This window comes from Variovorax sp. 10N412 (assembly GCF_056394985.1).
In genome coordinates this window covers 55287-109525 of record NZ_JBFTIO010000005.1, presented here as the reverse complement: position 1 = coordinate 109525, position 54239 = coordinate 55287, and the positions used below count along the sequence as shown (strand labels likewise).

Below are 54239 nucleotides of genomic sequence, written 5' to 3'. Positions count from 1 at the left end.
CTGATGGGGCGGCTGCCCCGGGAAAAGAAGTAAGGCCCGCCGCCTTCAGCCCTTGGCGCGGCAGGACGCGAGCGCGTCGAGGGCCGGCTTGTAGGTGGGCGTGGTCACATCCATCACGCCCAGCACCGTGTGATAGAGGTTGTCGTGTGTCAGCGGCGCATCGAGCCCCGCTTCCATGCACGAGCGCGAGAGCTTGCGCCGCTCGCTCAGGCCGTCGCTGAACCACGTGACCATGGGCACGTGCTTCTGCGCCTCGGGGGCGAAGCTGTACGGCACGCCGTGCAGGAACAGGCCGTACTCGCCCAGCGATTCGCCGTGGTCGCTCACGTAGAGCATTCCCGGGTCGTAGGTCTTCGACTGGGCCTTGAGCCAGTCGATCGTTTCGCCGAGGAAGCGGTCGGTCTGCGCGATCGAGTTGTCGTACACGTTCATCAGCTCGTTGTGCCCGCACTCGGCCAGCGCATTGGTCTTGCACTCGGGCTGGAAGCGTTTCACGTCGGGCGCGGAACGCTTGTAGTAGGCCGGGCCGTGGCTGCCCATCTGGTGCATGACCAGCACGATGCCCTTGGCGCGCCGTTCGGCTGGCAACGCGGCGATGCGCTCGTCCAGGTTCTTGAGCATCACGTCGTCGAGGCACTCTTCGCCGTCGCACAGCGCCTTCTTGGTGGCCGCGTCGAGGCCGTCGAAGGCCGAGGCGTTCGGAACGCGCACGCACACGCCCTTGCAGCCGGCCTGGTTGTCGAGCCAGAACACGGCCAGCCCGGAGGCCTGCAGCACGTCCATGAGCGACTCGTAGTCGTCCTTGCGCGACTCGTAGCCCTGCTTGCCCAGCGGCGAGAACATGCACGGCACCGAGGCCAGCGTGTTGGTGCCGCAGGAATGCACGTCGCGGTAGCTCAGCACGCCGCGCTTGGCGAGCTCGGGCGTGGTGTCGCGCGCATAGCCGTTCAGTGCGAAGTGGTCGGCCCGCGCCGTCTCGCCCACCACCACCACGAACAGCGGCGGCTTGGCCTGCGCCGCGTAGCTCGCGCCCAGTGCCGTGCCGGCGGTGATGGAAATGAGCTTGCCGCTGCGCTTGAACAACGGCTTGATGAGCAGCGAACCTGTGGAATACAGGGTCGCGATGGGGTTCATCATGTAGCGCAGATGGATGTTGTTGCGCATCAGGGGCGCGAGCTCGCGGTTCATCGCCACGGCCGCCGCCAGCGCCACGACCACCGCCAGCAGCAGCAGGGCCGCATTGCGCCACAGCTTGGACAGGAAGCGCATCGGCATGATGCGCACGCGCCAGAGCGCCCAGCCCGCCGGCAGCGCGACGACCAGCACGTTGAAGGCCATGCGCCAGCTCAGCAGGTCGCGCGCCTCGTTGGGGTCGGTCTGCAACGCGTTGGCGATCATGGTCGGGTCCATGACCACGCGGTATTCGAGCATGTAGTGCTGGACCACGGCGGCCAGCACGACCACGGCGAACCACACCGGTTTCATCCAGCGCGACCAGGCCGTGAACGACAGCATGGCCACAAGGCCGCACAGCGTGAGCAGGCTCATCACCGCGATGGTGGGCAGGTAGGTGCTCGGGGCGCCGCCGATGCGGGCCAGGTCGGTCCAAAGGGGCCAGTTGGTGGTCAGGATCAGGTAGAGGCTGAGCCACAGCACGACGATGCCGGCCGAGCGCGGCTGCACCAGCCACCGGTCCAGGCGCGCCCACAGGGCGCCGTCCGCGGATGACTGCGAGGTTCGTGCCTCGTCGGGCTCAGGGATATCCAGGCGCCGCAAGGAGTGCGGCGCGATTCGCGAAACAGACATGTGACGAATGTAAAGAGCTCGCCTGAAGGGAGCCTGAACTGGTCATTCAGTCGGCGTTCATGCGCTGCGCACCCGGGTTCGCCACCGCGCCAGGCGCAGGCGTGGCGCCGCCAGGCGGCCCAGCGGCCGGCTGACGCGGCGCTCCACCACGATCGACACCAGCGCCCCCAGCATCACGGCCGCCACGATGTCGGAGGGGAAATGCAGTCCCAGGAACATGCGGCTCCAGGCCACCACCGCCGCCACCAGCAGCGCCGCGCGCATCGGGGCGCGCGAGGGCAGGCACCAGAGCGAAAAGGCCACGGCGAACGCCCCCGCGGCATGCAGGCTGGGAAAACCGGGGCGCGCGCCCTGCGGCACCCATTGAATGCCGAGGCCGTAGAACGCGGGCCGCGGAATGGGGGCCATGGTGCGAATCAGGTTGACCATGAGCCACACCACCAGCAGGCTCGCCAGCGCCGTGAAAAGCGCATGACGCCAGCGCCCGCCGACCAGGGCGCACACGCCGACGGCGAGCATCAGCAGGGCCGGCAGCACGTCGGAGGCGAACTCCGCGAAACGCAGGCTCCACCCGGGCACCGAGGCGCCCGCGTTGACGAGCCGGAACAGGGCGAAGTCAAGGTCCTGCATGGGCGGGGATGGCCGGCTTCAGCACGCGTGCACGGCCGCGCGTGAGCGCGACCTCGATGGCGAAACCGACCGCCCAGCAAACCCAGCCCGTCCACAGGGTGTGGCTCATGTAGTGAGCGCCGCGCAACTGTTGCGCCACCCCCAGCACGAGCCCCGCCACCACGGCCACGCCCAGCCAGACCGCCGCGGCACGCCCGGACACCCGGCGCAGCACGAAATACCCGCCCACGTAGGCGAAGGCCGCCGACGCATGGCCGGCCGGGAAGCAGCCGCCGGGGCCGCCGTCGTTGACGCCCCAGGACCAGTGCGACACATAGCGCGCCACGCCGCCGAACTCCTGCAAGTCCCAGGGGCAGCTGGTCCGGCTCAGGTTCTTGAGCAGGCTGACGGCGATCACCGAGGCCAGCACGGTCAGCGCCAATTGGGCGCGGGCGCCCATGGGCAGGCGTTTGAGGAAGCCGAGCGGCCAGCGGATGGCGGCGAACAGCCCGATCACGAGCACCCAGCTCAGGTCGCGCGCGCCTTCATGCATGACGTGGACCATGAAGGGGTTCGAACGCAAGGGAAAGCCCATGGCAGAGCCCGCCATGCGCGCCAGCCACAGGTCTCCACCGGTTGCGTCCCATGCCATCACTGCAGCGAGCGCGACGAGGGTCAGCACCCCCAGGCGAAAATTCGGGAAACGTGTCATGAACGAAGGCAAGACTGAAAAACAGTCGCGAGCCTACGTTTGCGGCATGAACCCAGCCTGAAGCGACCTGAACCGAATCTGACCGGGCAATCAGCCGCAACTCGGTGGCGCTAGACTCATTTCTTTCCTGGAAGGACATGGTGTGCGCATATTGCTTGTCGAAGATGACACCGCGTTGGCGGACGCCGTGTGCAGCTACCTGCTGGCCAAGGCCTTCGTGGTCGACGTGGCGCCCAGCCTGGCCGACGCGCGCGGCGCCCTGCTCTCGGTGCAGTACGCGGCGGTGCTGCTCGACCTGCACCTGGGCGACGGCGACGGCCTGTCGCTGCTGCCGCAGGTGCGCGCCCTGCCCGAACGCCCCATCGTCATCGTGCTGACCGCGCGCGACCAGGTGACCGACCGGATCCGTGGGCTTGACGCCGGTGCGGACGATTACCTCACCAAGCCCTACGACCCGGCCGAGTTGCTCGCGCGGCTGCGTGCGGTCGAGCGGCGGCGCAGCGCCAGCAGCTCGCCGGTGCTGAAGCTCGGCACGCTGGAGATCGACCTGGCGCACGACATGGTGCGCAAGGACGGCGCGCCGATCACGCTGACCCAGAAGGAATGGGCGCTGCTGCGCGTGATGGCCACGCGGCCCGAGCGCATCCACACGCGCGAGAACCTCGCGGACGCGCTCTACGGCTTCGGCGACGAGGCCGACAGCAACACGCTCGAGGTGTTCGTCAGCCGCTTGCGGCGCAAGCTCGGGCGCAGCCACATCCAGACGCTGCGCGGCCTGGGCTACCGGCTGTCCACCTCCGGGGACGACGACGAATGAGCATCCGATTGGCCGCGGGCGCGCGCGACTCGCTCGCCGGGCGCCTCACGCGCACGCTGATCCTGTGGGTCGGCGGCGTGTGGCTGCTGTGCGTGTTCGCGGTGGTCTGGTATGTGGACCGCGAGATCAACCACAACTTCGACAACGAGCTGGTCGAGGTGTCGCACCGCATGTTCGACATGGCGGTGCAGGAGCTCGACAAGCTGCAGCACGTGAGCGGCAACGGCGACAGCAAGGCCCCGCGCACCCCGCTGGTCGCGCCCAAGCAGCTGTTCTCGGAAGACGCGGTCATGTACCAGGTGGTCGATGTCCACGAGCACGTGCTGCTGCGCTCCGCCGAGGCGCCGGTGGACGCCTTCGACGTGCCGCTGGCCGCCGGCTTCGCCAACAACCAGGCCTGGCGCATCTACACCGTGCGCCACCCGGCGCTGGACCTGTACTTCCAGGTGGCCGATCCGCTGGACGAGCGGCGCCGCGCGCTCAACCGCACGCTGTTCGGCCTGATCATTCCGCTGGGGGCCGTGCTGCCGCTGCTCGCGCTGGTGCTGCGCAACGTGGCGCGCGCCGAACTGCGCGTGCTGCAGCAACTGGCCGGCGAGATCGAGAAGCGCAGCGGCGCCGACCTGCGCCCCATCACCCTGCCCGGCCTGCCACAGGAGCTGCGCTCGGTCGGCGACCACGTCAACCGGCTGCTGGAGCGGCTGTCGCAGTCGCTGGACGTCGAGCGTGCGCTCGCCGCCAACGCGGCGCACGAGCTGCGCACGCCGCTGGCAGCGGCGCGCCTGCGCCTGCAGACCGCGCTGGAGCACGACCTGCGGCGCAACGACGTGCAGGCCGCGCTCGACGCGCTGCAGCTGCTGAGCCACCGCGCCGAGAAACTGCTGCAGCTCTCGCGCGCCGAATCGGGTGCGTCGCTGACGCGCGCGCGGGTCGACCTGGTGCAGCTTGCGGGCACGGTGGCGCAGGAGTTCTGGCAGGACCCCAACGTCAGCGAACGCCTGGCACTGAAGGTGCCCGACAGCGCCGCCCCGATGGCGCTCGGCGACGTCGATGCGTTGGCCATCGCCCTGCGCAACCTGGTGGAGAACGCCCTGCGCTACGGCGGGGGCGGGCGCGTGGCGATCGAGGTGATGACGCCCTGCGCGCTGGCGGTGCGCGACTTTGGCGCGGGCGTGAACGTCGAGCAACTGCAAACGCTGCAAAAGCGCCACGTGCGCCACAGCTCGGACCGCGCAGGCTACGGGCTGGGCCTGTCGATCGTGGGCACCATCGTCGAGAAGCACCAGGCGAAGCTGCTGCTGTCGTCGCCGCCCGCGGGCGCCACGCAGGGCTTCGAGGCGCGCATCGTGTTGCAGCCGGCCTGAACTTCTTCAGCGCCCGGCGGCTTCCTTCCTGGGCACGTAGACGTACGAGTTGTCGAAGCCGAACTGGCCGGCGCCGGCCATGACCGACATCTTCTTCACCAGGTGCTGCTGCACCGCCTTGGGCAACGCGAAGTAGTTGCCGTTGGCGGTGGTCTTTCGCTCGCCGTCGTAGTGCCCGTGATCGCATGGATCGTCGCCTTGCTGCCCTTGTGGAAGGTCACGATCTTGATGCGGCCCACGTAGTCGTCGTTGTCGATGTGATCTGCGCCGTCGGGGTTGTAGAAGCGGTACACCAGCACCGGGTCGACCAGCCCGTCGCCGTCGATGTCGGCGAGCTCGAAGAGCTTGGCGCGGAAATTGACGCCCGCCTCGTCCTTGCCCGCGAAGTCGCGTATCGACCATTCCTGCGTCAGCGTGTGATCGCCCTCGATGCGGTACAGCGAGGCCCGGATGGCCGAGGACAACTGCTCCTCGGGAAACGGCAGGTCCTGCTTCTCGCCGAGCAGCAAGGCGTGGCTGCCGGCCTTGTCGGTGTAGCAGTAGCGCTTGAACACGGGCAGTTCGAAGCCGGCTTTCTTCAACGCCTCGGCGCTCAGGAACGGCGCGTTGGCCGGGCATTCGCGGGCGGCGGCGCTTATGCCGGCCTGCGTCTGCGCATGGCTGCCGGGGGCCAGCAAGGCCAGGGACGCGAGCGCGAGGACCGTGAATTTCATCGGCGTTCGATGGCTTTTCTTCTACTCGCTCACCAGCGTGCGCAGCCAGTCGGGCAGCGCCAGCGCCTTCTGCTTCGGAAAATCGACCCAGATGGTGGTCGCGCCGCCGGCCGCGCAGATCACGTCGGGCGCCTCTTCGCGCGCCATGGTGCCCCAGCTCTCGAAGGTGGTGCGGCCCGGGTCGCTCACGTACATCTTCAGTAGCACCTTGCCGGGGTACTCGATCTGCCGGTAGAAGTTGCAGAAGGCGTTGACGATCACCATGCCCTCGCCGCCGGGCTCGGGTTCGAAGCCGATGGAATGCATCCAGTCGATGCGCGCGGTTTCGAGGTAGCGGAAGTAGGTGCCGTTGTTCAGGTGGCCCATGGCGTCCATGTCGCCCCAGCGGATGGGAATGGACATTTCGTACACGAGCTTCTTCTTTTCGGGAATTTCGATTCTCATCGGTGCGCCTTGATGGATGCGAGGATGCCCAGCACGAACAGCAGCGCCGCCACCCACTCGGTGGCCTGCGGCCAGCGGCCGTCCCAGACGAAGGAATAGAGCAATGCGAACAGCGTCTCGCTGACGATCAGCTGGCCGCACAGGCTCGCTGACAGCCGCTGGCTCGCGATGTTCCAGAGGATGGTCGCGAGCCACGACGAGCCGAACCCGCCCGCCAGCGCGATCCACACGAAAAGCGTGCCGTCGGGGCGCGACTGCAGCGTGGCCAGGTCGCTGCCCGCCACCAGCCACAGCAGCAAGGCGCCCAGGCCGGTGGCAATGCCCAGCCAGTTGGCCCAGTCGGTCGCGTTGAGTTCGGTGTGGCGCTGCAGCCAGGCGGCGTTGAGCAGGCCGTAGAGGGTCCAGCTCACCATCGCGCCCAGCGCGAGCGCAATGCCCCAGCCGAAACGCGCTCCCCCGCCGCCCGTGCCGTGCTGCGCGGCCCACGCGCCCCAGATCATCAGAGCGATGCCCGCGCCCGTGAGCAGCAGCCCCGGCAGCAGTGCGCGCATGCGCAGCCCTGCGGGCCGGCCGAGCAGCATCATCCAGACGGGAATCGTGCCGATGATCAGGCTGGGCACCTCGGTGCCCGCGGCCTCGATGCCGAAGGCCAGCAGCAGGTAGTAGCCGCTGAAGCCCAGCACGCTCAGGCCCAACGCCGCCAGCGCCTGCCGGCCGCTCGGCCACCGCACGGCGGCAGGCCGTGCGAACACCGCGAGCCCCGAGATGGCACCGAACACCAGGAAGCGCGACGCGGTGATGTCGACCATGCCGAAGTGGCCCACCATGCGCGGCGCCACGAACACCAGCCCCCACAGCGCTCCCGCCGCCAGGCCGGCGGCAACGCCGATCCAGGCCCGCGGGCTCAGAGTGCGAACCCGTCGTCGGCCGCGATGACGGCGCCGTTCACGAAATGGCTCTGGCCGCTGGCCAGCAGCACGATCAGGCCGTCCAGGTCCTCCGGCTTGCCCACGCGCTTGCGCGGCAGCATGCCGACCAGCTTGGCGCCGGCTTCGGTAGACCAGTGTTCTTCATTGAGCTCGGTCGCGATGTAGCCCGGGCACAGCGCGTTCACGTTGATGCCAAAGCGGCCCCACTCGAGCGCCATGGCCTTGGTCATCTGCACCACCGCGGCCTTGCTCATGCAGTAGGTGCCGATCTGCGGCATGACCTTGAGCGCCGCCGAAGAGGCGATGTTGATGATGCGCCCGCCGACGTAGGTGCCCGGCGCCTTGCCCCTGGCGCGCGCCAGCATGCGCTTGCCGACTTCCTGCGCGACGAAGAAGGAGCCCTTCACGTTGGTGTCGAAGATGTAGTCGTAGTCGTCGGGGGTCACGTCCTCCAGGCGTTGCGTGGTGCTCACGCCCGAGTTGTTGACCAGCACGTCGATGGGGCCGACCTCGGTCTCGGCGCGCGCCACGGCGGCCTTGATGCTGCCGAATTCGGTGACGTCGAGGTCGACCACGTGGGCGTCCCCGCCCTCGCCTTCGATGCGCGCGCGCAGCTCCTTGAGCTTGTCGACGCGCCGGCTGGCCAGCACCACCGCGGCGCCGGCGCGTGCCAGCGTTTTCGCGAACTGGGCGCCAAGCCCGCTGGAAGCGCCGGTGACGAAGGCCACGCGGCCGGAAAGATCGATGCTGTAGGCCATGAACTTGAATCCTGTGGAGTCGCGCAGGTGACGTAAAAGGCGCGCCCATGGATGACAGGGGCCGCGCATGGACGCCGCATAAAATGCCCCCGCAAACCCGGCAAGCATGCCCCGCGCCTCGAAAAATCATTATCGACCCAACCCACATGACGCACGACGAAATCCTCGCCCAGTTCGGCCCTCGGGAAGCCATGGAATACGACGTGGTCGTGGTCGGCGGCGGCCCGGCCGGCCTCTCGACCGCGATCCGGCTCAAGCAGCTCGCCGCACAGCAGGAGAAAGAAATTTCGGTCGTGGTGCTCGAGAAGGGTTCCGAGCCCGGCGCGCACATCCTGTCGGGCGCCATCATGGACCCGCGCGCCCTGAACGAACTGCTGCCCGACTGGAAGGAACTCGGCGCGCCGCTGAACCAGCCGGTGACCGACGACGCCATGGTGTTCCTGGGTGAAAAGGGCAGCCTGCGCACGCCCAACGCCTTCCTGCCGGCGTGCTTCCAGAACCACGGCAACTACATCATCAGCCTGGGTGCCTTCACCAAGTGGCTGGCGCAGCAGGCCGAGAACCTCGGCGTTGAAATCTTCCCGGGCTTCCCGGCGGCCGAGGTGCTCTACAACGAGAACGGTTCGGTGCGCGGCGTGGCCACCGGCAACATGGGCGTGGGCAAGGACGGCGAGCCGACCGAGAACTTCCAGCTCGGCATGGAATTGCTCGGCAAGTACACGGTGTTCGCCGAAGGCGCGCGCGGTCACCTGGGCCGCCAGCTCATTGCCAGGTTCAAGCTCGACGAGGGCAAGGACCCGCAGACCTATGGCCTGGGCGTGAAGGAGGTGTGGGAAATCGACCCGAAGCGCCACCAGCCCGGCTTCGTGCTGCACACGGCCGGCTGGCCGATGAAGAGCGACACCTACGGCGGCGCGTTCCTGTACCACATGGAGGACAACAAGGTCACCATGGGCTTCATCACGGGCCTGGACTACAGCAACCCCTACCTGAGCCCGTTCGAGGAAATGCAGCGCTGGAAGCTGCACCCCAACATCCGCTGGTACCTGGAAGGCGACGAGGCCAAGGGCATCAAGCCGGCCAAGCGCATCGGCTACGGCGCGCGCGCCATCACGGCCGGCGGCCTGCAGTCGCTGCCCAAGACCGTGTTCCCCGGCGGCGCACTGGTCGGCTGCGAGGCCGGCTACCTGAACGTGAGCCGCATCAAGGGCAGCCACGCCGCCATCAAGACCGGCATGCTCGCCGCCGAAGCCGCTTTCGACGCGGTGCAGGCCGGGCGCCAGCACGACGAGCTCACGGCCTACCCCGAGGCGTTCGAGAAGAGCTGGCTGCACGCCGAGCTGAAGAAGGCGCGCAACTTCAAGGCATGGTTCAAGAAGGGTCTGGGCGTGGCCACCCTCATGAACGGCATCGAGCAATGGCTGCTGAAGGGCAACATTCCCTGGACGCTGCGCCGCACCAAGCCCGACCACCTGTACCTGAAGCCCGCGGCCGAGTGCAAGCCCATCGTCTACCCGAAGCCGGACGGCAAGCTCACCTTCGACCGGCTCTCCAGCGTGTTCATCAGCAACACGAACCATGAAGAGCAACAACCGGCCCACCTGACGCTCAAGGATGCGACGGTGCCGGTCAACATCAACCTGGCCAAGTTCGCGGGCCCCGAAAGCCGCTACTGCCCGGCGGGCGTGTACGAGTTCGTGGGCACTGAAGACGGCAAGCAGCGCCTGCAGATCAACGCGCAGAACTGCGTGCACTGCAAGACCTGCGACATCAAGGACCCGACGCAGAACATCGTGTGGGTCACGCCTGAAGGGGGCGGCGGCCCGAACTACGTGGGGATGTAAGCGCACCCCGCATGTTGTCCGAAGCCCTCCACGGAGGGCTTCTTGCATGGCGGGCGGGGTGCGTGCAACACCTCAGGCGAGGTACGCAGCCACCTCGTCAGGCGTCAGGAAGCGCACGAGCGACACGTGGGCCTTCTGCTCCGAATGGAGCACGCCGTTGAACCCGTTCCAGCTGCGCGCGGGTTTGTCCTCGGTTTCGACGGCAACGAGCACCAGCTTGCCCTGCCTGCGGGCGTTTTCGCGCAACGTGCCCTCGCCCCAGGACCAGGCCATGCCGTCCACCAGGTCGCCGTTGGAGAACGCCGTGGCCTGCAGCCACAGGTACTCGGCGGCGTCGCTGTCGCGCGGATCGTCTTCGTCGTCGGCCGCCGGCCGCTCGGCGAAGGACTGGCGGATGCCCAGCGTCGTTGCATGTTCGCGCATCAGGTCCTGCAACAGCGAGAACGCGTGGAAGTTGTTGTTGATGCCGTGGGCCTTCACGACCATGCCGGCGCGCGAAGTGGGCAACAGCACCACCAGCTCATCTTCGTAGGCCAGTTGGGCAGCGCCGCGCAGGAAATGCAATTGCTCGAAAGGCAGCGCGTCGTTGGCGTACATGTCTTCGATGTGGGACATCGGCGCACCGTCCGCGAGCAGCGCGCGGTGGTTGTGCACATTGCGCACGACCATCGCCATCAGCGGCAGCACCAGCAGGTCGACCGCAGCCTGGCGCGCGCCAACTTGGAAGCGCTCCTGGGGTGCCAGCGCATCCAACGCGGCATTGGCCGCCTGCCAGGCGGCGAGCGCTTCCAGCTCTTCCGGCTCTTCCTCGTCCTGCGCTTCATCGGCTTCGACTTCGTGCGGCGCCATCGCGCAATACGGCGCCAGGGACGCAAGCAGCCGGCCCATCAACCCCTGCGCCGCATCGAAGAGCAGGCGCGGGTCCGCTCCGTTCTCCACGAGCGCGCCGCACAACAGCGCGAGCAACGCAGCGCGGTGCGGATGAAGGACGGGCAGCAAGCCCGCGCTGGCCCGCAGCACGTCGTCCTTGTCCGGGTCCTCCAGGGTGTCGAAGTAGAACGACCGCACGTCCTCGCGCTCGAAGAAGGTCGCCTGCGTGTCCAGGTCGGCGTCGTGCAGAACGGGCTGTTGCAGGGTGGCGAGCAAATCGGGTGGCAGTGCTTTCATGCGCGAATTGTGCTGCGCCTCTTTTGCACTTCGAGGCGCTATCCTTGTTCGACACAAGGAGACAAGACAACCATGCACATCGTCATCACCGGCGGCGCCGGCTTCCTGGGCGCCCGCCTCGCCCGCACCCTGCTCAAGCAAGGCCAGCTCTCGCTCGCGGGCGCGCCCCCTCGGACCATCGAGCGCATCACCCTGGTGGACCGCGCCCCGCCACCCGCCGACCTCGCGGCCGACCCGCGCATCGCCGCCGTCGCCGGCGACCTCAACGCGCAACTGGCCGCCGATGCAGACACCGCAATCTGGCGCGAGGCCGACGCCATCTTCCACCTGGCCGCGGCGGTCAGCGGCGAATGCGAGGCCGACTTCGACCTGGGCATGCGCAGCAACTTCGCGGCCACGCACGCCCTGCTCGAAAAAGCACGCGCGCTCGGCACGAAGCCGGTGCTGGTGTTCGCCAGCTCGCTCGCCGTGTTCGGCGACTCGCCCGAGCAGCCGCTGCCCCCGGTCATCGAAGACCACACGCTGCCCACGCCGCAGACCAGCTACGGCATCCAGAAGTTCATCGGCGAGCAGTTGGTGGCCGACTTCACCCGCAAGGGCTTCGTGCGCGGGCGCAGCGTGCGGCTCATGACGGTGAGCGTGCGCCCGGGCAAGCCCAACGGCGCGGCCTCGGGGTTCTTCAGCGGCATGATCCGCGAGCCGCTGGCCGGCCTGCCGGCCGCCTGCCCGGTGCCCGACGCCACGCCGGTCGCCATTGCGTCGCCCGCGCGCACCATCGAGGGCATCGTCCGCGCCGCCGAGGCGACCGACGCGCAATGGGGCCCGCGCACCGCTCTCAACCTGCCCTCGCTCGCCACCACCGTGGGCGAAATGGCCGCGGCGCTGGAGCGCGTGGCCGGCAAGGCAGCCACCGCGCTGCTCGACCGGACGCCCGACCCCGCCATCCAGCGCATCGTGAAGACCTGGCCCGGCCACATCGAAACCGCACGCGCCCGGGCGCTGGGGCTCAGGCCGGACCCGAGCTTCGAGGCGGTCATTCGCGATTACGTCCGTGAAAATCCCGACGCGGTAAAGCTCCCGGGTGTTGCATAGTCCGGTGCGCCTGACACGTTCCTGACCAAACTCCCGGAGACAACATGAAATTCGGCCCCATTGCCGCCGCCTGCCTTTCGCTCGCCCTGAGCTCGGTCGCCTTTGCACAGACGACCATGAAGATCAGCATCTCGGTCGCGCAGAACTCGCATCAGGGCGTGGCCATCGACACCTTCGCCAAGGAAGTCGAGAAGCGCACGGGAGGCCGCTACAAGGTGCAAACCTTCTACAACGGCGCGCTCGGCGGCGAGCGCGAGTCGATCGAGGCGGTGCAGTTGGGCACGCAGGAGCTCGCGTTCTCCTCGACCGGCCCGGTGCCCAACTTCGTGCCCGAGACGAAGATCCTCGACGTGCCTTTTCTCTTCCGCGACAAGACCCATGCGCGCGCCGTGCTCGACGGCCCGATCGGGCAGGACCTGCTGACCAAGTTCGATGCCAAGGGCTTCAAGGCACTGGCGTGGGCCGAAAACGGCTTTCGCCACATGACCAACAGCAAGCGTGACGTGAAGGCGCCCGAAGACCTCAAGGGACTGAAGATGCGCACCATGGAAAACCCGGTGCACATCGCGGCCTACAAGGGCTTCGGGATCATCACCACGCCCATGGCCTTCCCGGAAGTGTTCACCGCGCTGCAGCAGGGCACGGTCGACGGCCAGGAAAACCCGCTTCCCGTCATCATCTCGGCCAAGTTCGACCAGGTGCAAAAGCACCTGTCGCTCACGGGCCACGTCTACTCGCCCTGCATCTTCCTGATGAACAAGGCGAGCTTCGACAAGCTCTCCGCGGCCGACAAGCAGGCCTTCCTGGACGCCGCCAAGGAAGGCACCAAGGCCAACCGCGCGCGTGTCGACGAAGACGACGCCAAGGGCGTGGCCGACCTGCGCGCCAAGGGCATGACCGTGATCGACAACGTCGACAAGGCCAAGTTCGTCGCCGCGCTCGCGCCGGTGAACGCCCAGTTCGAGAAGGACTTCGGCAAGGCCAATCTCGACAAGATCCGCGACTACAAGTGAAAGAAAAATTCTTGGGCATCGAGCGCTGGACCACCGGCTTCTCGATGCTGATGGCCTGCGCGATGCTGGTGGTTGCGTCGGCCCTGGGCGTGTTCCAGATCGTCACCCGCTTCGTGCTGGAGCAGCCGGCCGAGTGGAGCGAGATCCTGATCCGCGTGAGCCTCATCTGGATGGTGTTCATGGGCATCCCGATGGCGTTCCGCCAGGGCGCGATGGTGAGCGTGGACGTTCTGTACCGCTGGAGCCCGCCGCGCATGCGCCGCGTGCTCGACGCGGTGGTGAGCATTGCCGCGCTGGTGCTGATGCTCATCGTGCTGTGGTGGGGCTGGGACTACGCGATGCGCGGGCGTGTGCAGTCGATGGCCGGCCTCGAAAGCCTGTCGATGATGTGGTCGTACCTGGCGTTGCCGGTCGGCTCGGTGTTCTGCCTGTTCGGCATCGTGGGTAATTTTCTCGACCCCAAGCGGCTCGAACTGGAGACTGCGCAATGAGCGCCGCGCCGGGCCGCTCCCAGCGAGCGAACGGCTCCCTCGGGGGGCAGCGAGCACACGAAGTGCCGGGCGTAGGGGCTGCATCATGAGCGTCGTGATGGTTGCGACGATGGTGCTGTGCTTTGCACTGTCGATCTCGGTGGCGGTGTCCATCGGGCTGGCGTCGATCCTGGGCATCCAGGTGGCGAACGCCAACATGCTGATCTCCGTGAAGGAGATGTTCAACGCGATCAACAAGTTTCCGCTGGCGGCCATTCCGTTCTTCATCCTGGCGGGCAACCTGATGGAAACCGGCGGCATCTCGCGCCGGCTGGTGGAGTTCGCCAAGAGCATCGTGGGCGGCGTGCAGGGCGGCCTGCCGATGACCTGCGTGCTCACCTGCATGATCTTCGCGGCGGTGTCGGGCTCCTCGGTGGCGACCACCTTCGCGATCGGCGCCATCCTGATTCCAGCGCTCATCAAGCACGGCTATCCCACGTCGTACGCGGCGGCGCTGCAGGCCACCAGCGCGGAGCTCGGCGTGATCATTCCGCCGTCGATCCCGATGATCCTCTACGGCGTGAGCGCCGAGGTGTCCATCGGCGAGCTGTTCATCGCGGGCTTCGGCCCCGGCATCCTGATCAGCCTGGCGTTGATGCTGTTCGTGTGGATCTACTGCAAGTGGAAGGGCTGGGGCAAGAACGACGGCGAAGGCCGCATGCCGTTCGGCCGCGCACTGTGGCAGGCCGGCTGGGCGCTGCTGATGCCGGTGATCATCCTCGGCGGCATCTACGGCGGCATCTTCACGCCGACCGAGGCCTCCGCGGTGGCGGTGTTCTACGCCCTGGTGGTGGGCATGGTGATCTACCGCGAGATCAAGCTGAAGGACCTGTACGCCATCTTGCGCAAGTCGGTGATGTCGTCGGCCGTGATCATGTTCATCATCGCCAACGCGGGGCTGTTCGCATTCCTCATTACCCGTGCGGGCGTTCCTGACGCCATCGGCCACTGGCTGCAGGAGGTGCTGAAGTCGCCGGCGATGTTCCTGCTGGGCGTGAACGCAGCGCTGTTCGTGATCGGCATGTTCATCGAAACAAGCGCGGCGATCATCGTGCTCGCCCCGATCCTGGCGCCGGTGGCGGTGCACTTCGGCATCGACCCGGTGCACTTCGGGCTGATCATGGTCGTGAACCTGGCCCTGGGCATGATCACGCCGCCCTTCGGCGTGAACCTGTTCGCGGCCTGCACCGTGGCGCGCATCTCGCTGGACCGCATCGTGAAACACCTGGTGCCTTTCGTGCTGGTGATCCTGGCCTGCCTGATGGTGATCACCTACGTGCCGTGGGTCTCGCTGGCGCTGCGCGACCTGGCCTATTCCAAGTAGGTTCGGCGCAGGTACGCGCTGGGCGGCACGCCCAGCGCGCGCCGGAACATCGCGGTGAAGGCGCTCGGGCTCTCGTAGCCATGCGCCAGCGCCACTTCAAGAATCGAAGCGCCCGCGGCCAGCTTCGGCAGGCTCAGCAGCAGCCTCGCCTGCCGGCACCAGGCGCCGAAGTTCATGCCCGTCTCGCGCTGGAACAGGCGCGCCAGCGTGCGGCTGTTCATGTGCAGGCGCAGCGCCCAGTCGTCCAGCGACGCGGGCAGCGACGGGTCGCGCACGAGCGCCTCGCACAGCGCAGCCAGGCGAACGTGGCGGGGCATGGGCACATGCAGCGACAGGGCTGGCGCGGCCTCGATCTCGTCGAGGATCAGCTCCATCACCCGTTCGTCGCGCCCGCCCGGCGCATAGTCCAGCGGAAGCGACGCGGCGGCGACGATCAGCGCCCGCAGCAACTCGCCGACACGGATCACGCGGCATTCGCCGCCCAGGTCGGCGCGCGTGCCGGGCTCGACGAAGACGGTGCGCATCTTCACCTCGCCCGCCATGCGGATTTGGTGCGCCATGCCGGCCGGCACCCACACGCCGCGCCCCGGCGGTACCACCCAGCTGCCCGCCACGGCGCTGACGAGCATCACGCCTGAAATCGCATGGATCAGCTGCCCGCGCCGGTGCGTGTGCAGCGGAATGAAAGCGTCGCCGTCGGTGTCGGTCGCCAGCACGGCCATCGGGCGCGGGGTCGACTCGCCTTGTTCGGGCCTCAGGTCCAGTTTGTCCATTTCTCGACGATAGATGCTGATTCGTAGCGAGAACATCTTCGCGCGGCTTTTTACGATGGCTTTTATCAATGGACATCCAGAAAGCGATCGAATGAACAAGCGCCGCCTCGGCCTGCTCACCGGCACCCATGCCGTCAATGACCTCTACCAGGGCCTGGTGCCGGCCCTGCTGCCTTTCATGGTGCTGGAGCGCGGCTACAGCTACACGGCCGTGAGCGGGCTGATGCTCGCGGCGACCGGCCTGTCGAGCGTGGTGCAGCCGCTGTTCGGCCTGTACGCCGACCGCCACCCGCGCAGTTGGCTGGTGCCCACGGGCTTCCTGGTGGCCGCGCTCGGCGTGGTGCTGGCGGGCATCAGCCAGAGCTACCTGCTGACCTGGATCGCCATCGCGCTGTGCGGGCTGGGCATTGCGGCCTACCACCCGCCGGCCACGGTGGCGGCACGTGCGGCCGGCGGGGCCTCGCAGAAAGCGATGAGCGTGTTCTCCGTCGGCGGCACCATCGGCGCCTCCTTTGCGCCGGTGCTCGCGGCCACGGTGGTCGGTGGTGGAGGCCTGTCGCGCAGCTACCTGCTGGGGGTGCCGGCGCTGGCGATGGGCGTGGTGTGGCTGCTGGCGAATGCGGGGCGCGGCGCTGCGTCCGCCGCCACGGCGGCCGCCGCCCGCAAGGCCGCCGGCGAGGTGCTCAAGCCCCACAACGACTGGCGCGCCTTCGGGCTGCTGGTGGCGACCATCGTGGGCTGGTCGATCCCGTACGTCACGGTGCTGTCGATGCTGTCGCTGCGCATCACGCGCGACCTGCACGGCACGGCCTTCCAGGGCGCGGCGGCGCTCACCGGCTTCACCGCCGCCGGCGCGGTGGGCGTGCTGCTCGGCGGCTGGCTCGGCGACCGCATCGGGCGCATGGGCACCATCCGCAGCGGCTACCTGCTCGCCCTGCCGTCGCTCGCCGGCCTGGTGCTCGCAACGACCCCCGGCTGGGCGCTGGCCTGCACCGCGCTGCTCGGCATGAGCATGTTCCTGCCCTTCGCCGCGCAGGTGACGCTGGCGCAGGACTACCTGCCGCGCAACCCGGCCACGGCCAGCGGCATCACGCTGGGGCTGGCGCTGTCGGTGGGCGGCCTGGTGTCGCCGCTTTTCGGGATGCTGTCGGACGCGCGCGGCCTGGGCGTGACGTTCACCGCGGTGCTGTGCGTGCTGGGCGCGGCGACGGTGCTGGCGCTGCGGTTGCGCAACAGGGCGATGCCGGCGGTGCCGGCGGGGGCGCAGCGCGCTGCGACCTGAGCGCCACCGTCGCCCATGGCCGTCGAATGTCGCATTGCGCGCCTTATGCTCGATTCAGCGAGCATCGAGCGGCAGCCCGACCTGGCGGGGTGATCCAGCAGCGGGAGGTGTCGTTCGAGCGCTACCGTTTCGGCCGATGATCGGGACCGACAAACGACAAGGAGGAGACTTCGCCATGCACCGATCACTGAGTTGCCTCCTCGGCGGCACGCTGCTGGCCATGGCCGCCTTCGGCGCCACGCCGGCGGCGACAGGGCCGCAGCCCGCACCGACCCCGGCGAACCCGGCCGCTGCCATCGCCGAGATCGAGACCGCCGTGCGCAACTGGGCCGCAGCCTGGTCCGCGCGCGACGTGGCGCGCTACCTGGCCACCTATGCGCCCGACTTCACGCCGCCCCGCGGCCAGGACCGCAAGGCCTGGGAAGCCGACCGCCGCACGCGCATCGCCGACAAGGCCACCATCCGCGTGGACATCGACAACCTCGTCATCAGCGTCACCGGGCAAGCCGCCAGCGCAAGCTTTCAGCAGACCTACACCGCCGACAAGCTGCGCGAAAAAAGCCGCAAGACGCTGGAACTGCAACGCGTGGGCAACCAGTGGCTCATCCGCAAGGAAATCGCGGGCGGATGACGCCGCCAAAGACCGTTGCCCGTGCAAACCAAACGGTTCATGAAGATGTCACCGCTTGCAACGATGCTGCAGCCCTCGACTCCCGAAAGCTGTGGCTGCCATGTTCCCCACCAAGACCGACAAGGCCCGCGATGAACTCCAGGGCGGCCAGCGCACGCTCAGCCAGCGGGAGCGCGCGCTGTTGCTCATGGCCGACGGCCGCCGCTCGCTGACCGACTTCAGCCCGCTGTTCAGCACCCGCGACGAGGCCGAGCAGGCGCTCCAGGCGCTGGTGCAGCGGGGCTACCTGCAAGACCCGCAGGCCGCCGCGGCTGCGGCTGCGCAGGCGGCACAGGCCTTGACCGTGCCCGCCGCCGACACGATCCAGGTCAGCACCTCGGCCGACAGCTTCGACGGCAAGCGCTCGCTGGCCACCACGCGCATGTTCCTGTTCGACATCTGCGAGCGCATGTTCGTGCGCCGCGACCCCAAGTTCGCGCTGCAGATGCGCGACGCCCTGCGCGAGGCGCGCGACCGCGAGGCCATGATGACCATCGCCGCGCTGATGCTCAGCGAAATCGAGAAAGCCGCGGGCCCGGAGCGCGCCGAATCGCTGCGCGAACGCATCGACCGGCTGCTGCCGCCGGCTGAAATCGTTCACTGAAGCGAAAGCCCTGCGCACCGCGATCCACTACACTCGCCCGGGTCAGGAGAGAGCCCCGCGCGACGGGGCCGCCGAAGGCGCAGGGGTTTCCCGAACGCTCAGGCAAAAGGACTGACAAGGCGCCGGTACACACCGGCGTTTCCTTGCTGGAGAGAGGCCGCCGTACCGGAAACGATGCAGCGGCCCACCGAAGGAGCAAACTCCGATCGTGGGGCGAATCTCTCAGGTAAAGCGGACAGCAGGGGTGGCCCATGGCTTGCGTCATGGATTTCGTCTGCCCCTTTGGAGTGCCCCATGGCCTCTTCCGCTGCCTCCGCTGCTTCCGCCCCCGACACTGCGCTTCTCAAGACGCCGCTGTACGACCTCCACGTGGAGCTCGGCGCCCGCATGGTGCCCTTTGCCGGCTACTCGATGCCGGTGCAGTACCCCGCCGGCCTGATGGCCGAACACAGGCACACACGCGACGCGGCCGGCCTGTTCGACATTTCCCACATGGGCCAGCTGCGCCTGGTCGGCCCCGACGCCGCAGCGGCTTTCGAGACCCTGATGCCCGTCGACGTGATCGACCTGCCCGCCGGCAAGCAGCGCTACGGCCTGCTGCTGAACGACGAGGGCGGCATCCTGGACGACCTGATGTTCTTCAACGAAGGCAACGGCTCGCTCTTCGTGATCGTCAACGGCGCCTGCAAGGTGGCCGACATCGCGCACATCCAGCGGAAGATCGGCGCGCGCTGCGAGGTGCAGCCCCTGCCCGACCACGCCCTGCTCGCGCTGCAGGGCCCGCAGGCAGCGGCCACGCTGGCGCGGCTGTCGCCCGGCATCGAGCGCTTCGTGTTCATGACCGGCGGCGCGGTGCAGATCGGCGGCATTCCGGCCTTCGTCACCCGCAGCGGCTACACCGGCGAAGACGGTTTCGAGATCTCGGCGGCGGCCAAGGACGCCGAGGCGCTGGCCCGGCTGCTGCTGGCCCAGCCCGAGGTCAAGCCCGTCGGCCTCGGCGCGCGCAATTCGCTGCGGCTCGAAGCCGGCCTGTGCCTGTACGGCAACGACATCGACACCACGACCACGCCGGTCGAAGCCTCGCTCAACTGGGCTATGCAGAAGGTGCGCCGCGCCGGGGGCGCGCGCGAAGGCGGCTTTCCGGGCGCCACGAAGATCCTGGCCCAGCTCGCCGCGGCCACCCCGGGAGCCGCTGGCCACACCGACCACGACACGCTCAAGCGCAAGCGCGTCGGCCTCGTGGCGCTCGAACGCATTCCGGTGCGCGACGGCACGGTGCTGCAGTCCTTCGAGGGCCACGACATCGGCGTCGTCACCAGCGGCCTGCTCGGCCCCACGGCCGACCGCTGCGTGGCCATGGGCTACGTGGCCACCGCTTTCGCGGAGCCGGGCACGCGCCTGCAGGCCATCGTGCGCGGCAAGCCGGTGCCCATGGAAGTCTCGACCCTGCCTTTCGTGCCGACGCGTTATTTCCGCGGCTAGGCTCTGCACCCCCGAATCATTTTTTCCACGAGGAGTTTTTCCATGAGCATCAAGTACACCAAGGACCACGAATGGGTGTCGGCCGAAGGCGGCGCAGCCACCGTCGGCATCACCGTACACGCGCAGGACGCGCTGGGCGACGTGGTGTTCGTCGACCTGCCTGAAGTCGGCAAGACCTTTGCTCAGGGCGAAGTCGCCGGCGTCGTCGAATCGGTCAAGGCCGCGGCCGACGTGTTCATGCCCGTGTCGGGCGAGATCGTCGAAGTGAACGAAGCGCTGCGCGCCGACCCCTCGCTGGCCAACAGCGACCCGCTGGCCAGCGGCTGGTTCTTCAAGGTCAAGCTGAGCGAACCCTCACAACTCGACGCCCTGCTGGACGCCGCCAGCTACGACAAATTCGCGGCCGAATCCTAGAAATGTTCGCCCCTCGGCTTGCCACTTCGTGTGCTTCGCCAGCCCCCATGGGGAAGGCGCGGCCCGCCTTGGGGCGGCCCGGCGGCGACCGCTGAGTCTTTCTTCTTTTTTTAGCCGATCCATCACGCCATGCCGATTCCCGCCCTTCCCTCTTTGCAAGAACTAGAGAACGCCGAAGAATTTCTCGCCCGCCACATCGGCATCGATGCGGCGGACGAGGCGCGCATGTTGCCGGTGATCGGCTCGGCCACACGCGCGGAGCTCATCGACGGCATCGTGCCGGCGGCCATCCGTCGCGCCAAGCCGATGCGGCTGCCCGCGCCGGTGACCGAGGCCGACGCGCTGGCCGAGCTGAAGGCGCTGGCGTCGAAGAACAAGGTGTTCAGGAGCTTCATCGGCCAGGGCTACTACGGAACGCACACGCCGGGCGTGATCCTGCGCAACGTGCTCGAGAACCCTGCCTGGTACACGGCCTACACGCCCTACCAGGCCGAGATTTCGCAGGGCCGCATGGAAGCCCTGCTCAACTTCCAGACGATGGTGTGCGACCTCACGGGCATGGCCATCGCCAACGCGTCGATGCTCGACGAAGCCACGGCCGCGGCCGAGGCCATGACGCTGGCCAAGCGCAGCGTCAAGAGCAAGAGCAACGTGTTCCTGGTGTCGGGCGACTGCCACCCGCAGACCATCGAGGTCATCAGGACGCGCGCCGCGCCGCTGGGCATCGAGGTCAAGGTGAGCAGCGTGTCGGAAACGCTGCCGCTGCTGATGGTGAGCGGCGAGTTCTTCGGCGTGCTCGCGCAGTACCCCGCCACCACCGGCCACGTGCACGACCTGCGCCCGCTCGCGGGCCATGCGCACCAGTGCGACGCCGCCCTCATCGTCGCGGCCGACCTGCTGGCGCTCACGCTGCTGGTCGCCCCCGGCGAGTTCGACGCCGACATCGTCTGCGGCACCACGCAGCGCTTCGGCATGCCGCTGTGCAACGGCGGCCCGCACGCCGCTTACCTGGCCTGCCGCGATTCGTTCAAGCGCTCGCTGCCGGGCCGCCTGGTGGGCGTGAGCGTCGACACGCACGGCCAGCCCGCCTACCGCCTGGCGCTGCAAACGCGCGAGCAGCACATCCGCCGCGAGAAGGCCACCTCCAACATCTGTACCGCGCAGGTGCTGCCGGCCGTGGTGGCGAGCATGTACGCCGTGTACCACGGGCCCGACGGCCTCACGCGCATCGCGCAGCGCGTGGCGGCGCTCACGGCCATCCTGTCCAAGGGCCTGTCGCAGATGGGCCGCGAGCCGGTCAACGGCACCGCCTTCGATTCGCTCACCGTGAGCACCGGTGACGACACGCAGGCCATCCTGGAGCGCGCGCAGGCCGGCGGCGTCAACCTGCGCCAGCGCCTGCAACACCACCTGGGCATCTCGCTGGACGAGACCACCACGCGCGCCGACGTCGAGACGCTGTGGGCGCTGTTCGTGCCCGCAGGCACCGCCATGCCGCGCTTCGACGACCTGGCCGCCAGCGCCACACCGCTGATCCCCGAGGACCTGCGCCGCACCAGCGCTTTCCTCACGCATCCGGTGTTCAACACCCACAAGAGCGAAACCTCGATGCTGCGCTACATCCGCAGCCTGTCCGACAAGGACCTGGCGCTCGACCGCAGCATGATCCCGCTGGGCAGCTGCACCATGAAGCTCAACGCGACCAGCGAGATGATTCCGATCACCTGGCCCGAGTTCGCGAACATCCATCCTTTCGCGCCGGCCGACCAGCTGCAGGGCTACGCCCAGCTCGACGCACAACTGCGCGCCTGGCTGTGCGAGGCCACCGGCTACGCAGGCATCAGCCTGCAGCCCAACGCGGGCTCGCAGGGCGAGTACGCGGGACTGCTGGCCATCAAGGGCTTTCATGAAGCCAAGGGCCAGGGCCATCGCAACATCTGCCTGATTCCGTCTTCCGCCCACGGCACCAATCCGGCCAGTGCGCAGATGGTCGGCATGCAGGTGGTGGTGACGGCCTGCGACGCGCAGGGCAACGTCGACATGGACGACCTGAAGCGCGCCTGCGAGAAGCACAGCGACCACCTGGCCGCGGTGATGATCACCTACCCCAGCACGCATGGCGTGTTCGAGACGCGCGTGAAGGAACTCTGCGAGCTGGTGCACGCGCACGGCGGCCGCGTGTACGTGGACGGCGCCAACATGAACGCGCTGGTCGGGGTGGCCGCGCCGGGCGAGTTCGGCGGCGACGTGAGCCACCTGAACCTGCACAAGACCTTCTGCATTCCGCACGGCGGTGGCGGCCCGGGCGTGGGCCCGGTGTGCGTGGTCGAAGACCTGGTGCCATACCTGCCGGGCCATGCGACCGCAGGTGTGGCTTCGCAAGGCGTGGGGGCCGTGTCCGCCGCGCCGCTGGGCAATGCGGCCGTGCTGCCGATCAGCTGGATGTACTGCCGCATGATGGGCGCCAAGGGCCTGCAGGCCGCGACCGAAACGGCCATCCTCAGCGCCAACTACATCAGCGCGCGGCTGAAGGACCACTACCCGACGCTGTACGCGAGCCCCAACGGGCACGTCGCGCACGAGTGCATCCTCGACCTGCGCCCGCTGAAGGACACCAGCGGTGTCACCGCGGAAGACGTGGCCAAGCGCCTGATCGACTACGGCTTCCACGCGCCCACGCTGAGCTTCCCGGTGCCGGGCACGCTGATGGTCGAGCCGACGGAAAGCGAGCCGCTGGTCGAGCTCGACCGCTTCATCGACGCGATGATCGCCATCCGCGGCGAGATCCGCCGCATCGAGGAAGGTGTCTGGCCGAAGGAAGACAACCCGCTCAAGCACGCACCGCACACCGCGGCCAGCCTGCTGGGCACGGAATGGGCCCATCCGTACTCGCGCGAACTCGGCGCGTTCCCGCTGGCCGAACTCAAGAACGCGAAGTACTGGCCACCCATCGGTCGTGTGGACAACGTGTACGGCGACCGCAACCTGTTCTGCAGCTGCGTGCCGGTGGGCGACTACAAGGAAGCCGAAGAGGCCTGACACAGACGCGGTGGCGGCGCCTGAAAACGCCGCCGCACCGCGGTCCCTCAGCCCTTCTTTCTTGCCACCTCGCCCGTGGCAACCTGCTGGCGCAGCCCGCGCAGGCTGGCCTTCACCTTGCGCTCGTTCTCCGGGCCCATGCGCACCATGATCTTCTGGCCGGCAGACATCGACTGCAGTTGCGGGTCGACGTACTCGTAGCGCACCCACGGCCGTTGCGAGGGCACGTCGCCCTTCACCTCGACCAGCCGCACCTGCACCGGGCCCGTGGGCTCGGGTGCCTGCAGCAGGTGGTCGATCACCGCGATGAGCCGGTCGTTGAAGTAGCGCCCCGGGTAGCCCAGCTCTTCGTACGCCTGCTGGAACAGCGGATACAGCCTGGCGTACACGGCCGCGGCCTTGGCCGGGTCGATCGATTGCGCCAGCAGCACGACGGCGTTGTAGCGCGCGGCATTGTTGGCCGAGATGGCCTGCGTCTCGCCTTCCCCTTCGGTGATGAAGCGCTGGCCCGTGGGCTGCACCGGCCATGCATTGGCCGGCGCCTGTTCGCGCGCGAGGTTGTCGACGGTGGCCACGAAGCGGTGCACGATGCCGTCGGAGCGCAGGAAGGCCTCGGCGTTCTTCGCGCCGAGCAACTCGGCCAATGCCTTCATCACGCGCGAATCGGAGTCGGCCAGCTTGGGCAGCGCGGCGTCGGGCGGCGCCAGGGCATCGACCGGGTTCTGCGGCCCCTTGGGCTCGGCAGCGGCGGGCGGCGGCGCGGCCGGCGCGTCATTGGGTGCAGCGGCCACGGGCGCGGGCTCGACGGGTGGCTGCTGTTGCTGCTGGTACCAGCGCCAGCCAAAGAATGCGGCCGCAAGCAGCACCAGCACGGCCACGACGATGGCGCCCGTGGGCGTCTCGCGGCGGGGTCGGAAGTCGGGGGCGTCGCGGTTGTCGCTGTCGGACATGGGTCGGGTTCCTTTTCGAGGAATGTCAGGGGTGGCGAAGGGCCATGGTGCACCAATTCGGGTGGCGGACGAGCCCTTGCGACGTAACGCCCTGTGACGCGCGTGCCGCGCGGCCTGGCGATTCAACCGCCCTGTGAAGCGGCGGCGCGGGCCGCGGGCGCAGGCCGGTCCTTCGCCTCGTCGAGTTCGCACGCCAGCCTTGGAATCGAGTGGGCGCCGACGATGTTCCAGGAAGTCTTGAGGCTGAAGAAGAGCGCGTAGCGAATGCTGCGGATCTTCGGCTGGTCCTCGGTCGGCGGCACGAAGAAGTTGGTGAGCGAGCGCACGAACGCCAGCGCTTCGCCGCGCTCGTAGATGCGGTCTATCTCGAGCTGTTCCGCGTTCGGCTCCCGCACGGCGGGCTCGACGCTGTAGTAGCCCGTGACCGGCGACGGGTCGAACGCATACACGCGCTCGACGCGCGGCACGTCGGCATCGGCCGGCAGCGCATAGGCGAATTGCTGGGCAAGACCGCCACCCAGCGAATGGCCGGTCGAATAGAGCTTCAGTCCGCTCCCGCTTCGCAGGTACGCATGGCGCGGGTCTGCCGCACGGGCCTTGAACCGCGCGACGAAGGCCTTGACGAACTCCTTCTGGATCAGCGTGTACTCGTCCTCGCGCTCCGGCAGGAACCAGCGGATGTTCGACAACCAGTCGGAGGCGTTGGAAAACACCGTGCCGCCGAAGGCCACCGCCACCCTGCGCGTGGCGGCATGCTCCCAGACCTCGACGCGCAAGTGCGCGTGGCGCAAACGATCGACCAGGTCGCCGTCCTGCGATCCCGGAAAGTCCTTCCAGCGGCGCCAGCCGGCGCTGTCCAGCACCTCGTCGGGCTTGGGGCAATCGCTGGGCGCCTTCAGTCCCTGCACATCCGCAGGCCCGGCGTCGCGCATGGCCGCAGCAGGCTCGGTCCCCGTGGCTTCTAGGTAATGCGCGTTGTAGGCCCGGGTGCTCAACCACGCGAACTCCCAGTGCTTGCGCGCCTCCACGCCCACATCCACCGAATAGCCGAGCACACGCTCGCCAGGCTCTCGCGACAGCGCCGTATCCCGTGGTTGGGTGAGGCTGACGCAGCCATGCAGCAGGCACAGCAGCAGCAAGCCGGTGACCGAACCGGGCAGACGGCGCATGAATGCAGGCGCCGAGCGGCGTGCGCGTGTGTTCGATGGCATCCAGACCTCCTGTACCACGACCGCAATCCGGCCCAGGGCAGGCTATCGCGGCATAGGCATGAGCCCATCCTTCTTTCATGGGAGGCGACCGACAACGAAGCTGACCCGAAGCGGCTTCGTACAAGGGTTTTCCCTGTTTGCATACGAATGCAAGCTTTCGACATTGCATTCGTATGCAACACCCAACCTGAAGGCAAAGCGAATGATCAGATACCTCAAGCGCGGCAAGGACGTGCAAGTCCGGGCCGACGACGACGCCAAGGTGCGCGCCACCGTCGAAGGCATCATCAAGGACGTGGAAGCGCGCGGCGATGCGGCCGTGCGCGACTACAGCCGCCAGTTCGACAACTGGAACCCCGCCGACTTCAGGCTCTCGGCCGACGCCATCGAAAAAGCGCGCAAGAGCCTGTCGGCGCGCGAGATCGAGGACATCGCCTTCGCGCAGAAGCAGGTGCGCAACTTCGCGCAGATCCAGCGCGACTCGATGAAGGACGTCGAGGTCGAGACCTATCCCGGCGTCGTGCTCGGCCACCGGCACATTCCCATGGATGCCGTGGGCTGCTACATCCCCGGCGGCAAGTACCCGCTGCTGGCCTCGGCCCACATGAGCGTGCTGACGGCCAAGGTGGCAGGCGTGAAGCGCATCGTGGCCACCGCACCGCCCTACCAGGGCGCGCCGCACCCGGCCATCGTCACCGCCATGGCCATGGCCGGCGCCGACGAAATCCTGGTGCTGGGTGGCGTGCAGGCCGTGGTGGCCATGGCCGTGGGCACCCAGACCATCGCCCCGGTCGACATGCTGGTGGGGCCCGGCAACATGTACGTGGCCGAAGCCAAGCGCCAGCTCTACGGCCGCGTGGGCATCGACCTGTTCGCCGGCCCCACCGAGACGCTGGTGATCGCAGATGAAACAGCCGACGGCGAGATGTGCGCGGTCGACCTGCTGGGCCAGGCCGAGCACGGCCCCACCTCGCCGGCCATCCTGCTGACCACGAGCGAGCAGCTGGCGCACGACACCCTGGCCGAGATCGAGCGGCAACTGAATATCCTGCCCACCGCCGCCATCGCCGCCGTGAGTTGGGCCGAGTACGGCGAAGTGATCGTCTGCGACACGCAGGAAGAGATGCTGCGCAAGGCCAACGAACTGGCCTTCGAGCACGTGCAGGTGCTCACGCGCGACCCCGACTACTTTCTGGCGCACATGACCAACTACGGCGCCCTGTTCCTCGGCCCGCGCACCAACGTGAGCTTCGGCGACAAGGTCATCGGCACCAACCACACGCTGCCCACCAACCGCAACGCGCGCTACACCGGCGGCCTGTGGGTCGGCAAGTTTTTGAAGACCTGCACCTACCAGAAGGTACTGACCGACGAGGCCAGCGCGCTCATGGGCGAGTACTGCTCGCGCCTGTGCCACATGGAAAACTTCGCCGGCCACGGCGAGCAGGCCAACCTGCGCGTGCGCCGCTACGGCACGCGCGCCGAGGTGCCGTGGTACCAGCCGGTGCCGGCGCTGTCGTGATGGGTGCGCTGCCCCGTTCGCCGGGCTTTCGTGTCGACGGCCAGCGCGCGCTGGTCACCGGCGCGGGGCGCGGCATCGGCCTGGCCGCGGCGGCGGCGCTGGCGCGCGCCGGCGCCCACGTCACCCTGGCCGCGCGCTCGCAGAACGAGCTGCGCGAAGCCTGCGAGCTGATCCGCGCCGAAGGCGGCGCGTGCGACTGGCTGGTGCTCGACGTGACCGACGCGGCCGCGGTGACCGCCGCGCTGGGCGCCGTGGCGCCGTTCCAGGTGCTGGTCAACAACGCGGGCCTCAACCGGCCCAGGCTGCTGGTCGACGTGCAGGACGAAGACATCGACGCGGTGTTCGACCTGAATGTGAAGGCCACGCTGTACGTCACGCGCACCGTGGCGCGCGGGCTGCTCGCGGCGAAGCTGCCGGGCTCCATCGTCACCATCTCCTCGCAGATGGGCGTGGTCGGCAGCCCGCGCCGCACGCTGTACTGCGCGAGCAAGCATGCCGTCGAGGGCATGACCAAGGCGCTGGCCTGGGAGCTGGGCCCGGCGAACATCCGCGTCAACACCATCTGCCCCACCTTCATCGAGACCGCGATGACGGCGAACATGTTCGCCGACCCCGCGTTCCGCGGCTGGGTGACCGAGCGCATCGCGCTGGGCCGCCTGGGCCGGACCGAGGAGATCATGGGCGCGGTGGTGTTCCTGGCGAGCGAGGCATCGAGCCTCATGACCGGCAGCGCGCTGATGCTCGACGGCGGCTGGAGCGCGGCATGAGGTCCAACGCCACCGCGCAGGACGTGGCCAAGCTCGCCAACGTGTCGCAGTCGGCCGTGAGTCGCACCTTCACGCCCGGAGCCAGCGTGTCGGAAGACACGCGCGCCCGCGTGATGATCGCGGCCAAGTCGCTGGGCTACCGGCCCAACGCCATGGCACGCAGCCTGATCACGCGGCGCAGCCGCATCATCGCGCTGGTCATGGGCTACCTGGAGAACCAGTTCTACCCGCTGGTGATCGAGAAGCTCTCGCAGAAGCTGCAGAAGCAGGGCTACCACGTGCTGATGTTCATCAGCGACGGCGACGAGACCGACGGCGTGCTCGACGAGATCCTGCAGTACCAGATCGACGGCATCGTCATGGCCTCGGCGATGCTGTCGCCCGACCTCGCGCGCCAGTGCGCCGACTCGGGCGTGCCGGTGGTGCTGTTCAACCGCGTGCCCGACACCAGCGCCTTTGCGCGGCACACCACCAGCTCGGTCACCTCCGACAACCGCGAGGGCGGTCGCATGGTGGCCGAACTGCTGCTGGCGCGCGGCCACCAGCGCATCGCGTTCCTCGCGGGGCTGGAGAAGTCGTCGACCAACCTGGAGCGCGAGCGCGGCTTCAACGACGCGCTCGCGCAAGCCGGCGTGTCGGTGTTCCGCCGCGAGGTGGGCCACTACAGCTTCGAGCGCGCACGCGACGCGGCACGCGCCATGTTCAGCGGCGTGCCCGCCACCAAGCGCCCCGACGCCGTGTTCGTGGCCAACGACCACATGGCCATCGCCGTGATGGACGTGCTGCGCCACGAACTCGGCCTGCGCGTGCCCGAGGACGTGAGCGTGGTCGGCTTCGACGACGTGCCGCAGGCCGCCTGGGGCGCCTACCGCCTCACGACCGTGGTGCAGGGCGTGGAGCCGATGGTCGAGGCCACGGTCGAGCTGCTGCACGAACAGATGCTGGACGACGCGCAGCCGCGCAACGTGGTCATTGCGTGCCGCGTGGTCGAGCGCGACTCGGTGCGCGCGGCGCGCCCGCCAAAGGCGCCAGGCCCGCGTGCGCCGCGAGGCAAGACAACCGTTTCGAAGCCCGCCTGAGCGGGCCACATCCCATCCATCCAGGAGACAACCCCATGAGCCCCCGAATCCGCCCCACAGTGCTGACCGCACTTGCACTTTCCGCACTCACGGCCTTGGCCACCATGGCCGGCGTTGCCCACGCGCAGCCGGCCGCCTGGCCCACCAAGCCGATCAAGTACGTCGTGCCCTTCTCGCCCGGCGGCGTGTCCGACGGCGTGGCGCGGCTCGTCGCCCAGCACCTGGGCGAGCGCCTGGGCCAGCCGGTGATCATCGACAACCGCCCGGGCGTGTCGGGCATCGTCGGCACGCAGGCCGTGGCGCGCGCGCCGGCCGACGGCTACACCGTGATGGGCGGCACCATCACCACGCACGCGGTCAACCCCTTCTTCAACAAGAACCTCGGCTACGACCCGGTGAAGGACTTCGTGCCGGTCAACCTCGTGGGCATGGTGAGCAACGTGCTGGTGGTGCCGGAGGGCAGCCGGTTCAATTCGGTGGCGCAGGTGGTGGCCGAGCTCAAGGCCAAACCCGACAGCCTCACCTACGGCACCGCCGGCCCCGGCACCTCGCAGCACCTGTCGGGCCAGCTGTTCGAGAACATCACGCACACGCGCATGCGACAGATCGTCTACAAGGGCGGCTCGCAGGCGATCGTCGACCTGGTCGGCGGGCAGATCGACATGGTGTTCGAGACCGTGGCGGCGGCGCGTCCGATGATCGACGGCAAGCGCGTGAAGGTGCTCGGCGTGACCGCGGCGAAGCGGCTGGCCAGCCTGCCCGGCGTGCCCACGCTGGCCGAGGCGGGCGCGCCGAACTTCGAGATGCAGTCGTGGCAGGGCGTGTTCGCGCCCGCCGGCACGCCCAAGCCGGTGGTCGAGCGGCTGGCGCGAGAGATAGCCGCCATCGTCGCGATGCCCGACGTGCAGGACAAGCTGCGCGGCCTGGGCGTGGAGCCCGACGGCCGCACGTCGGAGGCCTTCACGGCCTTCCAGCAGGCGGAGATCGTGAAGTGGGGCAAGGTCATCAAGGACGCAGGCATCCAGGCCGAATGAGGAACACAGCATGAAACACACATCCATCACAAGCATCGCATCCCTGCGCCGCACCGCATTGCGGGCGGCCGCCGCGCTGGCCTTCGTCGGCGGCATCGGCAGCATCGCTTCCGCACAGGCGGCCACCGGCCCGGGCGGCTACCCCGCCACCGGCCGCGTCACCATCGTCGTGCCCTTCGCGCCGGGCGGCGCCACCGACATCGTCGCGCGCCTGGTCGCCGAGGAACTCGGCAAGCGCTGGGGCACGGCCGTGGTGGTCGACAACCGGGCCGGCGCGGGCGGCGGCATCGGCACCGAGTTCGTCGCGCGCGCCAAACCCGACGGCTACACGCTGCTGCTGGGCACGCAGACCGCGCTGTCGGTCAACCCCACGCTGCTGAAGAAGCTGAGCTACAACGTCGACAAGGACTTCGCGCCCGTCACCGAACTCGCGAGCACGCCGCTCGTGCTGCTGGCGGGCAACAAGTCAGGCGCGACCGATGTGAAGTCGCTCATTGCGGTCGTCAAGGCCAAGCCCGATGCCGTGTCGTACGGCTCCAGCGGCAACGGCACCTCGCAGCACCTCACGGCGCTGATGTTCCTGAACCGCATCGGCGGCAAGGCGGTGCACGTGCCGTACAAGGGCAGCAGCCAGTCGCTGGTCGACCTGGCGGGCAACCAGATCGACATGCAGTTCGACAACATGAGCACCGCGCTCGCATTCGCCAAGAACAACCAGGCCAAGGCGCTGGCGGTGACCAGCGCCGCGCGCTCGCCACTGGCGCCCGAGCTGCCGACGGTGGCCGAATCGGGCGTGCCCGGGTTCGAGGCCGCGACCTGGCTGGGCCTGCTCGCGCCGGCCGCGACGCCCGCGCCGGTGGTGACCTGGCTCAACGCCGAGGTCGTGGCGGTGCTGCGCACGCCCTCGGTGGTCGAGCGGCTGGCCGCGCAAGGCTTCACGCCCAAGCCGATGACGCCGCAGGCCTTTCGCAAGTTCATCCAGGACGAGACGCTGAAGTTCGCCGAGCTCATCAAAACCAACCACGTGAGCATCGAATGACCACCGCCGACCACCCCCTCCATCCAACGCACCCGCTGGACACGCGCCTGCCCGCCCTGCTCAGGAGCGGCCAGCGCCTGCGCGGCCTGTTCAATTCGCTGCCCAGCCCGGCCATCGTGGAGATGTGCGGCTACGCGGGCTTCGACTTCGTCATCCTCGACAACGAGCACGGCAGCGCCAACCTGGAGACCACCGAGCACATGCTGCGCGCCGCGCGCGCGAGCGGCATCGTGCCCGTGGTGCGCTGCCTGCGGCACGACATCTCGCGCGTGCTCGACATGGGCGCCAGCGGCGTGCAGATTCCCATGGTGGGCAGCGCCGAAGAAGCGCGCGACCTGGTGCAGCAGGTGCGCTATCCGCGCACGGGCCGGCGCGGCAGCGCGTTCAGCCCGCGTGCCGCCGGCTACGGCGCCTTTCCCGGCGTGGCGCACACCGAGCGCAGCAATGCGGGCGTGGCGCTGATCGTGATGATCGAGACGCCGCAAGCCGTCGAGCAGGCCGCCGAGATTGCGGCCGTGCCTGGGGTGGATGCCGTCTTCGTCGGACCGAACGACCTCTCGCATGCGATGGGCTTCGACAACAACTGGAAGGCGCCCGAGGTCGAAGCGGCCATCCAGCGCGCGCTGTGCGCCATTCGCGACGCGGGCAACTGCGGCGGCGTGATCGCGCTCACGCCGGACGACGAGGCGAAATACGCCCAGTGGGGCGCACGCTACTTCGCGAGCACCACCACGGGGCTCATCACGCAGGCCTTCCAGCAGGCCTCGGGCGCCGGCGGGCGAAGGCCTGCGGCGGCAACGCTCGGCTACTGATCCGGTGCAGGCGACAGCCGCGTCGCGCGTGTCCGACCGATCGTCTAGGCGCCGGTCGGCGCGCTGAGCGACTGCAGCCAGGCCACCGTGGCCTGCAGTTCGGCCGGACGCAGCTCGTGCGCACCCGGAAAGTCCGCGCCCGACAGCGCCAGCGGCAGCGTGCGCGCCAGGTCGCGCGTGACCTGCGCGGCGCTCGGCGGAATCACGTTGTCGGCGCTGCCATGGCTCACCCACAGCGCCTTGCCTTCGAAGGCCTCGGGCGCCGCCACCTGCGGCACCACCTGCGACAGCAGCCGGCTGTGCCACACCATCGCGGCACGCACGGTCTCGGGCTTGGTGAGCAGGAGCGACAGCGCCATGATGCCGCCCTGGCTGAAGCCGCCGACCACCACGCGCTCGGGCGGAACGCCGAGCTGCTGCGCGGCGGAGGCGATCATTTCACCGATCAGGAAGCGGCTTTCGCGCTCCTGCACCTCATCGATCTGCCGCTCGCCATTGGGCAGCACCTGGAACTCGAACCACGCATAGGCGTCGGGCGACAGCACGTAGGGCGCGCGCAGGCTCAGCACGTGAAACTGCGGGGGCAGCATGCGCGCCAGGCCGAACAGGTCCTGCTCGTTGCTGCCGACGCCGTGCATCAGCACCAGCAGCCAGGGGTCGCGCACGGAGGGCTGCGCAGGGTGTTCCAGGAACTTGAGGGGCAGGTGAAGTTGGGTCATGGGTCAAACGCTTGGGTCGTGCAGGGTCGATGTTGAAAGATTCGATGCGGAGATGTCGCAGCCGTCAGCGAAAGCCCTGCGCCAACGCACGCGTGACCTCGGCCGACGACACCTCGCGGCAGCTGGTGGCGTTCTGGCCCGACCACAGCGGAGAGAAGTCGCCGCTGCCCTTGGCCTCGGCCTTGGCGCGCAAGGGCGCGATGCCCGAAGTGGCCAGCGGAAATTCCGGCGCCACGGCACCCAGCGGCCCTAGTTCGCGCATCACGCGGTTCACGATGCCGCGCGCCGGCCGGCCGGTGAAGAGGTTGGTGAGCGCGGTGTGCCGCGCGGCATCGCTCTTGAGCGCCGCGCGATGCGGCGCGCTGGTCGTCGCCTCGGGCGTGAGCAGGTAGGCCGTGCCCACCTGCACGCCCGCCGCGCCCAGCGCCATGGCCGCCGCCACGCCGTGCGCATCGGCAATGCCGCCCGCCGCGATCACCGGCACCTTCACCGCCCGCACCAGCTGCGGCAGCAGCGCGAAGGTGCCGAGCTGCTTCGTCAGGTCGTGCGACAGGAAGTGGCCGCGGTGCCCGCCCGCCTCGAGTCCCTGCGCGATGACCGCGTCGGCGCCATGCGCTTCGAGCCAGAGCGCCTCGTCCAGCGTGGTGGCCGAGGCCAGCACCTTCGCGCCCCAGCCGCGAACCTGCGCGAGCAAGGCTTCGGACGGCAGCCCGAAATGAAAGCTCACCACCGGCGGGCGGAACTCGGCCAGCAGGTCGGCCACCTCGGCGCTGAAGGGGTTGCGGCCCGGCCCGGCGGCAATGCTGGCCGCGTCGATGCCGAACTCCGCGTAGTACGGCGCCAGTGCCGAGCGCCACGTGGCCTCGCGTTCGGCGCTCGGCACCGGCGGCGTGTGGCAGAAGAAGTTGATGTTGTAGGGCTTGCCGGTGCCGGCGCGGATGGCGGCCAGCTCGCTGCGCATGGCCTCGGGGCTCAGCATGGCGCCGGGCAGCGAGCCGAGGGCGCCTTCGTTGCTGACCGCGACGGCCATCGCGCTGCCCTGCACGCCGGCCATGGGCGCCTGGATGAGAGGAAGGTCCGTTCCCAGAAGTTGCTGCAGCGTGGTCATGCGAAGGCTCCTTGTCTTGCGTTGCGCGTCGTCGAATGCCGCGCATTGTCCTGCCAAGCCGGAGGTCGCCGCGGCGGCAGGGTCATCGCCGCGCGGCTTCGGCAAAATGGAGGCATGCCCCGACTCCACCCGACACCGCCCCCGTTCGCCTTATCGAAGCTGTTGCAGCGCCCCGCCGCTGTCGCCCTTGCCGCCGCCGGCCTGCTGGCACTCGGCGGTTGCCCGCAGAAGGACAACGCCGTTGCGGTGCAGGACACGCCCGCACCTGCGGCCGTACCCGCCGCACCTGCGGCATCGACCACGAACGCGCCCGCCGGCGCCGCGCGCTCGCACACATCGGCCACGCTGCGGCGCGCCGACCTCATGGCGCTGGTGTTCCCCGATTCGCAAAGCCCCAACGCCACGCCCCAGCAACCCGACATCGTCTCGCTCCCCGAAATCGGCAACGACGGCAAGACCGTGCCCGGCAGCGCCGCCGAGCAGAAGGCCCGCGTGTCGCCGCGCGAAGTGGTGAAGCTCGACGACACGCACGCCGTCATGCTGACCGAGACCGTGCCGGTCGACGATCAGGGCCAGGCCATGGACGGCCATGCGAGCGGCGCGTGGCTCGGCGCCTACTTCTTCGAGCAGGGCGCCGATGGCTGGAAGCTCACGAGCCGCAGCGACGCGGTCGATTACCTCGGCTTCATGGGCAACCTGGGCAGCACCAAGGTGGAGCGCGTGGCGCCGCAGCGTTTTGCGCTGACCATCACCAGCGGCAGTTGCTGGCAGGGCTACTGCGGACAGTGGCTGTCGGTGTATGCGCTGGACGCAGGCAAGGTGCGCGTGGTCACGCCGAGCATTGCGCTGTCGGCGTCCAACGAAGGGGCGGACGAGGCCTGCGAGAAGGTGCTCAAGTCGCAAAAGCCCGAGGAGCCCGCGAACGGCGAGTGCTACGACATCAGCGGCACGCCCAGCTTCGTGGCCGGCGCCGACGACACCACCCCGGGCGAGATGCGCATCGCCTTCAAGGGCGAGCGCACGGCTAGCGCGAAGAGCAGCCGAGTAGACACCGTCGACAGCACGCTGGTCTATGCCTGGCGCAACGGCGCCTACGTGCTGACCGAGGGCAAGAACCCCGTGCCCTCGTTCTGAGGCCCGGGGCTTCTTCGCGTCACTGCTCGCATCACTCTTCGCTGGTCCACTCCACCTGCACGCCCAGGCTGCGCAGGTTCTCCACGAAGCGCGGATGCGCGCGGCGGATGGGCGCGGCGTTGCGGATCTCCGACTTGCCCTCGATGCTCGCCGCCACCATGAACAGCGCAATGGCCACGCGGATGATGTAGGGGCTCTCGACCACCGCCGGCGTCAGCGGGTTGCCACCGAAGGTGATGAGGCGGTGCGGGTCCGACGAGAACACGTGCGCGCCGAACTTCGAGAGCTCGCCGGTCCAGCCCAGCGCGCCGTCGTACACCTTGTTCCAGAACATCGCATTGCCCTGCGCGCGCACGCCCAGCGCAATGAAGATCGGCAGCAGGTCGACCGGAAAGTAAGGCCACGGCGCCGCCTCGACCTTGGTCAGCACGTTGCTCGTGAAGGGCGTCTGCACCTTCAGCGGCCCCGAGCGGATGGCGCGCGACCAGCCGTCTTCGTGCACGATCTGCACGCCGAACTTCGCGAAGGTGCGGTCGAGCAACGGAAAGTTCTCGGGCGCGCTGTTGCGCACGACCACGTCGCCGCCGGTGATGGCGCCCAGCGCCAGGAAGGTGGTGATCTCGTGGAAGTCTTCGTCGAAGCGGAACTCGCCGCCCGCGAGCGCGCCGCCGCCGTGCACCGTGAGCCGCGAAGTGCCCATGCCCTCGATGCGCACGCCGATCATGGCCATGAAGCGGCAGAACTCCTGCACGTGCGGCTCCGACGCGGCATTGGTCAGCGTCGAGGTGCCGCCCGCGGCAGCCGCGCACAGCACGAAGTTCTCGGTGGTGGTGACCGAGGCGTAGTCGAGCCAGTGATCAGTGGGCGTGAGGCGGCCCCTGCTGTGCACCAGCAGCGAGCCCTCGGTACGCTCCACCTCGCCGCCGAAGCGCTGGAACACCTCCACGTGCGGATCGATCTCGCGCACGCCCAGCGTGCAGCCCTTGACGTTGTCTTCCAGCCGCGCCACGCCGAAGCGCGCCAGCAGCGGCGGCACCAGCATGATCGACGAGCGCATTTCCTCGGGCAGCCGGTGGCGCGCCGCGTCGAAGGTGGTCTCGCGGTGGTGCAGTTCGAGCGTGCCGGTGTCGTGGTCCATGCGCACCTCGCTGCCCAGCGTGCGGAAGATGTCGAGGATCTTGCGCACGTCGGTGATGTCGGGCACGCCGTGCAGTCGCAGCGGCTCCCAGGTCAGCAGGGTGGCGCAGAGCACCGGGAGCACGGCGTTCTTGTTGGCGGAAGGGGTGATGCGGCCGCGGAGCGGCGTACCGCCATGCACGATGAGGTTGGACATGAAGAGGCGAACGGGGGGAAAGGGGGCAGAGGGAAGAGGGAAGCGCGAGGACAGCAGAAAAGAGTCGCGGACAATCCGAAACCGGAGACGGGCACTTTACCGTCAGAAAGCAGCACGAACGGCGCTGAAGTTGTAAGAACTTCGAAGCGAACGCCCACGAATTAACAATTCTTTTGCTTTACATGCGGCCGCCATCCCTCCGGATTCTCAAAACCAACTTCTTATGCGCACGCTCGAAGAACTGATCGACACCGAAGACGCCGCCCTGCCCCTCGTCAAGGAATGGGCCGCAAGCGCCAGCCACCCGTTCGAGATTCTCGAGCCCTCCGAAGCCGCCAGCCAGCGTGTGCTGCTCGCGCTCCAGGTCACGACACGCTCGACCATGGGTGCGGTGGCCCACGACACCGGCGGCCTGCTCATCGACCACGGCTGGCTGCGCGTGCTGGGCTCGGGTCACCCGAAGCTGGCCCGCAACATCGTCGACTGGAACGAAGGGCGCTCGTCGGGCTTCCTGCTCGTGGCGGACGACGTGGTGGGCGGCTTCTTCGCGCTGAACGGCGGCGGGCTCGGGGAAGACGCCGGCGCCATGTACTACTGGGCGCCCGAGACGCTCGGGTGGGAGTCGCTGGAAATCGGCTACAGCGACTTCCTGGAATGGGCGTCGACCGACCGGCTGCAGGTGTTCTACGCCGACGCGCGCTGGAGCGGCTGGCAAGCCGATGTGCAGCACGTCGGCGCGGACCAGTGCTTCAGCTTCTTTCCGTTTCTCTGGACGAAGGAAGGCTCGGTGCAGTCCAGTTCGCGCAAGGCGGTGAGCATTGCCGAGCAGTACGCGCTCAACATCGAACTGGCCGCGACGACGACCGCGGGGTAGATCCGCGCCATGCAAGGCCCACCAGCGGCTTGGCACCTTGCATGCGCTGCGCGCCGCAATCCACGCCAACGCGGCCGGCAGCAAGTTCGGTCAGGACAGGCCGCCTGACGGTGATTCATGATCGCCGCATGGACAACCCGTTGCCCCGCGAACCCGAACTTTTCGTCAGCCTGATCGCGTGGATCGAGGAGCGGCTCGACGAGCCCCTCACGCTCGAGCTGATCGCGCGGCGGGCGGGCTTGTCGACGCATCACTTCTCCCGGATGTTCACCGCCCGCATGGGCCGCAGCGCCATGGCGCACGTGCGCGGACGGCGACTCGTGCGCGGCGCCCGCAGGCTGGCCGCGGAGCCCGACCTGAAGCTCGTCGACCTCGCCTTCGATTGCGGCTTCGAGTCTCAGGAGGCCTTTACACGCGCGTTCAAGCGCCTCTTCGGCGTCTCGCCCGGCCGCTTTCGGGTCGGCTTTTCACCCACTCCCATCGAAGGACAATTTCCCATGAATGCACCCAGCAGCACCTCCACGGCAGTGACCCGGTTGCCGGACCTGATCAGGCTCGAGGCCTTCAGCGTCGCAGGCCCCGCCCGACGCTTCGACGACGCGACGAAGTCCGAGATTCCCCAGCTGTGGGCCGCACTCGTGGGCGCCCTGCCGCTGAAGGGCCAGAGCCCGAGCTGGGCGACGTATGGCGTGGTCTGGAGCGCAGACCGGGAGACAGGCGGTTTCCAGTACATGGCGGGCGTGGGGATGGGTGTGGGTGCAGGGACCGCGCACGAACTGCCAAAGGGCTTCACGGTGAAAGAGATTCCCGCGGCGACCTATGTCGTGTTTCGCATCGCCCTGAACGGGTCTGCGCTCCATCCGCAGGTGAAAAGCGCCATGGCGACCATCTGGGGCGAGTTGATTCCTGCCTCGGGACTGCGAGTGGCCGACAGTCCCGACTTCGAGCTGTACGACGGCCAGTTCGCGCCCGACCAGCCAGGGGCCGTCATCGACTTCCATGTGCCGGTCGAGGTGCAGGGGCGCGCGCCCATTCACGACGAACTTGTTACTCCCCTTTCGCAGCGGTAGCCGATTAGATTGGCCGCCATGCCGGCTTCTCGGCAACGTCGAAAGGACCCGAACCATGACCCACGCCTACACCGGAGGTTGCGCATGCGGCGCCATCCGCTATGAGATTGCCGCCGAGCCGATCTTTCAGAACGAGTGCCAGTGCCGCGACTGCCAACGCAAGAGCGGCACCGGCCACGGCTCGTACCTCACGTTTGCGCGCGGCGGCGTGACGCACAGCGGCCAGGCCGCGCTGTGGGACCTGGTCGGCGACAGCGGCAACGTGAAGACCCGCGCCTTCTGCCCGGCCTGCGGGTCGCCGGTGTACATGACCTTTGCGGCGATGCCAGACATCTTCACGGTGCACGCCGCAAGCCTCGACGAGCCCGGCCGGTACCAGCCGCAGGCGGTCACGTACGCGGTGCGCGGACATGCATGGGATTTTCTGGATACGGCGCTGCCGAAGTTCGACAGGATGCCGCCGATGTGAACGGCCCGCCGCAATGCACGGCGTGCCTGCGAGCGCCCTCAGGCGATCATCGCTTCGAGGTCCGCGGCGAGCACACGCGGCGCGGGCATCTTCTGCACCATTTCCTCGGTGATGCCGATGGCCATCGCGGACTGGCTCGGCCAGAGGCCGCCGACATGGCCCAGGTCCACGCCCTGGCGTTCCAGGGCCACGCGCCACACCGCCAGGTGAAGCACGCCGCCCAGCGCATCGACGCGCTCCGACTGCCCCGGACTCACGAAACTCGAGAGCGCACCGACCAGCTCGGAAGCAAAGTCCCAGCGCTGCGCCAATGACGCACTCACATCGCCGTAGTGATAGCCGAACTCGACGCGCTCGAGCTGCGCGCGCCCGGGTGCATCGAAGGGGTGAACGGCATTGAGAGCAGCCATGCGGCGGGGCATCGCCTGCGCCATGATCAGGTGACCGATGGCATGCATGCTGCCCGCGGTGAATGCCAGGTTGGGGTCGACGCGCGGGGTCTTGGAGGCCAGGTACCGCGAGACCGATGCCACGCGCAGGCTGTGGGCCCAGAAGTCCGGAAGGTCGACGCCCTCCACCTTCCTGAAGACGCCCGACACACCCGAACTCACGACGAACGACCTCACGGTGGAAATGCCGAGCATCAGGATCGCGCCCTGGATCGAGGAGATCTTGCGCCGAAGCCCGAAGAACGGCGCGTTGACCATCTGCAGCACCTTGGCCGCGAGCACCTGATCGAGTTCGATGCGACGCGCCACATCCGCAAAAGACACGTTGTCGTCGCGCAGCATCTCCATCAGGTCGGACACCACCTTCGGCACGGTGGGAAGCGACGCGTCACTGGCAAAAAGTTCGTCGAGTGTCATGGCGTGGAGGTGTGTATTGCCTTGGTATGCAAAAGATTTTCCTCCCGCGTACCGATTAGTAAATACTCCATTTGCGCCAATCTGTAATTTCTACGGATACCGGTAGGACCGGGGTGGATGGGCGACATCACACCCCCGCACCGCATGCTCCCGGCCCACGGCATGGAGGAATATCGAGATGTCTGCTGCCATGTTCGCCGCCCTGTTCTTCACGGTGGCGCTGCTCGTCACCACCGCCTACTTCCTCATGGGTTCCCTGCCGCTTCTGGTGTTGAAGCACGACACGCTGCTCGACGCGCGCTTCGTGCGCGGTTTCTTCAACCTCTACTACGTCACCGCATTCGCGACCGCGACCGCAACGGCGATCAGCTTCGTGTTCGCGGGCCGCCCTGGAATCGCGGCGAGTGCCGCCGCGTTGGCGCTGATTGCAGTCGTGCTGCGCAAAAAGATCATTCCCAAGATGGACGCCCTCGGAACGCAGATCCAGTCGAACTACATGGAGGCCATTCCGGGCTTCCGCAGGACACACATCACCGCCATCCTGATCAACCTCGCACAGCTCGTGGCAATCGTGTGGACGCTCATTTCGCTGAGCAAATAGCTGCAGGACCCAGCCCCCTGCGGCAAGGTCAGCCCTGCGCTCTTGCGGCATTGCGCAGGTCGCGGATCTGGTCGTGGTTTTTCTGAGCGCCCGCGGCCTGCCTCTCCACCACGGCGCGAACATCCGCCGGAAGGGCCTGTTTCAGCGCCTTGCGGTAACGGGCAATGCCCGTGTCTTCGCCGCGCTCGCAAGACTCGAGGATCGACAGCTCGCTGTCCGCGCCCACGCTGCCCTTGAGCTGAACCCAGCCGCGGTGCATCGCGCCCGCCGCCGTGCCGCCCGAGGCAGGCTCGCCGCCGTACTTTTTGATGAGTTGAAGCAGCTCTTCGCCGGCCTGGCGACAACCTTCGGAGCGCGTGAAGAACAGTTGCCTGGCGTTCGCCGTCTCGACCTGCTCCGCGCAGGTGCGAAAGCCGTACTCGCCGTCGCGCGCGTTCTCGAGCAGATCGTTCAGGACGTCGACGACGCTTTCGTTCGACAGGTCTTCGTGGCTCACGATGTCGCTGCCGTTGGCTTGCTTGGCGTAGTAGGTTTCGACCGGGGGCACGCCGGGGGTGCCCGTGAGGGGATCGCGGTTCGCCGAACCTTCGTCGGTCGAGCCGTTGTTGTTGTTGGCCATTCGGGTCTCCTGAAATGCCAGTCTGCAGGTGTACAGCGCTCTTCGAAACCAAAGAGTCGATGGCACTGTGGACGGCGCAACCGCCCCCAGACGTCAGCGCTCCGGTGCCGTCGATGTAGGCGCGCCACGACTTTCGACCCGCTTCGCGCGGTGCAAGCCACATTCGTCGCCCTGGACCAGTGCCACTGAAGTACCATGGCCCGTACTCCCCCCACCCCATGACTCTGCTGTCCCGATTTCAAAAAGAGCAAGCGCTCAAGGCCGCTGGGGTGGCTGTGCCTCCGTATCCGAGCGCGCCGGGCGGCGGAGATTCAGGCACCGATGCGGACATCGCCTTCGTCGACGCGGGCACGGCGTGGGAGCACGAGGTCGACCGTCTCTACATCCAGCTGCTGTCGAAGGCGTCGGAAGCGCCGTCGCGGGAGAGCATCGACAGCTTCGTCGCCGTGTGCGAGAGCCGGGGCCTAGCGGAAGCCCTTGGCCAGCTCAACAGGCGCGTGCCGCACCGCTTCACGGCGGTCTACTGGCTCGACGGCGATCTTTTCAGAAACATCGCGCTGGTCGACAAGGCCGGCGAAGCGCGCCCCGAGTACCTGGCAGAAGTGCCGATGGGCATCAGCTTCTGCCAGTTCGTGCTGCGCGACGGCGCGTTCCTGACCACCAACTCCGCGCACGACGACAGGCTCGACGGGCACCCCTACAAGGGCGTGATGGTGGCCTACCACGGCGTACCGATACCGGGCCCCGACGGCACGCTGCTCGGCACGCTGTGCCATTTCGACCTGCTGGAACGGCCGCTGAGCGACGCCGAGTTCGAGCACCTGCGCAGCGTCGGCCGGGCGCTGCCGCCTTATCTGCCGCAGTATCTGCAGCCGTAGCGCAGGCAGGGTCAGCCCCCGCTGCCCTCGGGCAGCCTGGCGATCACCTTGATTTCGAACTTGAAGCCGTAGAGCCACGTCACGCCGATGCCGGTGAGCGTCGGGTGCGGCGCGTTGCCCCAGTACTCGGGCACCAGCTTCCAGATGGTTTCGAAGTTCGCTTCCGGGTCGACGATGAAGACCGTGACATCGACCACGTCGTCGAACGTGCAGCCTGCGGCCCCCAGCACCGCGTTCAGGTTGTCGAAAGCGAGCCGCCCCTGCGCCTGCAGGTCGGGCTCGGGCGAGCCGTCTTCGCGGCTGCCGACCTGCCCCGAGACGAACAGGAAGCCATTGGAGCGAACCGCCGGCGAATAGCGGTTCTTTTCATAGAGCGCCTGGCGCCCGGGCGGAAAAACGACGTCGCGTTGAGTCATTGGAAGGCCTTGTCGAAAGTGGTTGAAGAAGAACGATGAAGGGACTTTAGGGAACTGCGCCTTGCGGATAAACGGGCAACACCAACAATCACTGTTTGCAGAACCCAAACAATCCGCGACACCAGGAGCAGACATGGACCGTTTCGATGCGATGCAGGCCTTCGCCCGCGTGGTGGAAGCAGGCAGCTTCACCAAGGCGGCCGACACGCTCCACCTGAGCAAGACCAGCGTGACGCAACTCGTGCAGCAGCTGGAGGCCAGGCTGCGCGTGAAGCTGCTCAACCGCACCACGCGCAAGGTGAACGTCACGGCCGACGGTGCGGCCTACTACGAGCGCGTGGTGCGCCTGCTGGCCGACATGGACGATGCGGAGACCAGCCTGTCGAGCGCCGCGGCTTTGCCCCGTGGCCGCCTGCGCGTGGACGTGCCCAGCCCGCTGGCCCGCATGATCCTGGTGCCCGCGCTGTCGGCGTTCCACGCGCGCTACCCCGACATCCAGCTCGACATGGGCGTGAGCGACCGCATGGTGGACGTGATCGGCGACAACGTGGACTGCGTGGTACGCGGCGGCGAACTCACCGACCCGTCATTGATGGCGCGCCGCGTGGGCGACCTGCAGCTGGGCGTGTACGCGGCGCCGAGCTACCTGGAACACGCCGGCACGCCCGAGCACCCGAGCGAGCTGGAAGACACGCATCACCGGGTCGTGGGCTTCCTGTGGTCGCGCACCGGCAAGGCTTTTCCGTATGCCATGCACCGCGGCGGCGAGCGCATCGAGGTGCACGGCCGCCACGTGTTCTCGGTCGACGACGGCAATGCCTACCTTGCCGCCGGGCTCGCCGGGCTGGGGGTGCTCTGGCTGCCGGACTACATGTCGCAGGCGCACCGGTTGCGCGGCGAACTGGTGCCGCTTTTCGAAGAGTGGCGCCTCGACCCGATGCCGCTCTACGTGGCCTTTGCGCCCAACCGGCATGTCAGCGCCAAGCTGCGCGTGTTCATCGATTGGGTGGCCGAGCTGATGGCGCGGCATGCGCCGCCCGCTGTCGGCCGCACGGTGGTGAATGGCTAGCCAGCCAGCTAGCCCGTCAAGGCTTCGCACTGGCCTTCGATGCGGGCGTGAAGAAGGCTCAGGGATGCCGCGAGCAGCCGCTGCAGCGATTCACGCTGGGGGGCGTCGAAGAGCGGTGCCGGATCCGCATCGGACGCGGCGCAGGCGCGGCGTTCTTCGTCCCAGTCGAGCAGTCGCACCAGCGTTTGCGCGCCCTGCACCACGTCGCGCGCATCGTTGAGGAATGCGGCCTGGCTTTGTCGGGACGCATCGAGTTTGTCGGCTTGCACCCAGTCGAAGGGTTTGAACTGGGCGGTGGGACGGAAGGACGAGGCAGGGTTGCCGGCGTGGGTGCCGGCGTCTGAAGCATGGGCCATGGGGCCTCCAAGGATGTCGATTTGCAACAACCGACGCACCCAACGCCAATTGGGGGCGGCAGCTCGAACAGGTTGGCGTACCGGGACATCCTTGCGGAAACCGGCAGGGCGCGAGCCCTCCCGTTCGAGCCGCCTAAAAAGAGGCACAAACGCAAAAGCCGCAGACCTGTGCGGTGACTGCGGCTTTCGTCGCAGGATGTCATCGGGACGCCAATCCCAGCCCCGCTCATCACGAGGCGAAGGCAATGTAAGCGCTCTCGATGGAGCGCGTCAAGTTTCGGGAGCTATGGAATTGCGATGGCGCGGCTTGTTGAATCGGTGAACTTTTCATCTGGCACGCTCGCAATTTTTGCGAGGGCGGTGCGTCAAGCGGCGGTTGGGTGACGGCTGGCCTTGCGTCAATGCACTGGACGTTTGCTTTGGGGACATCCGAACAGGCGGGCTGGGCCCCGTGCCGTCATCCGCCCGGGCGTCGAAGATGTCTGCTTCGCCAGCAAGCGAGCTGGCGTTGGTCGAGGCTAGACTTCTGAGTAGGCCAACATCGGACATTTGCCACCGCCCTCCAGCCACCGCGTTGCCGCACTCATGTTGACCTCGATCAAGAATCAAATGTTTCATCGAACTACGGTTCTCATCCTGACAGCGTGCCTCGGCTTATCGGCCCGCGCCGACCCGATGCCCAGCCTTGCCTACGATGACGGATTCGTTTGGTACTTGTCCGGTCGCCTCGCGGCCGACCTCATCCGATTCCAGGCAACCGCGCGTGCCCAGCCACAACCGGAGGGAGAGGTGGCGGCTCAACGCGCCGATCTTGAGGTCCTTTATCACCGCTATCTCATCGACTGCAAAGGTCCGCTTCCAGAACTCGCCAAGGTGCTTGGGGTATCAGAACTGGGAAAATCGGCGACCCCTGCATTCGCCCTCGCTATCGCGGGCAGCAGGGAGTACGAAATTTGGCCCATCGTCCGGCGATGGAACGACACCGTCATGCTGACCCTCGTTGACACATATGCGAATGGCAACTACGGAATCTTGCCGGACTGCGTCCTCGAACAGTTTCGGAGACAGAATCCGTTCGCCGTACCGTCAACCAGATGACCTCTACCGTGGGCCACAAGCAGCCAATGGGTTCTAGACAAAAGTGCCGAAAGCAAACGTCCAGGTTCAATGCCTTCTGAAGGATCGACTCAATGCGCACAGTTCTTGCAGGCCTTGCAGTAGGCCTCCAAATCGCACTGATGTCGCCTGCGTGGGCAGACACGTCGACCGTGGTCGACTTGGCCACACGTCCAGGCGTGACACAGCGGATGATCTTTGTAGAACCGGATGGCAAACCACGAGCGGCGGCAGTCCTCATCGCTGGCGGCCATGGAGCGCTCAAGATCTTCCCGAACGGCAGCATTGGATGGGGAGACCAGAACTTTCTCGTTCGCAATCGAGGGCTCTTTGCTCAGCGAGGCATTGCGGTTGTCGTCATCGACGCAGCATCCGATAGGCGCTCGGGCCTGGCGGGGCTCAGAGATTCGGACGAACACGTCGCCGACGTCGAAGCGACCATCAAATGGTTGCGCGAGCGTACGGATGTTCCTGTGTGGCTGGTCGGACATAGCCGCGGGACAGAATCTGCTGTCGCTGCGACTCTTCGCCTAGGGCCGGGCCCCACCGGGCCGGATGGACTCGTTATGGCCTCGCCCATTTCCAGCGAATCCACTTTTACCAAGGGGCATGCTGTATCGCATTTCAATTTGGAAAAGCTGCAGCTGCCCGTACTCGTGCTGGCCCATCACGAAGACGGCTGCTCGGTGACAGCGCCCAAAGACCTGCCACTTGTGGTGGATCGACTGACAGGCACCTCACGAAAGAATGTGGTCGAGTTGACTGGAGGGAAACCTTCTGGCGATCTATGTGCGCACCAAGGCACGCATGGGTTTGGCGGATTGGATTACCCGGCAGTTCAGGCTATTGCTGACTTCGTCCTGCAATGATGACAGCGCCTGCGTGCAGAGCCTGAAGTCGGCGGCTGAAAACGGTCAGTCGCGATGACGTCGCAATGGACTGGCTCAATCTGAAGCGCTCGTCGAAACGCTGCCCTCGGATTGCCAGCGGCCTTTTCCAACTTAGACCAAGTACAGGTCCGCGACCAAACTGTCTTGATTGCATTTGTTTAAGCGATCAAGCCCTGATTGAAGACGCCCAAGGCGTACCAGTCCGTCTGAAGATGCGCCATCTTGGTAAAAGAAAGCAATGTTTCCCCACGGAGCGTAGAAGCAAATGTCCCCCGATGACGGCGTATACGAACTCGGGGCGCCTTCAGTTGAAAGCTTGCGCGGCAGATCTGCGATCTTCTCTGTTGCCTCGTAGTCTTGCAAATGCAGCGTCATGGGAAGAAGCGAGGCGAAATCCGCTGCACTTGGACTGGTGTCAAGCTCTCCAGTTGCAACGACAGCACCGTCAACGACGATGTTGAGCTTCATTCGGCTCTTTTGTCTCGTTGAGCCAGAAGAATTTATTGCATCAGGTGGTCTGTCGCTCGACGTCATCAAATCAGTTTCTCCGGCGTGATCGGAAGATCGCGCACACGCTTGCCAGTGGCATGAAAGATCGCGTTGGCGATGGCGGCCGGAATCCCCACCATGCCCAGCTCGCCCATGCCCTTCACGCCCAGCGGATTGACGATGGTGTCTTCTTCCTCGACGAAGATGGTTTCGATGGAATGGATGTCGGCGTTCACCGGCACGTGGTAATGCTGCAGGTTGGCATTCATGATTCGGCCATAGCGGTGGTCGATCTCGGTCGCTTCTTCCAGTGCCATGCCGATGCCCCAGACCACGCCACCGATCTCCTGGCTGTGGGAGGCGAGCGGATTCAGGATCTTGCCGCAGGCGGTGACCTCGATAACGCGAGTGACCTTTACCGTGCCCAGGTCCGGATCGACCTTCACCTCGACGAACTGCGCGCCGTGCGCGAGCGAGGTGTACTTCGCGCGCTCGGGCGACGGTGTCGAGTCGTAGGTCTCGGCGATCTCGCTCGTGCCGGTGTGGCGCATGACCTCGGCGATGACGACCGAGCGCGACGGATCGCTCTTGAGGCTCAAGACGCCATCGAGCATGTCCACGTCCGCTGCGTTCGCGCCCTTCAGCGGCGACGCAGCATCCCGGTTCGCAAGATCCAGCAGCTTCGCGACGATGGTGAGCGCCGCACCTCGCACCGCCGAACCCACGCTGGATGTTGTCCACGAGCCGCCCTGCGCCGGCGCCTTCGGCTGCCGCGTGTCGCCCAGCTCGAAATGCACCTGGTCCAGCCGAAGACCGAGGAACTCGGCCGCGATCATGGTCATCACCGTGTAGGTGCCCGGCCCGATGTCGCTGGTCGCGCTGGTCACGCTCGCCGTCCCATCGGCACGGAAGATGACGCGTGCGCTGGCGGGCATCTGCATCGCACCCCACACGCTGGAGGCCATGCCCCATCCCACCAGCAGGCGGCCGTCGCGCATCGAGCGTGGCTCGGCCTTGCGGTTCTTCCAGCCGAACTTCTCGGCACCCAGGCGGTAGCACTCGCGCAGCGCCTTGCTGGAGAACGGCTTGCCGCTTTCAGGATCGACTTCGGCGTAGTTGACGAGCCGCAATTCCATTGGATCGATCTTGAGCGTGTAGGCCAGTTCGTCCATGGCGCATTCGAGCGCGAACATGCCACTCACCGCGCCGGGCGCGCGCATCCACGTCGGCGTGCCCAGATCCGTTGCCGCGACCTTCAACGGCGCGTGAAGGTTGGGGCAGGCATAGAGCTGCCGCGTGAAGCCGGTGGTCGAATCCGAGAACGCCTCGAACGACGAGGTGTTGTGGAACGCCTCGTGGATCATCGATGTCAGCTTGCCGTTGCGGTCGGCGCCCAGCGCGATCTTCTGGATGGTGTTCGGCCGGTAACCGTGTCCGGTGAACATCTGGGTGCGTGTGTAGACCACCTTGACCGGGCGCTTGAGTTCACGCGCCGCCATCGCCGTCAGCGACGGGTAGTAGTTCGGCTTGAGCGACGCGCCGAAGGCGCCCCCCACGAACGGAGACACCACGCGGATGTTCCCGGCAGGCACGCCGAGGCTTTCTGCCAGATGCTTCTGCACGCCGAAGACTTCCTGCGTCTTGTCGAAGATCGTGAGCTGATCGCCCTGCCAGAACGCGATGGCGGCGTGCGGCTCGATCGGATTGTGATGGTTGATCGGAATGCGGTACTCCGCCTCGACCTTGACCGCCGCGGCCTGCATCGCGGCGACCGGGTTGCCGCGGGGCGTGCCCTTTGCCGTGGCAGGGTCCGGCTGCGCGCGGTCCAGCACCGTCGAGAAGTCGGTGTTGTGCGACTCGGTCTGGTAGGTCGTTTTGACGAGCCGCGCCGCATACCTTGCCTGTTCGTAGCTCTCGGCCACGACCAGCGCGATCGGCTGGCCGTTGAAGAAAACGCGGTCCGATTGCAGCGGCCACGACCACGCTGGCGCTGCACCGGCCGCGGGTGCCGGACCGAGCCTGCCCGCGTTCAGATGCGTGAAGACACGGATCACGCCGCCCGCCTGTTCGGCTTCGCGCGTGTCGATGGCGGTGATGCGGCCCTTGGCCACCGTGCTCAGCACGATGAAGCCGTAGCTGACATTCGGGATCTGGAACTCTGCCGTGTACTTCGCCTTGCCGGTGACCTTGGCGAGCCCGTCGACGCGGGTCGTTTCCTTGCCTAGATAGCGTGCCATGTGATTTCCCTTCTTCACGCCAGGCGCGAAGCGCGCATCAGCGCCCGCACCACAGAACGGCGACCCAGTTCCACTTTGTGGGCGTTGTGCGCCAGCGGACGCGCATCGCGCAGCGCGGCTTCGGCAGCGCGTTGGAATGTGGCCTCGTCGGCACGCTGGCCCACGAGCACCGCTTCGGCCTCTGCACTGCGCCAGGGCTTGTGCGCGACGCTGCCCAGCACCACGCGCGCCTGCCGGATCCTGCTGCCGTCCATGTCCAGCGCGGCAGCCACGGAGACCATCGCGAAAGCGTATGAGGCACGGTCGCGCACCTTCAGGTAGTGCGCGTTGCGCGCGAAGTCTCCCGCGGACACGGGCAGCTCGATCGCGACGATCAACTCTCCATGCTCCAGGTTGTTGTCGCGCTGCGGCGTGTCGCCCGGCAGCCGATGAAAGTCGGTGATGGCGATCAGTCGCTCGCGGCCGTCCGGCGCGCGCACGCGCACCCTGGCATCGAGTGCGTACAACGCGGTGGCCATGTCGCCGGGATAGGTCGCGACGCAAGCCTCGCTCCAGCCGAGGATCGCGCCGATCTTGTTGAGGCCCTCGCGCGCGCCGCAGCCACTGCCGACCTCGCGCTTGTTGCACGGCATGGATGTGTCGTAGAAGTAATTGCAGCGCGTGCGCTGCAGCAGGTTGCCGCCGTTGGTGGCCATGTTGCGCAACTGACCCGAGGCGCCCGCGACGATCGCCTGCGTGAGCAGCGGGTAGTTCTCGCGGATCAGCGGGTGGTTGGCCGTCTCTGTGTTGGTGGCCAGGGCCCCGATAGAGAGGCCGGCGCGCGTGCGCTGGATGTCGCGCAGCGGCAGGCGGGTGATGTCGACCAGGCGCGTCGGGCGCTCGACGTCTTCTTTCATCAGGTCCAGCAGATTGCTTCCGCCCGCAAGGTATTTGGCTTGCGGCAGGGCCGACATGGCGGCGGTCGCGGACGTGGCATCCGTTGCCCGCACGTACTCAAACGGTCGCATGGCCGTCCTCCTTGCTGGGTGTCGTGGTCATCGCCAGCTGCGTCTCGGTGGCGAAGCCCCAGGTTTGCGCGGCCTGCCGGCCCGAATGCACCTCCTGAATCGCCGCGACGATGCCCGGGTAGGCACCGCAGCGGCAGATGTTGCCGCTCATGCGCTCCTTGATCTCGTCGTCGGTCAGGCGCGTGGTGGTCTTCCCGACGTTCTCGGTGACGTGGCTGACCTGGCCGCGCTGTGCTTCGCCCAACATGCCAACGGCGGAGCAGATCTGGCCCGACGTGCAGTAGCCGCACTGGAAGCCGTCGTGCTTGACGAAGGCCGCCTGCATAGGATGCAGCTGGCCTCCCTTCGCCAGTCCTTCGATGGTCGTGACCTCGCGGCCCTGCAGCGTAGCAGCCAGCGTCAGGCAGGAGAGGACGCGTTGTCCGTCCACCAGCACGGTGCAGGCGCCGCACTGGCCCTGGTCGCACCCCTTCTTGGAGCCTGTCAGCGCAAGGCGCTCGCGAAGCGCGTCGAGCAGCACGACGCGTGAGTCGATGTCCAGCGCATGCGGTGTGCCGTTGACCAGGAAGCTGACCTTCACGACGTTCTGCGCGACGACGGGCGCGGAGGCCGCGCCGGGCACAGGCGGCATCTGCGCGAGCGCAGATTCGGTCGCCAGCAGGTTGGCGGCGAAGAGGCCGATGCCACCGCCGCCGGTCTGCATCATGAACGTGCGTCGCGCTTGCCCCACGTCGTTGAGTGCGGGCATTTCTCGCAGCAGTGCCGCTTCGTCGGCATTGAGTTCGGACGGGAGATCATTCTTGATTTCGTGGGGCATGGACGGTGTCCTTTCAAAATGGGATGCGGTGGCAGTTCGCCAGCTCATCGCGGTGCGTGTTGGCCGGGGCCGTGCTTGACCGTGCGCAGCGAAGCCTTCTGCGGGCTTTTTTTTGGTTGTTCTTTGCCGCGTTCGACTGTGTCAAACACGCCGCGCGTCGACTACGTGACAAATGCTTAATGCCTTTATTACTTCAGCTAATGAATTTCAGGCCGCGGGCTGCGTTGAGTCTTCATTGCCTTGAGAATCCGACCTTGACGCTGCCCTGTCCGAGCGCTTGCGCCAAACCGGCCGGGTCGTCCACCCGACCCAGACGCGTGTACGAATACTGCGAATCGAACGTCAGATAGAAGACGACTACGGTGCTCGTGCCGTACAGCATGAGGTCGCCGTTGCGGATCGTTCCCGGTCGCCTAGCGTTCGCGGGCAACTCCATCGCCAAGTCGAACTTCTTTTCGTTGGCGTTGAGATCGGTCATGTCGAGCGTCATCGGCAGTCGCGCAGCGAACGCACGGGCGGCATCCGTATCGGCCAGGGTCACGGCCATGCGACGTTCGCCGACGGTCATCCACATGCGTGACTCGGCGTGACTGGCACCGACAGCGAGCAGGCCGATGCACAAGCCCGCAAGGTGCAGGCGCCACCGTCTGCGAGGTTTGACCGTCGTGGCGAAAGGAACGAGGCTTTGGATCATGTCGATTTCGTGCGGTCAGCACGCGCTGTCAAGACAACCAGAAACGCGCCGATCAGCAACAAGCCGGCGCTGAAAGAAAAGGTGCTCCGGTAGCCGCTACCGTCGAACAGCAGGCCACCCACCGTGGAGCCGAGCGCGATGGAGAGTTGCACCACCGCCACCATGAGCCCGCCGCCGGCTTCGGCGTCTTGCGGCAGCGTGCGTGCGATCCACAGCCACCAGCCGACAGGCGCTGCGGTTGCCACCAGGCCCCAGACGCCCAGCAGCACCGTCGTGGCAGACACCGAGTCTCCCGCGGCGACAAGCGTCACCGCGATCGCGGCCATCAGCACCGGAATGATCGTCAGCGTGCCGTAGAACCCGAGCTTCAGAAACCGGCCGATGACCGTGGTGCCGACGAAGCCAGCGACACCCAGCATCAGCAGCACCAGCGACAGCGTTGACACATCGACCTGCGTCACTGTCTCCAGGAACGGCCGCAGGTAAGTGAACAGCGCGAACTGCCCCATGAAGAAGATGCCAACTGCCAACATGCCGAGCACGACCAGCCGGTTCTTGAAGAGCCTGAAGACATTGCCCGAGCCACGCGAACGTGGCTGTACCTTCATGGCCGGCAGACTGAACCACTGCCAGACGAATGCGATCGCCGCCACCGGCACCAGGCAGAAGAACGCGCCGCGCCACCCGATGACCGAGGAGAGGAAGCTGCCCAGCGGCGCCGCCACGACCGTGGCCAGCGCATTGCCGCTGTTGAAGATCGCGAGTGCACGCGGCACCTTGGACGGTGGCACGAGTTGCATGGCGGTGGCCGCCGACATGGACCAGAAGCCTCCGACCACGACACCGATCAGCGCCCTGCCCGCCATGTAGGTCAGGTAGTTGGGTGCGAGCGCGACGATGGCCCCCGAGAGGCACATCAGCGCGGTCAGCGACAGCAGCAGTGCTTTGCGGTCGATCCTCGTGGCGATTGCCGAGATCGACAGGCTGGTAAGCACCGCGAAGGCGCCGGAGATGGCGATGCCCTGTCCCGCCATGCCTTCGGTGACCTTGAGGTCGGTCGCCAACGGCGTCAGCAGGCTGACGGGCATGAACTCCGAGGCGATCAGTGCAAAGACGCACAGCGTCATCGCGAAGACTCCGCCCCAGTGGGCTGGCTGCGCTTCGCTTCGTTCGTCTGAATCGGCGCTGCCGGCCGACGCGCCAATGGCTTGTGCCGTCATCAGGCGCTCGCCCCAACGAGGTGCTTGTTGAAGAACGAGGTGAGCTTGTCGAAAGGGATCAGCGTGACGCGGTCGTACAGATCCACATGGCCGGCACCCGGAACGATGAACAGCTCCTTCGGTTCGGCGGCGCGCTTGTAGGCGTCTTCGCTGAACTCCCTGGAATGGGCCTGGTCACCAGTGATGAACAGCATCGGCCGAGGCGAGATCGTCTCGATGTCGTTGAACGGGTAGAAGTTCATGAACTTCACGTTGCTGGTCAACGTCGGCATCGTGGTGGTGCGCGCCGATGCGCCCTTGGGGGTGAACTCGCCGCGCGGCGTGCGATAAAAATCGAAGAACTCGCGTTGGATGGGATGCGTATCGGCTGCCAGCGCGAGCACCGTTCCGCCGGTGTATTGGACAGCGCTGCCGTTGAACTCCGCCTGCCGTTGCTCGGCGGCCGCAGCGATGATCTGCTTGCGCTGAGCGACCGTCTGCGAGTGGTTCAGCGCATCGCGGTTGGCCGAGCCCATGTCGTACATGCTCACCGTAGCGATGGCCTTCATCCGCGGATCGATCTTGGCTGCACTGATGACGAAGCTGCCGCTGCCGCACACGCCGATGGCGCCGATCTGCTGCTTGTCGACGAGCGCCTGGCTGCCAAGGTAATCGACTGCAGCGCTGAAGCTCTCGGCATACATGTCGGGCGAGACGGCATTGCGCGGCTGTCCGTCACTGCCGCCCCAGAACGCGAGGTCCAGCGAAATCGTCACGAAGCCCTGTTCCGCCATCTTGGTCGCGTAGAGATTCGCGCTCTGTTCCTTTACCGCCCCCATGGGATGACCGACGACGATCGCCGGGCTGCGCTTCTTGCGGTCCAGCTTTTTGGGAAAGAAGAGGTTTCCTGCGATGGTCATCTGGTACTGGTTCTTGAAGCTGACCTTTTGCACGGTGACTTCGTCGCTCGTGTAGAAATTGTCTGCGCCGCTTGACAACCGGGTGCTCTTCATCGGCGCCGCTGCCAATGTGGCGCCAGTCGTCGACAACATGCCGGCGGCAGCGGCGCCGGTGCCAGCCATCTTCAAAAATTCGCGGCGGTCGGAAGGGGTGCCTGTATGGGTTTTCATGGTCGATGTTCCTTTACGGCAAGTCTGCCGATCGACGAGGAAATTGACTAGGTAATGAATGCTTAATACATTTATTAACTCCACTAATCAGTGCGCGCCCCGCGAAGACCAACATGCCAAGACGCAATCTCAACGACCTCCTGGCCTTTGTGACGGTGGCCCGCGAAGGCAGCTTCACCAAAGCGGCTGGCACATTGGGCGTTACGCAATCGGCGCTCAGCCAGGCGATCCGCGGCCTGGAAGAAGGCCTGCAGATCCGCCTGCTCACACGCACCACACGCAGCGTCGCACCTACATCGGCTGGAGAGCGACTCATGAAGGCGATCGGCCACCGCTTCGACGAGATCGAGGCCGAACTGGAAGCACTTACCGAATTGCGCGACAAGCCCGCCGGCACCGTGCGCATCACCTGCGGCGACAACGTGCTGCACACGGTGCTGCTGCCCAAGCTCACGCCGCTGCTGCGCGAGTACCCGGAGATCAAGCTGGAGTTCGACATGAACTACAGCTTTCGGGACATCGTGGCCGACCGCTTCGATGCGGGCGTGCGCATGGGCAACACGATCGACAACGACATGATCGCAGTGCCCATCGGCCCGCCGCTGCAGATGGCGGTGGTGGCATCGCCCGAATACTTCGCCGTCCATTCCATTCCCAAGACGCCGGCCGATCTGACGAAGCACGCCTGCATCAACCAGCGCATGCCGACATCGGGCGGACTCTATGTGTGGGACTTCGAGAAGCGTGGCCGGAAGGTCAACGTCCGCGTGGATGGGCCGCTGATCTTCAACACCGCGCCTCCGCAGATCGACGCATCGCTGGCCGGGCTCGGCATCTCGCTGCTGCCGGAAGACGAGCTGATGGCGCACATCGACTCGGGGCGGCTGGTTCGCGTGTTGCAGGACTGGTGCCCCAAGTTCGCCGGCTACCACCTGTACTACCCCAGCAAGCGGCAGCCGTCGCCGGCCTTTTCGCTGGTGGTAAAGGCATTGCGCTTCAGCGCTTCGCGGTAAAAGCAGTTCGCTCGGGTTTGCGATACCTGAGCGCCTCGATCACCAGCGCCAACGCCGGCGCGATCTGGCGCCGGTTCGCATAGTAGAGGTGATAGCCCGGAAAGGTCGGCCACCAATCTTCCAGCACCGGAATCAGTCGGCCTGCTTCAATGTGTGGCTTCATCAGGTCGTAAGGAACATAGGCAAAGCCCAGGCCGTCGAGCGCTGCCTGCAGCATCAGGGCCGTGCTGTTGAAGATGGTCTGCCCGTCGACCTTCACGTTGACCGACTTTCTACCCTTCTCGAAATCCCACGCGTACAGGTTGCCGCGCGTCGGCAGGCGCAGGTTCACGCAC

56 protein-coding genes and 2 riboswitches (2 of these 58 cut by a window edge) are annotated in these 54239 nt (G+C 67.1%); of the genes, 30 read left to right on the top strand and 26 right to left on the bottom strand.

The genetic code is table 11. The features are described from left to right. Positions 1-33 carry the 3' portion of a peroxidase-related enzyme gene (locus AC1DJH_RS14585; protein WP_435439353.1) on the top strand. 549 nt of this gene lie to the left of the window's left edge, so only the last 33 of its 582 coding nucleotides appear in the window; the start codon falls outside the window, past its left edge; the stop codon is at positions 31-33. Positions 34-45: 12 nt separating this feature from the next. Here AC1DJH_RS14585 and AC1DJH_RS14580 read toward each other — a convergent pair whose 3' ends face one another. The 3 genes from AC1DJH_RS14580 to AC1DJH_RS14570 are packed head-to-tail and all read right to left on the bottom strand — an operon-like array spanning position 46 to position 3127. Next, positions 46-1806, bottom strand: coding sequence for a phosphoethanolamine transferase (locus tag AC1DJH_RS14580; RefSeq protein ID WP_472115873.1), 1761 nt, complete (start codon positions 1804-1806; stop codon positions 46-48). Positions 1807-1863: 57 nt separating this feature from the next. Next, positions 1864-2436 (bottom strand): phosphatase PAP2 family protein, encoded by a 573-nt coding sequence (locus tag AC1DJH_RS14575; protein WP_472115875.1) that lies wholly within the window; start codon positions 2434-2436, stop codon positions 1864-1866. Beyond that, a complete protein-coding gene (locus AC1DJH_RS14570) occupies positions 2423-3127 on the bottom strand; it encodes a phosphatase PAP2 family protein (protein ID WP_472115878.1) in 705 nt (234 codons plus the stop codon). The genes AC1DJH_RS14575 and AC1DJH_RS14570 overlap by 14 nt, the downstream gene beginning before the upstream one ends. 142 nt (positions 3128-3269) lie before the next feature. On the opposite strand from AC1DJH_RS14570, the gene AC1DJH_RS14565 reads away from it, so the two are divergent. Further along, entirely contained in the window at positions 3270-3944 is a 675-nt protein-coding gene (locus tag AC1DJH_RS14565) for a response regulator transcription factor (RefSeq protein ID WP_435439358.1), read from the top strand. Continuing rightward, the gene (locus tag AC1DJH_RS14560; RefSeq protein ID WP_472115881.1) at positions 3941-5308 is read left to right on the top strand and encodes a sensor histidine kinase; all 1368 of its coding nucleotides are present in this window, start codon (positions 3941-3943) and stop codon (positions 5306-5308) included. Before AC1DJH_RS14565 ends, AC1DJH_RS14560 begins: the two co-directional genes overlap by 4 nt. A 95-nt stretch (positions 5309-5403) precedes the next feature. Here AC1DJH_RS14560 and AC1DJH_RS14555 read toward each other — a convergent pair whose 3' ends face one another. Genes AC1DJH_RS14555 through AC1DJH_RS14540 form a run of 4 tightly spaced genes read right to left on the bottom strand, consistent with a single transcriptional unit; the run spans position 5404 to position 8152 of the window. Further along, positions 5404-6021: a hypothetical protein gene (locus AC1DJH_RS14555; RefSeq protein ID WP_478186122.1), complete on the bottom strand. Its 618-nt coding sequence runs from the start codon at positions 6019-6021 to the stop codon at positions 5404-5406. 21 nt (positions 6022-6042) lie between these two features. Beyond that, the gene (locus AC1DJH_RS14550; protein ID WP_435439361.1) at positions 6043-6465 is read right to left on the bottom strand and encodes an acyl-CoA thioesterase; all 423 of its coding nucleotides are present in this window, start codon (positions 6463-6465) and stop codon (positions 6043-6045) included. After that, on the bottom strand, positions 6462-7355 hold the full coding sequence (locus AC1DJH_RS14545) for a DMT family transporter (protein ID WP_472116155.1): 894 nt from the start codon (positions 7353-7355) through the stop codon (positions 6462-6464). The genes AC1DJH_RS14550 and AC1DJH_RS14545 overlap by 4 nt, the downstream gene beginning before the upstream one ends. A 14-nt stretch (positions 7356-7369) precedes the next feature. After that, positions 7370-8152, bottom strand: coding sequence for an SDR family oxidoreductase (locus AC1DJH_RS14540; protein WP_472115888.1), 783 nt, complete (start codon positions 8150-8152; stop codon positions 7370-7372). Between the two features lie 146 nt (positions 8153-8298). Between AC1DJH_RS14540 and AC1DJH_RS14535 the strand changes: the two genes are divergently transcribed. Beyond that, positions 8299-9996, top strand: coding sequence for an electron transfer flavoprotein-ubiquinone oxidoreductase (locus tag AC1DJH_RS14535; RefSeq protein WP_472115891.1), 1698 nt, complete (start codon positions 8299-8301; stop codon positions 9994-9996). A gap of 72 nt (positions 9997-10068) precedes the next feature. Here AC1DJH_RS14535 and AC1DJH_RS14530 read toward each other — a convergent pair whose 3' ends face one another. Further along, on the bottom strand, positions 10069-11163 hold the full coding sequence (locus AC1DJH_RS14530; protein WP_478186121.1) for a hypothetical protein: 1095 nt from the start codon (positions 11161-11163) through the stop codon (positions 10069-10071). Positions 11164-11235: 72 nt separating this feature from the next. Between AC1DJH_RS14530 and denD the strand changes: the two genes are divergently transcribed. From denD to AC1DJH_RS14510, 4 genes are all read left to right on the top strand, one after another. Continuing rightward, positions 11236-12255 (top strand): D-erythronate dehydrogenase, encoded by a 1020-nt coding sequence (gene denD, locus AC1DJH_RS14525; RefSeq protein WP_472115897.1) that lies wholly within the window; start codon positions 11236-11238, stop codon positions 12253-12255. A 44-nt stretch (positions 12256-12299) separates the two neighbouring features. Next, positions 12300-13268 carry a TRAP transporter substrate-binding protein gene (locus tag AC1DJH_RS14520; protein WP_472115900.1) on the top strand — a complete coding sequence of 323 codons (969 nt, stop codon included), beginning with the start codon at positions 12300-12302 and terminating at the stop codon, positions 13266-13268. Beyond that, positions 13265-13759 (top strand): TRAP transporter small permease, encoded by a 495-nt coding sequence (locus AC1DJH_RS14515; RefSeq protein ID WP_478186120.1) that lies wholly within the window; start codon positions 13265-13267, stop codon positions 13757-13759. The genes AC1DJH_RS14520 and AC1DJH_RS14515 overlap by 4 nt, the downstream gene beginning before the upstream one ends. Positions 13760-13844: 85 nt before the next feature. Then, complete coding sequence (locus tag AC1DJH_RS14510; protein ID WP_472115906.1) at positions 13845-15122, top strand: TRAP transporter large permease; 1278 nt, start codon at positions 13845-13847, stop codon at positions 15120-15122. Here AC1DJH_RS14510 and AC1DJH_RS14505 read toward each other — a convergent pair. Beyond that, positions 15110-15895, bottom strand: a complete 786-nt coding sequence (locus AC1DJH_RS14505; protein WP_472115909.1) for an AraC family transcriptional regulator — start codon at positions 15893-15895, stop codon at positions 15110-15112. The two genes, AC1DJH_RS14510 and AC1DJH_RS14505, sit on opposite strands and share 13 nt — an antisense overlap. A gap of 91 nt (positions 15896-15986) precedes the next feature. Here AC1DJH_RS14505 and AC1DJH_RS14500 point away from each other — a divergent pair, with 91 nt between their 5' ends. From AC1DJH_RS14500 to gcvP, 6 genes are all read left to right on the top strand, one after another. Continuing rightward, positions 15987-17177, top strand: a complete 1191-nt coding sequence (locus tag AC1DJH_RS14500; RefSeq protein ID WP_478186119.1) for an MFS transporter — start codon at positions 15987-15989, stop codon at positions 17175-17177. 175 nt (positions 17178-17352) lie between these two features. Beyond that, entirely contained in the window at positions 17353-17808 is a 456-nt protein-coding gene (locus AC1DJH_RS14495; RefSeq protein WP_472115915.1) for a YybH family protein, read from the top strand. A 100-nt stretch (positions 17809-17908) separates the two neighbouring features. Continuing rightward, positions 17909-18451 (top strand): hypothetical protein, encoded by a 543-nt coding sequence (locus AC1DJH_RS14490; RefSeq protein ID WP_472115918.1) that lies wholly within the window; start codon positions 17909-17911, stop codon positions 18449-18451. A gap of 33 nt (positions 18452-18484) precedes the next feature. Beyond that, positions 18485-18575: riboswitch (glycine riboswitch) on the top strand. 12 nt (positions 18576-18587) lie between these two features. Continuing rightward, a riboswitch (glycine riboswitch) is annotated at positions 18588-18700 on the top strand. Positions 18701-18745: 45 nt separating this feature from the next. Further along, complete coding sequence (gene gcvT / locus AC1DJH_RS14485) at positions 18746-19933, top strand: glycine cleavage system aminomethyltransferase GcvT (RefSeq protein ID WP_472115921.1); 1188 nt, start codon at positions 18746-18748, stop codon at positions 19931-19933. 42 nt (positions 19934-19975) lie between these two features. Further along, entirely contained in the window at positions 19976-20347 is a 372-nt protein-coding gene (gcvH, locus tag AC1DJH_RS14480) for a glycine cleavage system protein GcvH (protein WP_472115924.1), read from the top strand. 129 nt (positions 20348-20476) lie between these two features. Then, positions 20477-23386, top strand: a complete 2910-nt coding sequence (gcvP, locus tag AC1DJH_RS14475; RefSeq protein WP_472115927.1) for an aminomethyl-transferring glycine dehydrogenase — start codon at positions 20477-20479, stop codon at positions 23384-23386. A 47-nt stretch (positions 23387-23433) separates the two neighbouring features. On the opposite strand, the gene AC1DJH_RS14470 is transcribed toward gcvP, so the two are convergent. Then, the gene (locus AC1DJH_RS14470; protein WP_472115930.1) at positions 23434-24336 is read right to left on the bottom strand and encodes a DUF3014 domain-containing protein; all 903 of its coding nucleotides are present in this window, start codon (positions 24334-24336) and stop codon (positions 23434-23436) included. Between the two features lie 122 nt (positions 24337-24458). Then, positions 24459-25547 (bottom strand): lipase family protein, encoded by a 1089-nt coding sequence (locus AC1DJH_RS14465; protein ID WP_472115933.1) that lies wholly within the window; start codon positions 25545-25547, stop codon positions 24459-24461. A 202-nt stretch (positions 25548-25749) separates the two neighbouring features. On the opposite strand from AC1DJH_RS14465, the gene hisD reads away from it, so the two are divergent. The 6 genes from hisD to AC1DJH_RS14435 are packed head-to-tail and all read left to right on the top strand — an operon-like array spanning position 25750 to position 31800. Beyond that, a complete protein-coding gene (gene hisD / locus AC1DJH_RS14460) occupies positions 25750-27069 on the top strand; it encodes a histidinol dehydrogenase (RefSeq protein ID WP_472115936.1) in 1320 nt (439 codons plus the stop codon). Further along, positions 27069-27836: an SDR family NAD(P)-dependent oxidoreductase gene (locus AC1DJH_RS14455; RefSeq protein ID WP_472115939.1), complete on the top strand. Its 768-nt coding sequence runs from the start codon at positions 27069-27071 to the stop codon at positions 27834-27836. Before hisD ends, AC1DJH_RS14455 begins: the two co-directional genes overlap by 1 nt. After that, positions 27833-28915 (top strand): LacI family DNA-binding transcriptional regulator, encoded by a 1083-nt coding sequence (locus tag AC1DJH_RS14450; protein WP_472115941.1) that lies wholly within the window; start codon positions 27833-27835, stop codon positions 28913-28915. Before AC1DJH_RS14455 ends, AC1DJH_RS14450 begins: the two co-directional genes overlap by 4 nt. Positions 28916-28950: 35 nt before the next feature. Beyond that, positions 28951-29949, top strand: a complete 999-nt coding sequence (locus AC1DJH_RS14445; RefSeq protein WP_472115943.1) for a Bug family tripartite tricarboxylate transporter substrate binding protein — start codon at positions 28951-28953, stop codon at positions 29947-29949. 10 nt (positions 29950-29959) lie between these two features. Further along, positions 29960-30988, top strand: coding sequence for a Bug family tripartite tricarboxylate transporter substrate binding protein (locus AC1DJH_RS14440; protein WP_472115946.1), 1029 nt, complete (start codon positions 29960-29962; stop codon positions 30986-30988). Next, positions 30985-31800 (top strand): HpcH/HpaI aldolase family protein, encoded by an 816-nt coding sequence (locus tag AC1DJH_RS14435; RefSeq protein ID WP_472115950.1) that lies wholly within the window; start codon positions 30985-30987, stop codon positions 31798-31800. The genes AC1DJH_RS14440 and AC1DJH_RS14435 overlap by 4 nt, the downstream gene beginning before the upstream one ends. A gap of 44 nt (positions 31801-31844) precedes the next feature. Here AC1DJH_RS14435 and AC1DJH_RS14430 read toward each other — a convergent pair whose 3' ends face one another. Beyond that, complete coding sequence (locus AC1DJH_RS14430) at positions 31845-32519, bottom strand: alpha/beta hydrolase (protein ID WP_472115953.1); 675 nt, start codon at positions 32517-32519, stop codon at positions 31845-31847. A gap of 64 nt (positions 32520-32583) precedes the next feature. Beyond that, positions 32584-33627, bottom strand: coding sequence for an NAD(P)H-dependent flavin oxidoreductase (locus AC1DJH_RS14425; protein ID WP_478186118.1), 1044 nt, complete (start codon positions 33625-33627; stop codon positions 32584-32586). A 162-nt stretch (positions 33628-33789) separates the two neighbouring features. Here AC1DJH_RS14425 and AC1DJH_RS14420 point away from each other — a divergent pair, with 162 nt between their 5' ends. Further along, positions 33790-34761 carry a hypothetical protein gene (locus tag AC1DJH_RS14420; RefSeq protein ID WP_478186117.1) on the top strand — a complete coding sequence of 324 codons (972 nt, stop codon included), beginning with the start codon at positions 33790-33792 and terminating at the stop codon, positions 34759-34761. Positions 34762-34792: 31 nt separating this feature from the next. Here AC1DJH_RS14420 and AC1DJH_RS14415 read toward each other — a convergent pair whose 3' ends face one another. Continuing rightward, positions 34793-36094, bottom strand: coding sequence for a UDP-N-acetylglucosamine 1-carboxyvinyltransferase (locus tag AC1DJH_RS14415; protein ID WP_472115962.1), 1302 nt, complete (start codon positions 36092-36094; stop codon positions 34793-34795). A gap of 223 nt (positions 36095-36317) precedes the next feature. Here AC1DJH_RS14415 and AC1DJH_RS14410 point away from each other — a divergent pair, with 223 nt between their 5' ends. The 3 genes from AC1DJH_RS14410 to AC1DJH_RS14400 all read left to right on the top strand — a co-directional run bounded on the left by AC1DJH_RS14410 (position 36318) and on the right by AC1DJH_RS14400 (position 38507). Continuing rightward, positions 36318-36968: a DUF2625 domain-containing protein gene (locus tag AC1DJH_RS14410; protein ID WP_472115965.1), complete on the top strand. Its 651-nt coding sequence runs from the start codon at positions 36318-36320 to the stop codon at positions 36966-36968. Between the two features lie 128 nt (positions 36969-37096). Next, on the top strand, positions 37097-38038 hold the full coding sequence (locus AC1DJH_RS14405) for a helix-turn-helix domain-containing protein (RefSeq protein WP_478186116.1): 942 nt from the start codon (positions 37097-37099) through the stop codon (positions 38036-38038). A 55-nt stretch (positions 38039-38093) separates the two neighbouring features. Next, positions 38094-38507, top strand: coding sequence for a GFA family protein (locus tag AC1DJH_RS14400; protein WP_472115971.1), 414 nt, complete (start codon positions 38094-38096; stop codon positions 38505-38507). A gap of 38 nt (positions 38508-38545) precedes the next feature. Here AC1DJH_RS14400 and AC1DJH_RS14395 read toward each other — a convergent pair whose 3' ends face one another. Continuing rightward, a complete protein-coding gene (locus AC1DJH_RS14395; RefSeq protein ID WP_472115974.1) occupies positions 38546-39373 on the bottom strand; it encodes an HDOD domain-containing protein in 828 nt (275 codons plus the stop codon). Between the two features lie 178 nt (positions 39374-39551). Here AC1DJH_RS14395 and AC1DJH_RS14390 point away from each other — a divergent pair, with 178 nt between their 5' ends. Then, positions 39552-39974, top strand: coding sequence for a hypothetical protein (locus AC1DJH_RS14390; protein WP_472115977.1), 423 nt, complete (start codon positions 39552-39554; stop codon positions 39972-39974). Positions 39975-40002: 28 nt separating this feature from the next. Here AC1DJH_RS14390 and AC1DJH_RS14385 read toward each other — a convergent pair whose 3' ends face one another. Then, the gene (locus tag AC1DJH_RS14385) at positions 40003-40593 is read right to left on the bottom strand and encodes a ferritin-like domain-containing protein (protein WP_472115980.1); all 591 of its coding nucleotides are present in this window, start codon (positions 40591-40593) and stop codon (positions 40003-40005) included. 269 nt (positions 40594-40862) lie between these two features. Here AC1DJH_RS14385 and AC1DJH_RS14380 point away from each other — a divergent pair, with 269 nt between their 5' ends. Continuing rightward, the gene (locus AC1DJH_RS14380) at positions 40863-41471 is read left to right on the top strand and encodes a GAF domain-containing protein (protein ID WP_478186115.1); all 609 of its coding nucleotides are present in this window, start codon (positions 40863-40865) and stop codon (positions 41469-41471) included. Between the two features lie 11 nt (positions 41472-41482). On the opposite strand, the gene AC1DJH_RS14375 is transcribed toward AC1DJH_RS14380, so the two are convergent. Continuing rightward, entirely contained in the window at positions 41483-41887 is a 405-nt protein-coding gene (locus AC1DJH_RS14375) for a RidA family protein (protein WP_478186114.1), read from the bottom strand. Between the two features lie 133 nt (positions 41888-42020). Between AC1DJH_RS14375 and AC1DJH_RS14370 the strand changes: the two genes are divergently transcribed. Beyond that, positions 42021-42956 carry a LysR family transcriptional regulator gene (locus AC1DJH_RS14370; protein ID WP_472115989.1) on the top strand — a complete coding sequence of 312 codons (936 nt, stop codon included), beginning with the start codon at positions 42021-42023 and terminating at the stop codon, positions 42954-42956. A gap of 8 nt (positions 42957-42964) precedes the next feature. On the opposite strand, the gene AC1DJH_RS14365 is transcribed toward AC1DJH_RS14370, so the two are convergent. After that, positions 42965-43312 carry a hypothetical protein gene (locus tag AC1DJH_RS14365; RefSeq protein ID WP_472115992.1) on the bottom strand — a complete coding sequence of 116 codons (348 nt, stop codon included), beginning with the start codon at positions 43310-43312 and terminating at the stop codon, positions 42965-42967. Between the two features lie 585 nt (positions 43313-43897). Here AC1DJH_RS14365 and AC1DJH_RS14360 point away from each other — a divergent pair. Together AC1DJH_RS14360 and AC1DJH_RS14355 are read left to right on the top strand one after the other, a co-directional pair. Beyond that, complete coding sequence (locus tag AC1DJH_RS14360; RefSeq protein ID WP_472115995.1) at positions 43898-44410, top strand: hypothetical protein; 513 nt, start codon at positions 43898-43900, stop codon at positions 44408-44410. 92 nt (positions 44411-44502) lie between these two features. Beyond that, positions 44503-45297 carry an alpha/beta hydrolase gene (locus tag AC1DJH_RS14355; RefSeq protein ID WP_478186113.1) on the top strand — a complete coding sequence of 265 codons (795 nt, stop codon included), beginning with the start codon at positions 44503-44505 and terminating at the stop codon, positions 45295-45297. A gap of 132 nt (positions 45298-45429) precedes the next feature. On the opposite strand, the gene AC1DJH_RS14350 is transcribed toward AC1DJH_RS14355, so the two are convergent. The 7 genes from AC1DJH_RS14350 to AC1DJH_RS14320 form a co-directional block, all read right to left on the bottom strand. Further along, entirely contained in the window at positions 45430-45786 is a 357-nt protein-coding gene (locus AC1DJH_RS14350) for a cyclophilin-like fold protein (protein WP_472116001.1), read from the bottom strand. A 65-nt stretch (positions 45787-45851) separates the two neighbouring features. Beyond that, a complete protein-coding gene (locus AC1DJH_RS14345; RefSeq protein WP_472116004.1) occupies positions 45852-48044 on the bottom strand; it encodes a xanthine dehydrogenase family protein molybdopterin-binding subunit in 2193 nt (730 codons plus the stop codon). Positions 48045-48058: 14 nt separating this feature from the next. Beyond that, positions 48059-49051: an FAD binding domain-containing protein gene (locus tag AC1DJH_RS14340; protein ID WP_472116008.1), complete on the bottom strand. Its 993-nt coding sequence runs from the start codon at positions 49049-49051 to the stop codon at positions 48059-48061. Further along, positions 49038-49868, bottom strand: a complete 831-nt coding sequence (locus tag AC1DJH_RS14335; RefSeq protein WP_472116011.1) for a 2Fe-2S iron-sulfur cluster-binding protein — start codon at positions 49866-49868, stop codon at positions 49038-49040. Before AC1DJH_RS14335 ends, AC1DJH_RS14340 begins: the two co-directional genes overlap by 14 nt. A gap of 232 nt (positions 49869-50100) precedes the next feature. Then, on the bottom strand, positions 50101-50562 hold the full coding sequence (locus AC1DJH_RS14330) for a cyclophilin-like fold protein (protein ID WP_472116014.1): 462 nt from the start codon (positions 50560-50562) through the stop codon (positions 50101-50103). Beyond that, a complete protein-coding gene (locus AC1DJH_RS14325) occupies positions 50559-51689 on the bottom strand; it encodes an MFS transporter (protein ID WP_472116157.1) in 1131 nt (376 codons plus the stop codon). Before AC1DJH_RS14325 ends, AC1DJH_RS14330 begins: the two co-directional genes overlap by 4 nt. Positions 51690-51781: 92 nt before the next feature. Next, on the bottom strand, positions 51782-52813 hold the full coding sequence (locus tag AC1DJH_RS14320; protein WP_472116160.1) for an alpha/beta hydrolase: 1032 nt from the start codon (positions 52811-52813) through the stop codon (positions 51782-51784). 191 nt (positions 52814-53004) lie between these two features. On the opposite strand from AC1DJH_RS14320, the gene AC1DJH_RS14315 reads away from it, so the two are divergent. Then, complete coding sequence (locus tag AC1DJH_RS14315) at positions 53005-53904, top strand: LysR family transcriptional regulator (protein WP_472116017.1); 900 nt, start codon at positions 53005-53007, stop codon at positions 53902-53904. On the opposite strand, the gene AC1DJH_RS14310 is transcribed toward AC1DJH_RS14315, so the two are convergent. Continuing rightward, positions 53888-54239, bottom strand: partial view of a LysR family transcriptional regulator gene (locus tag AC1DJH_RS14310; protein ID WP_472116020.1) — the 3' portion only. It continues 572 nt past the right edge of the window; the window shows 352 of its 924 coding nt (coding positions 573-924); its start codon lies beyond the right edge, outside the window; its stop codon occupies positions 53888-53890. The two genes, AC1DJH_RS14315 and AC1DJH_RS14310, sit on opposite strands and share 17 nt — an antisense overlap.

Coding starts and splice junctions, on each gene's coding strand:
- AC1DJH_RS14575 (WP_472115875.1), bottom strand. CDS start 2,436: ATGCAGGACCTTGACTTCGCCCTGTTCCGGCTCGTCAACGCGGGCGCC.
- AC1DJH_RS14560 (WP_472115881.1), top strand. CDS start 3,941: ATGAGCATCCGATTGGCCGCGGGCGCGCGCGACTCGCTCGCCGGGCGC.
- AC1DJH_RS14535 (WP_472115891.1), top strand. CDS start 8,299: ATGACGCACGACGAAATCCTCGCCCAGTTCGGCCCTCGGGAAGCCATG.
- gcvT (WP_472115921.1), top strand. CDS start 18,746: ATGGCCTCTTCCGCTGCCTCCGCTGCTTCCGCCCCCGACACTGCGCTT.
- AC1DJH_RS14580 (WP_472115873.1), bottom strand. CDS start 1,806: ATGTCTGTTTCGCGAATCGCGCCGCACTCCTTGCGGCGCCTGGATATC.
- AC1DJH_RS14320 (WP_472116160.1), bottom strand. CDS start 52,813: ATGTTGTCGACGACTGGCGCCACATTGGCAGCGGCGCCGATGAAGAGC.
- AC1DJH_RS14450 (WP_472115941.1), top strand. CDS start 27,833: ATGAGGTCCAACGCCACCGCGCAGGACGTGGCCAAGCTCGCCAACGTG.
- AC1DJH_RS14415 (WP_472115962.1), bottom strand. CDS start 36,094: ATGTCCAACCTCATCGTGCATGGCGGTACGCCGCTCCGCGGCCGCATC.
- AC1DJH_RS14405 (WP_478186116.1), top strand. CDS start 37,097: ATGGACAACCCGTTGCCCCGCGAACCCGAACTTTTCGTCAGCCTGATC.
- AC1DJH_RS14520 (WP_472115900.1), top strand. CDS start 12,300: ATGAAATTCGGCCCCATTGCCGCCGCCTGCCTTTCGCTCGCCCTGAGC.
- denD (WP_472115897.1), top strand. CDS start 11,236: ATGCACATCGTCATCACCGGCGGCGCCGGCTTCCTGGGCGCCCGCCTC.
- AC1DJH_RS14530 (WP_478186121.1), bottom strand. CDS start 11,163: ATGAAAGCACTGCCACCCGATTTGCTCGCCACCCTGCAACAGCCCGTT.
- AC1DJH_RS14550 (WP_435439361.1), bottom strand. CDS start 6,465: ATGAGAATCGAAATTCCCGAAAAGAAGAAGCTCGTGTACGAAATGTCC.
- AC1DJH_RS14330 (WP_472116014.1), bottom strand. CDS start 50,562: ATGATCCAAAGCCTCGTTCCTTTCGCCACGACGGTCAAACCTCGCAGA.
- AC1DJH_RS14465 (WP_472115933.1), bottom strand. CDS start 25,547: ATGCCATCGAACACACGCGCACGCCGCTCGGCGCCTGCATTCATGCGC.
- AC1DJH_RS14315 (WP_472116017.1), top strand. CDS start 53,005: ATGCCAAGACGCAATCTCAACGACCTCCTGGCCTTTGTGACGGTGGCC.
- AC1DJH_RS14425 (WP_478186118.1), bottom strand. CDS start 33,627: ATGACCACGCTGCAGCAACTTCTGGGAACGGACCTTCCTCTCATCCAG.
- AC1DJH_RS14455 (WP_472115939.1), top strand. CDS start 27,069: ATGGGTGCGCTGCCCCGTTCGCCGGGCTTTCGTGTCGACGGCCAGCGC.
- AC1DJH_RS14410 (WP_472115965.1), top strand. CDS start 36,318: ATGCGCACGCTCGAAGAACTGATCGACACCGAAGACGCCGCCCTGCCC.
- AC1DJH_RS14390 (WP_472115977.1), top strand. CDS start 39,552: ATGTCTGCTGCCATGTTCGCCGCCCTGTTCTTCACGGTGGCGCTGCTC.
- gcvP (WP_472115927.1), top strand. CDS start 20,477: ATGCCGATTCCCGCCCTTCCCTCTTTGCAAGAACTAGAGAACGCCGAA.
- AC1DJH_RS14350 (WP_472116001.1), bottom strand. CDS start 45,786: ATGAAGCTCAACATCGTCGTTGACGGTGCTGTCGTTGCAACTGGAGAG.
- AC1DJH_RS14360 (WP_472115995.1), top strand. CDS start 43,898: ATGTTGACCTCGATCAAGAATCAAATGTTTCATCGAACTACGGTTCTC.
- AC1DJH_RS14500 (WP_478186119.1), top strand. CDS start 15,987: ATGAACAAGCGCCGCCTCGGCCTGCTCACCGGCACCCATGCCGTCAAT.
- AC1DJH_RS14490 (WP_472115918.1), top strand. CDS start 17,909: ATGTTCCCCACCAAGACCGACAAGGCCCGCGATGAACTCCAGGGCGGC.
- gcvH (WP_472115924.1), top strand. CDS start 19,976: ATGAGCATCAAGTACACCAAGGACCACGAATGGGTGTCGGCCGAAGGC.
- AC1DJH_RS14325 (WP_472116157.1), bottom strand. CDS start 51,689: ATGACGCTGTGCGTCTTTGCACTGATCGCCTCGGAGTTCATGCCCGTC.
- AC1DJH_RS14435 (WP_472115950.1), top strand. CDS start 30,985: ATGACCACCGCCGACCACCCCCTCCATCCAACGCACCCGCTGGACACG.
- AC1DJH_RS14555 (WP_478186122.1), bottom strand. CDS start 6,021: ATGAAATTCACGGTCCTCGCGCTCGCGTCCCTGGCCTTGCTGGCCCCC.
- AC1DJH_RS14385 (WP_472115980.1), bottom strand. CDS start 40,593: ATGGCCAACAACAACAACGGCTCGACCGACGAAGGTTCGGCGAACCGC.
- AC1DJH_RS14495 (WP_472115915.1), top strand. CDS start 17,353: ATGCACCGATCACTGAGTTGCCTCCTCGGCGGCACGCTGCTGGCCATG.
- AC1DJH_RS14395 (WP_472115974.1), bottom strand. CDS start 39,373: ATGACACTCGACGAACTTTTTGCCAGTGACGCGTCGCTTCCCACCGTG.
- AC1DJH_RS14430 (WP_472115953.1), bottom strand. CDS start 32,519: ATGACCCAACTTCACCTGCCCCTCAAGTTCCTGGAACACCCTGCGCAG.
- AC1DJH_RS14370 (WP_472115989.1), top strand. CDS start 42,021: ATGGACCGTTTCGATGCGATGCAGGCCTTCGCCCGCGTGGTGGAAGCA.
- AC1DJH_RS14335 (WP_472116011.1), bottom strand. CDS start 49,868: ATGCCCCACGAAATCAAGAATGATCTCCCGTCCGAACTCAATGCCGAC.
- AC1DJH_RS14355 (WP_478186113.1), top strand. CDS start 44,503: ATGCGCACAGTTCTTGCAGGCCTTGCAGTAGGCCTCCAAATCGCACTG.
- AC1DJH_RS14440 (WP_472115946.1), top strand. CDS start 29,960: ATGAAACACACATCCATCACAAGCATCGCATCCCTGCGCCGCACCGCA.
- AC1DJH_RS14340 (WP_472116008.1), bottom strand. CDS start 49,051: ATGCGACCGTTTGAGTACGTGCGGGCAACGGATGCCACGTCCGCGACC.
- AC1DJH_RS14510 (WP_472115906.1), top strand. CDS start 13,845: ATGAGCGTCGTGATGGTTGCGACGATGGTGCTGTGCTTTGCACTGTCG.
- AC1DJH_RS14345 (WP_472116004.1), bottom strand. CDS start 48,044: ATGGCACGCTATCTAGGCAAGGAAACGACCCGCGTCGACGGGCTCGCC.
- AC1DJH_RS14365 (WP_472115992.1), bottom strand. CDS start 43,312: ATGGCCCATGCTTCAGACGCCGGCACCCACGCCGGCAACCCTGCCTCG.
- hisD (WP_472115936.1), top strand. CDS start 25,750: ATGATCAGATACCTCAAGCGCGGCAAGGACGTGCAAGTCCGGGCCGAC.
- AC1DJH_RS14540 (WP_472115888.1), bottom strand. CDS start 8,152: ATGGCCTACAGCATCGATCTTTCCGGCCGCGTGGCCTTCGTCACCGGC.
- AC1DJH_RS14375 (WP_478186114.1), bottom strand. CDS start 41,887: ATGACTCAACGCGACGTCGTTTTTCCGCCCGGGCGCCAGGCGCTCTAT.
- AC1DJH_RS14400 (WP_472115971.1), top strand. CDS start 38,094: ATGACCCACGCCTACACCGGAGGTTGCGCATGCGGCGCCATCCGCTAT.
- AC1DJH_RS14570 (WP_472115878.1), bottom strand. CDS start 3,127: ATGACACGTTTCCCGAATTTTCGCCTGGGGGTGCTGACCCTCGTCGCG.
- AC1DJH_RS14445 (WP_472115943.1), top strand. CDS start 28,951: ATGAGCCCCCGAATCCGCCCCACAGTGCTGACCGCACTTGCACTTTCC.
- AC1DJH_RS14470 (WP_472115930.1), bottom strand. CDS start 24,336: ATGTCCGACAGCGACAACCGCGACGCCCCCGACTTCCGACCCCGCCGC.
- AC1DJH_RS14505 (WP_472115909.1), bottom strand. CDS start 15,895: ATGGACAAACTGGACCTGAGGCCCGAACAAGGCGAGTCGACCCCGCGC.